Here is a 48258-nt window from a genome sequence, read left to right as displayed (position 1 = left end):
CGTCGCTTAGGAGCATTAGTTGATCCCTACCTTTTCCCCGCAAGGGGACGGAAACGCAATTCGGGAGCCAGTAGCTCCCGTCGCTTAGGAGCATTAGTTGATCCCTACCTTTTCCCCGCAAGGGGACGGAAACAACTTGGCGGCGGCCCGGCGGAACGCCATCGCCTCGGCGTTGATCCCTACCTTTTCCCCGCAAGGGGACGGAAACTTCTCATGGTACCCCCGGGGCCACCCCCCCAGGTCGGGCACCTCGTTGATCCCTACCTTTTCCCCGCAAGGGGACGGAAACTCTTCGGGGGGCCTTGTTAGTGGCAGGAGTTCCTTCGCCTGTTGATCCCTACCTTTTCCCCGCAAGGGGACGGAAACATTGAGGCCTCGTCCAAGGCCTCAATAGGGATAAGTTGATCCCTACCTTTTCCCCGCAAGGGGACGGAAACCGCCATGTAGATGCTCATGGCGTCGGATTTGTCCGCGTCCGTTGATCCCTACCTTTTCCCCGCAAGGGGACGGAAACAGGTTTGCATAACTGTTAGAAGGGTGGTGAATGACAAGCTCCGTTGATCCCTACCTTTTCCCCGCAAGGGGACGGAAACTCAGAGGTCCAGTTGTGGCAGAGGTAGTACAGATATTGAGCGTTGATCCCTACCTTTTCCCCGCAAGGGGACGGAAACTCCACCTCTGCGAGTTTACCGGCTTTGGCCGCTTGGTCCGTTGATCCCTACCTTTTCCCCGCAAGGGGACGGAGTTGGACTTGGTGACAGATTAGGAACTGTCCTGGGGGTGTCTGGGGAAAAAGCCCAAGTTCACTAGACTGTAAATGTGATTTAGGGTACAGATTTATGACGACTGTCTCCGCTGCTGCTACCCCCGCTAGCACGACGCTGCTCAACATCTGGCAAGTGTTGGCCGAAAAGTTTGCCGATCACACTGCCCTCAGGGATCCCCATGCCCAGCCAGTCTTTGAGATTTCTTATGGTCAGCTCTTTCGCCGCATTCAGACCTTGGCTGCCGGTTTGCAAGCTTTGGGCATTCGCCCCGGGGATCGGGTGGCCATTTTTGCCGATAATTCCCCCCGCTGGCTGATGGCGGATCTGGCCACGCTGTTTACGGGAGCGGTCAATGTGCCCCGCAGCGCCGTGGCGGATCCGGCTGAGCTGGGCTACATTTTGCGTCACTCCGGCAGCACGGCTTTGATTGCCCAGGATGTGAAGACCCTGAGGCGGGTGCAGCCGGTTGTGCAGGAGCTGGGCCTGGAGCGGCTGCTGCTGCTGTCCGATGAAGAAGAGCCGGGGGTATTGAACTTCTCTCAGTGGCTGCAGAAAGGGCGGGAAGGCCGCTACGAGCCACCGCGGCTGGAGCGATCCCAGTTGGCCACCATCATCTACACCTCTGGCACCTCTGGTCGCCCCAAGGGGGTGATGCTCAGCCACGGCAACCTGATGCACCAGGTGGAGAACTTGAGTGTGGTTGTACAGCCCCGGCCAGGGGATAAGGTGCTGACCATTCTGCCCACTTGGCATTCTTATGAGCGGGCCTGCGAGTATTTTCTCCTCAGCCAGGCCTGTACGCTGGTCTATACCAACCCTCGCTTTATCAAGCAGGATTTGCAACAGGAGCAGCCCCACTATCTGGTGGCAGTGCCCCGCATCTGGGAGACGGTTTACGAAGGGATCCAGAGACAATTAAAGGAAAAAAGCCCCCTCATGCAGCGGCTGATCCACACCTTGATGGCGGCCAGCGAAGGCTACGTGCTCGCCGGGCGGATAGCCGGCAACCGGTCGATTTTGCATTACGATGTCAGCCCTTGGGTGCGAGTGGGGGCCCGCCTGCAACAGGGGCTGCTCTGGCCTGTGCACCGCCTGGCCGATGCGCTCATCTACCGCAAGGTGCGGCAGGCTTTAGGCCCCAATTTTCAACAGGCCATCAGCGGCGGCGGATCCCTGCCCGCCTATCTGGATCTGTTTTACGAGGTGGTGGGCATTTCCATCCTCAACGGCTACGGCCTCACGGAAACCTCGCCGGTGCTGTGCGCGCGCCGTCCCGACAACAACGTGCGCGGCACGGCTGGCCCCCCCTTGCCGGGCACGGAGTTTCGCATTGTGGATCCGGAAACCCGGCAGCCGCTGCCCCCCCGTGCGAAGGGGCTGATCCTGGCGCGGGGGCCGCAGGTGATGATGGGTTACTACAACAATCCAGAGGCGACCGCCCAGGTGCTCAGCCCCGACGGCTGGTTTGAAACAGGGGATCTGGGCTGGCTCACCCCCGACGGGCAACTGGTGATCACCGGCAGGGCCAAGGACGTGATCGTGCTGCTTAACGGAGAGAACGTCGAGCCCCAGCCGCTGGAAGATGCCTGCCTGCAATCCCCTTACATCAGCCAAATGGTAATTGTCGGCCAGGACCAAAAGAAACTGGCCGCCCTCATCTACCCCAACCTGGAGGCCCTCAAGGCTTGGGCCGCCGGGCAAGGGATCCCGGCTGCTGAGGCCGAGCTGCTGGCCCACCCGCAGGTGCGCGCGTTGATCTTGCGGGAGGTGCAAACCCGCATCCAGGAGCGTCCCGGCTACCAAGCGCACGAGCAAATTGCCGACTTTCGCTTTTTGCCAGAGCCCCTGAGCGTGGAAAATGGCCTCCTGACCCAGACGCTGAAGATCAAGCGCAACCCGGTAGCCGAGCGCTATGCCCACCTCATCCAGGAGATGTACCCGACAGGGGGCTAAGTTTGGGATCCCCGTTGTTGCTCCAGGTGGCGCCGGAAGGTCTCCGGGGGAATGGCCCCCCGGTAGGCCCCACAGTAGTAGAGGGTGAGCACCGCCTTGTAGGCCCAATCGGTCGGCACCACGTCTGGGAAGGGGCTGGGCAGGGTGTCTGCTTGGTTGGCGGCGCAGGCCTGCAAGATCTGCTCCGTGGTGAGCTGTTCGGCCAGATCGGGGGGCAGCTCCCGCAGGTTGGGCTGGGCCAAAGCCGCTCCAGATAGGCTCAAACTGGAGAGAGCTGCGCCCACAAGAGCTTGGGTGAGGAGGTCTTGCACTTGCATTGGAAATGATCGACGAGGAGAAATCGGTCGGGTAAGTCCCTTCTCTAGGGTAGTACGGATGCAAAGAGCGTTTGGATCTGGATAGAAGTCTCAGCCGCTCTGTTCCCAGATTAAGATGCAAAAAAACCCGGAAGCAAAAGGAGACGGCGGGATCCCCGAACGGCCAATCCTCTCCTTGCGGGGTTGATGAAGTGTTGAGAACAGGTCGAGGCCAATGAGCTCATCCAAAGGGCCAAGTTTTGACAGCCTGGATCCGCCGGATCCCAAGCTAATCGATGCCTGTGTGCACTGCGGGTTTTGTCTGACCACCTGCCCCAGCTACCGCGTCCTCGGCAAGGAGACAGACTCGCCGCGGGGGCGCATCTATCAGATGGACGCCCTCAATCAGGGGCAGATTTCCCTTTCGGTGGCCACGGTTTCCCATTTCGATACCTGCCTGGGCTGTTTGGCCTGTGTTACCGCCTGCCCCTCAGGAGTGCGCTATGACCGGCTGATTGCCGCCACCCGCCCGCAAATCGAGCGCAACTACCCACGCGGTCTTTGGGATCGCCTGTACCGCCAATTTATCTTCTTCCTCTTCCCCTACCCGGAGCGGCTGCGGCCTCTGCTTTGGCCGCTTTGGCTCTATCAGAAGATGGGGATCGGCGCCTGGATCCGCCAAGGGCTGGAAAAAGTCTCCCCGCGACTGGCGGCCATGGAATCGCTCATGCCCCCTCTGGAGGTGGAACAACTGCTGCCCAAGCGCTACCCGGAGCAGATCCCGGCGGTGGGCGAGCGCCGCTTTCGCGTGGGGCTGATCCTCGGCTGCGTGCAGCGCCTGTTTACCCCGCAGGTGAACGAGGCCAGCATTCGCGTCTTGACCCACAACGGCTGTGAGGTGGTGATCCCGCCTGCCCAGGGCTGTTGTGCGGCCTTGCCCCACCACCAAGGGCAACTGCAGCAGGCAGAAACCCTAGCCCGCCAGATGGTGGATGCTTTTGCCGGCTACGAACTGGATGCCATTTTGGTGACTGCCTCCGGCTGCGGCCACACCCTCAAGGAGTACGGCCACCTTTTGGCCAAGGATCCCGACTACCACGAGAAAGCGGCCCAGTTTGCGGCCAAAGTCAAGGATATCCAGGAGTTTCTCGCTCAGGTGGGGCTGACTGCTCCCCTGTACCCCCTGCAGCCGGATCCCTTGGTGCTGGCCTACCAAGATGCCTGCCACATGCTGCACGGGCAACGCCTCAGCCAAGAGCCGCGGCAACTGCTACGCCAGATTCCGGGGCTGGAGCTGCGGGATCCCGTCGATGCCGCCCTCTGCTGTGGCAGCTCCGGCGTCTACAACCTGCTGCAACCCCAGATAGCAGATGAGCTGGGATCCCAGAAGGTGGCCAACCTCCTCAACACCGGTGCCCAGGGGATCGTCTCCGCCAACATCGGCTGCCGCCTGCAAATCCAGAAGCACCTGCAGGGCAAAGCCGGGATCCCCATTTATCACCCGATGGAACTCCTGGATCGCGCCCTGCAACCGGCGGCAACTCCTTAACCCCCCTCTCCCTCTGGGAGAGGGGCCGGGGGTGAGGGATGGGAGAGGGGCCGGGGGTGGTCGCGTGAGCGGCGCGGAGCGCTTGGGATGGGAGAGGGGCCGGGGGTGAGGGCTATTCCAGCAACAGGCGCAAGTCCAGGTGGGGCCGCCACCGCTCCGCCAGCCGCTCCAGCAATTGCTCCCGCTGCTGAGCATAGTGGCCTTCCAGCTCCGGCAAGGGATCCCAGCCTTTTTGGCGGCGCAACTCGTTTAGCCAGTGTCGCCGCCAGCGGTGATTGTCGAAGAGGCCGTGCAGATAGCTGCCCCAAATCCGGCCCGTGGGATCCCGCCAGCCCAGGTTCTCTTGGTCGAAGATCGGCAGGCAGCCAGCGGGATCCGCCTGGGTGGATCCCTGGTGGATTTCGTACCCCTGGACGGGAGCAGGAGCGGGCCAGCAGCTTTGCGTCTGCACCTGCCGGGTAACTTTGGTGGGGTGCAAAACAGTGGTCAGAGGGAGAAAGCCCAGCCCTGGGTAGGTGCCGGCAACTCCCTCTAGGCCATCGGGATCGGCGAGGGTTTCCCCCAACATCTGCAGTCCGCCGCAGATGCCGACGATGTGGCCGGAATAGTGGCGCAGTTGGTCGGCCAGGCCGGTCTTTTGCAATGCCAACAGATCCTTGAGGGTGGTTTTGCTGCCGGGCAGGATGACGACATCGGGGGATCCCAGGCTTTGGCCGGGGTGAATCCAGCGCAGATGGACGCTGGGCTCGGCCAGCAAGGGGTCGAAATCGGAGAAATTGGCCACCTGGGGCAGGCGAACCACGGCGATTTCCAGGGAGTCTTCCCGCCTGGGACGGCGATTTTCCCAGAGTTGGGGGCCGGCCTCGATGCCCAGCGAATCTTCCTGGGGCAGCACCCAATCCAGCCAGGGCAGAACCCCAACCACCGGGATCCCGGTGTAGCTCTCCAGCCAATCCAGGCCGGGCTGCAGCAGCTCCCGCGAGCCGCGAAACTTGTTGATAACAATGCCGCGGATCAGGGCTCGTTCTTCCGGTTCCAGCAGTTGCAGCGTGCCCACCACATGGGCCAGCGCCCCACCCCGGTCGATGTCCGCCACCAGCCAAGTGGGGGATCCCAAATGCAAGGCGACCCGCATATTTGCCAAATCCCGATGCTTGAGGTTCACCTCCGCCGGGCTGCCTGCCCCCTCGCAAACGATCCAGTCGTACTGCTGTTGTAAGCGGGCCAGGGCTTCTTTGACCGCTTGCCAGGCCGGCGCAAACCAGCGTTCGTAATACTCGCCGGCGCGGCAGGTGCCCACCGCCACTCCATTCAAGACGATCTGGGAAGTCAGGTTGCCCTGGGGCTTCAACAGGATCGGGTTCATCTCCACCGCAGGCGGGATCCCGGCGGCCCAGGCTTGCAGAGCCTGCGCGTAGGCGATCTCTTTGCCCTCGGCGGTGACATAGGCGTTGAGGGACATATTCTGAGCTTTGAAAGGGGCAACCCTTTTTCCTGCTTTCTTGAGAAGGCGACAGAGGGCCGTTACCAAAAGGGTTTTGCCCACATGGGAAGAAGTTCCCACCACCATCAAGGCTCGACCTGAACGGCTCACCCCGGATCCCTCACCCTTGGTTGCAAGCTGTCGCCATTCTCTCCACCGACCGTCGCGCCCAGACAGGGCATCCGTCGGCAAAAGCGACTCCCCAGTTCCCCCGATCAAAACGCTTGCAGTGTAGATTCGCGGCTGCGGGCCTACAACAGATCCCAGCAACCTGCGCCTCTGCACTTGCCAGACTTTGAGCTGGGGCAGATGGATTCGAACCACCGAATGGCGGGACCAAAACCCGCTGCCTTACCGCTTGGCGATGCCCCAATTCACATTGCTTAACCAGCTTAACCAATGTAGCGATGCAGGCTCAGGTCTGTCAACGGTTGCGCTGGCCTCCTGTATCGTGGGGAAGCGGCAGCTCTTCGCCAAGGCTGGAGCCAGCGTCAAAGGGGTTCAGAGAGAGAATGCGAGCCACCTCGAAGAAATAGGCACGGATCTCCGGCCCAAAGTAGATGACATCCCCACTCTTCAAGTAGTGGGTAGCCACCCGCATGCCGTTGACAAACACCCCATTGGTACTGGCCTGCCCCTTGCGGTTGCCGTCGATCAGGCAGTAGGTAAACCCTGTCCGGCTGGACTGGGTGGACACCCGCACCAGGTAAGCATGGCGACGCGAGACAAACCGGTTGACGATCTGAATGGCGTTGGAGGGATCCCGGCCAACCGTGTAGATGTTCTCCCGCAGGATGTAGCTGCAGGGCCGCACAGGATGGCAAACGGACAGGGTAAACTCCGGGTGAGACAACGGCTGCTCAGGGACTTGGTCGAACAGATCCAGCGGCAGGTCAAAGCCTTGGCTGGAAAGAGAACTCCCCCCGCCCACCTCTGTGATGGAGGTCAAAAAGTCGTCGTAGCTCTGTGGCAACAGCGTTTCCTCCTCGACGCTCAACCGCATGCCCGGCAGCCTAGCTCTTCAAGTCTAAGCCCTTAAACCTTAGAGTTCCTCAAAACCCTACCCTTTCCAAAAAACTCGGCCTCGGCAGGCTGTCGGAAAACCCACAAGCCTTGATGTACCCTACTATACACCACAGGCGGCTTTGGAGATACTCCATTTCTCCAAAAATGGGAGCTCAGGTTGGGCCTGCTCCTGTTGTCAGGGATCCCTTGGGAGCCACAGCCTTGGCCGCGGGCGGGCTATTCTGGGTAGCAGGTTTGTAGCCTTGAGGTGTGGGTGTGACGGAGGCCCTGTTGCGTCGGTTGGATGTGGCCACAGAGGCGGCTCTGGAGGCAGGGGCTTTGCTGCGCAGTTACGTGGGGGGCAACCTTGCCATTGAGGAGAAACGCCCGGGCGACCTGGTGACGACAGCGGATCGCGCTTCCGAGGAGCTGATCATAAAAATCTTGAGGCGGCACTTCCCCGAAGACGTGATCTTGACGGAAGAATCCGGCCAACAGGGATCCCCGCAGGGCACCTACGCCTGGATGATCGATCCCCTCGATGGCACCACCAACTTTGCCCACGGCTATCCCTTTGCTGCCGTTTCTATTGGTCTGCTGGAGGGGCGGGAGCCGGTGCTAGGAGTGGTCTGCGACATCTTTCGCGGGGATCTCTTTCGCGCTGTGCAGGGGATGGGAGCCACCCGCAACCGCCAGCCCATCCGCGTCTCCTCTACTACCGAACTCTCCCGCAGCCTGTTGGTAACCGGCTTTGCCTATGACCGGCGCGAAACCCCGGACAACAACTACGCTGAGTTCTGCCACTTCACCCACCTCACCCAGGGAGTGCGCCGGGGCGGATCGGCTGCCCTGGACTTGGCCTACGTGGCCACCGGCCAGTTGGACGGCTATTGGGAGCGAGGTCTCTCCCCCTGGGACATTGCCGCTGGGATTGTCTTGGTGCGAGAGGCTGGCGGCAAGGTCACTGCCTACGATGGCAGCCCGGTGGATGTGTACAGTGGCCGCCTGCTGGCCAGCAACGGCTGGTTACACGCTGCTCTTCAGGAAGAACTGGCCCAGGTCAGCCCCCTGCCGGTCTCCTTCCCCATGCGGCGGCCTCGAGAGCGAAACGGCCAAAGATAAAGATGAGGTAAAGTTCAGGCAAAAATTGGGTAAGCTTTACGCACAGGCCCTTATGGCTCCTTCCCAAGGTCAGAGAGATAGCTTGGCCGGGAAAACACTCCGGCGTTGTTGTTGGGCGGCAGGATTTGGCCTGGCGCTTCTCTTGGGGATCCCGGCCTACCCTCAGCCTGCCCAAAAACCGGCTCTGCCCGCTCCTGCCGGCGAGCGAGCCCAGCCCCCCGATTCCCGTTGGGCCGAAATTCAGGCGCGGAGGCGCATCCGGGTTGGCCTGGATCCCAGCCTGGGCCCGGCTTACCTCTACACCGACCTAGAGCGGCAAACCTACGCCGGCTTCGAGTGGGAGATCCTGGAGGCGCTTGCCCAGACGCTGCAGGTGCAGGTGGAGCCCGTCTACGTGGCTTGGAGTCAGCAGTTGGCGGCTTTGCAAGCGGATGAGGTGGATCTCATTTGGGGGGCACGGGAAGCTTTGGGCTTGGATCCGCAGCAATTTCTCGCCACCCGGCCCTACTACCTCAGCCCGCAGCGCTTGGTGGTACGGGATCCGGGGCCAGGGGAAACTCCCATTGAGGCGCTGTCGCAATTATTTGGCCGCAAAGTGGGCATTGTAGTGAACAGTACGGGAGCAGCTCTGTTGGAGGCGTACAACGAGAGGCGGGGCAACGCCATTCGTCTTTTTGCCACCAGCAACCCGGAGCGCCTGTTTGCTCAGCTCCAGGCCGGCCAGTTGGATGCCGTACTTGTCGATCAGCCTGTTGCCGCCCTGAGCCTGCGCCAGGCGGGATCCCGGCTGCGCCTGGCGGGGCCGCCTCTGTTCCCGATTCCTCTGGTGGGCGTGGTATCCTCGCAGCATCCTTCCCTGAAGGAAGCCGTGGATGGGGCAATCGCAATCCTGACCGAGAACGGAACTTTGCAACGCATCTTGGAGAAGTGGCAACTATGGGATCCAACTCTGATGTCCCCCGCCTCAGCCGAGGACTAGCTCGCTACGAGACGGACCATTTCGCCATCTTGGGCGTACCCCTCACCGCCGACTCCAAAGGGATCCGGCGCGGCTACCTGCAGGCGGCCAAGGCCCTGCACCCGGATCGGTTTGTCGGGGATCCGGAAGGGGCAGAGCGGGCCAACGTCCTCTTTGCCAAGCTGGTCAGCCCAGCCAACGAGGTGCTGGCCAAGGAGCGGGAACGGTCAGAGTACGAGACTGTGCTCAAGCTGCGCGTTCAACGCCTGCTGGAGTCGCCGCCCCCCGATCTATGGCCCACTGGAGAAGCCGTCAAAGACCTGGCCGAGCGCTCTGATTGGCAGGAAGAATACGTCCGGCGGGTGGAGAAGCTGGCCAAAGAGCAATACAGCTCTATGACCACGCTGCTGGAGAAAACCGAGCAACTGAGCGAGCTGAACCTGGCCTACCTGCTGCTCAAAGCCGGCTACAAAGGGATCCCCGCCCCTGCCGCCAGAACCACCACCCTGACTGGGATCCCAACCCCTTCCCCCAGCCGCACCACCTTGGGTGGGATCCCGGCCAGCTCCCCCGTTCCGTCTCCTACTGCCCCGCCCACCCCGCCCCCAACTCCGCAACTCAGCCCCGCTGAGACTCGCTTCCTGCAGGCGCTGGACATGATCGAGCGCAAGCAATACCGGGATGCGGTGCAGTATCTGAACTTCGCCATCAGCGCCCAGCCCAACGTGGCCCGCTACTATCTGCACCGGGGTATCGCCCACCTCAAGCAGGGCAACGCCGGCATGGCCAAGGCCGACTTCCTGCAGGCCAGCCGCCTTGAGCCGGGCAACGCCGAGTTGATGGCGGAGGTGCGCCGCTGGTTGCAGCAGGTCACCACCCAGCAGCCGGTTCCCGTCCCTGCCGCCAGCCGCCAGACGTCCCAAGCCCAGAAAATCGTGCCACCGCCGCGCAAAGAAGACAACGGCGGCTTCTGGAGCCGCCTCTTTGGCAAGAAAAAGTAGGCCAAACTCCGCTCAGGAAGCGCCCCCCAGCACCAGCAGCGTGACCAGGGATCCCGTATTCCAGAGGCTGTGCAGCAGGATGGGGGCCAGCAGGTTGCGGCTGTGGCTGTACACCACCCCCAGCACCACCCCCAGCATGGTCAGCGGCAGCAGATCGGAAAGGTTGAGGTGGGCAAGGGCAAAAGTGAAGGCGCTGAGCAAGATGGCAGCCCCCATCGGCAAGTAGCGGCTCAGCGTAGGCAGCCAAAAGCCCCGGAACAGCACCTCCTCAAAAACGGGGGCACAGACAGACACCACGGCCAAAAACAGCAAGCGCGCCCCCCAGCCGTGGCTGTCCAGCAGCAGGGGCAAGATGGGGTTCCCGCCCCCTGCCTGGGGCAGCAGCAACTGCGACAGCGCCGCTGCCAGCACCACCAAAGGCAGGGCCACCCAGTAGCCGCATAGGCCCCAAAGCGGCCAAGGGCCCCACAGCCGCACCTGCAACGCCTTCTGCCAACCGGGATAGATCCGAAGAAGCCGGTACAACAGCGCCGCCCCCAGCAGAGCGCCGGCGTTGTAGGTGAGAAACAGGGTCACCGCCTGATGCCAAGGGCTGAGCTGTTGTGCCCCCAAGCCGAGCAGAACCATGTAAAGGCGAGGCACCAAGGTATTGAGGAGAATGAACCCCAAAAACCAACCGGTCAGCACCGCCTGCGCTCCGATCCCCGGCCAAGGCACCTCCCACGGCGGGCCGAGGAGCGGACGTTGGCGCCAGAAGCTCCAGCCCAGCCAACCCAACAGGAGGATTAGCCCCAGCAGCGCCCCCAGCACGGGGATCCCGCCCACCACCGTCAGCCGGAACAGAGCTGCCAAGGCCAATTTTTCCTGCTCCTGGTTGAGGGCATTGAGGCTGTCGCTGCGCTGTTGCAGCCGGTAGAGCTGCTGCAGGGCCACTGCCTCAAACCAGCCGTCCAGGTGGTTGCGGATCTGCACCTCGGCCTCCGGCAAGATGCGCCGTGGCGTTCCCCACAGCCCTTGCAAGAGCCGCGCCACCCCTTTTTGGCGGGATTCCAGCTCCAAGGGACGTTCTGGATCGATCACCTGCTGCCACTGCTGCTGGGCTGCCTCCAGATCCTCCTGGTAGGCGGAGAGCAGGCCCAGGCGCAGCCGCAGGGCGTCCAGCTCCGCCTGCAGCTCCTGGACAGAAGCCAGCAGAACGGGATCCACTTCTTCTGGAGTTGAGGCTGGCCCCACCGCATCCGAGAGGCTGGCCAATTCGGATCTGCCCGCCTCCGAGGGAGTCGCCCTTTCCAGCCGTGCCATCCGTTTGAGGCGCTGCAGGCGTTCGGCGTAGTTGTCGGCCACCTGCCGGTAGCGATTGTGGGCCAGCTCGAAAACGTTCTGCCCCAGCAAAGCCCGCGCCAGATCCTGATAGCGGGGATCGTCGAGGGTGCGGGCAGCCTGCAGGGCGAGATGGGTTTGCAACAGATCCAACCGCGTTTGGGGCGGCGGCTGAAACCAACTGCTGGAAAGCGAAAGCCCGACAATCAAAAGGGCCAATAGGCTCAGCAGGTTGAGGATCCCACGGCGAACAGAAAGCCAATGGGGATCGACCGAGGCCGTGGCGTCAGAGGGAGACATGACAGCAACAGAGGCAACTCCAGCGGGTTATATCCTAGCTTCTATTGGCTTCGGCAGGATGAAGGGGTCAGCGGCGCTCTAGCCAATAACGGTAGATGGGCAGCCCCAACTGCAGACACTGCCACTCCCGCTCGGTAGGAATACCAAAGGGGTTGTCATCGATGGGCCCCTGGCAGGGATCCCAAAACTGCGGATGGTCTAAAAATCGAGCTGCCATTTCCTCAGCCACTTCCCGCACGTCCGACTGCAAAAAAACAGGGCTGCCCGGTTGCAGCAGCAGGGCCAGATCCGCCACCAGTTGGGGCTGGACGATCCGCCGTTTGTGATGGCGCTTTTTGAACCAGGGATCCGGAAATTGGATGGTAACCCGGCTGAGATCCCCCGGGGCAAATAGATGCCGCAGCGAGACGTTGATGTTGGCAAAGAGGAAATGGACGTTATCCAGCCCCAGCTCGTCCCGCCAAGCATTGGCCCGCTCCACCAGCGGCTGTCGAATCTCCACGCCCAAAAAGTTCCAGTCGGGCTGCTCCTGGGCGATGCGCAGCAAAAAGCGTCCGCTCCCGCTGCCGATATCCAAATGAAAGGGTTGCCCCAGCCGCCGGTACACCCGTTCCCAGTGGGGCGGGGGGGTGGGCTGTTGGTATTGCGCCTGTAGGGGGTTGACGTGTTGCCGCAGCCGCTGGCCAAGACCTTTCTGCAGCGGGATCCCTGCCCAAGCGGGGGAGTCCTTCTCAGGTTGGGTTACCTGCTGTGCCCGTTGCACGTCTGTTTCCATAGACCACCTCCTGCCGCTAGCTTCAGCCCTCCCCCCAAGGGATCCCAAAAGATCCCCCAGTTGGGATGGAAAGGTAGAGGAGCTCTAGGCTACCACCGGATGCTGTCGATGACTTGCCGCAGGATCTGGGCCGAGCGGTGCAGTTGCTGTTGCTCGCTCTCGGTGAGGGACATGGCCAGCGTGCGCTCCACCCCCTGCCGACCGACCACTCTCGGCAAACTGAGGCAGACCTCCGGCAGACCATACTCCCCCTGGGTGAGGCTGCTCACGGTTAAAACGCGCCGCTGATCCCGTACCAGGGCCTGGACAATTTGCGTCACCCCCAGACCAATGGCATAGCTGGTGGCCCCTTTGCGGCGGATGATCTCATAGGCGGCATTGCGCACCTGCTCGAAAATATCCCCCAACTGGGCGGGATCCCACTCCGGCGAGAGCTGGCCAATCGGCGTGCCGGCAATGTTCACCTTGCTCCAGACGGCCACCTCGCTATCTCCGTGTTCGCCGATAATGTAGGCGTGCAGGCTGCGCGGATCCACCCCCAGCCGCCGGGCCAAAAGATAGCGGAAGCGGGCCGTATCCAACACCGTGCCCGATCCCAGTACCTGCCCCGCCGGCAGCCCCGACACCTTCAGGGAAACATAGGTCATGATATCGACGGGGTTGCTCACCACCAGGAAAATGGCGCTGGGGCAATGCTCCATCAAGGCCGGGATCAAGCTTTTGAAAATCTCAACGTTGCGGTGAACCAGATCCAAACGGGTTTCGCCAGGCCGCTGCTTGGCTCCCGCCGTCACAATCACGACGTCTGAGCCGGCGCAATCGGCCAGCTCTCCCGCCCAGATCCGCGTCGGCTCCACAAAAGGGATCCCGTGCACCAGATCCATCACTTCCCCTTCCAGCTTGGCGCGGTCGATGTCGTGAAGAACCAGCTCATCGAGGGTGTTCTGGATCACCATCGAGTAGGCACAGGCCATGCCCACCTGCCCGGCGCCGATGATGGATCCCTTCAAAAGGCGGCGAGAAGTCAGCCCACCGGCTTGCTGTTCAAAGCGTTGCTTGGGTTGATGCTCAGAAACGGTCATGGCTTCAGCCGCTACGCTTCCCTTCCCAGCTTAAGCCTGGCCAAGCGGAGAGCAAAATAGCATTGGGTAGTCCTCAACTCCGTTGCTGGGTTAGCCGTTGCCAAAGCTCCAGAGGAATGCGCTCGTGAGGACACTTCAGGGACCGAATCTGAGCCAGATCTTCCGGCAAGTAGTGCAAAGCCACCCGCGCCGTTGCATCGAGGAGACTGCGCCGCCGCTGGGGATGTTGCTCGGCTTCTCCCAAAAACACATCCAGCCAGCCATCCTGCTCCTGGTAGCGCATCCGCAAAGCAGAGAGAGAAGGCAGGGACTCTTGGCGGTAGAGCTGGAAGCCCTGCTCAGGGCTCCACCCCAGCCACCACTGGGGCGCCAGTTGCCCCAACTGCCGACACCACACGCCCGCCTGCACCTGTTGCCATGTCATGCTTGCCACTCCGCGACCCGTTCTCCTGAGAAGGCTTAACTGCAAATCTTTAGCAATTGCCATTTGGGTAAGCACTTTACCAGACCTTCCCAGCTTGATGCAACTCTTTATCAAAGAAAACCCCTACCATGCCCCTAATTTATTGAAAGTAGTTGCAATAGAGATATCCTGTAGCTGAGTTAAGTGGTGGAGTTATATCCCTCAGTCTGACTCTCTATCTCTCTATGTTGTGGAAACAGCGGGGATCCCGCGGCGGCAGGATGTGGGTCATCTGCGTCTTCTCCGGGCCTGGTTGAGGTTCTTTGCTAATGCAAGTAATTCTAACTAGCAAGAGTATGGCTGATCGTGTTGATGCCCGGTTATGCTCCCAGCACCTACTGGCCGGCTTCCAGGTAACAGCGGTCAAAGAAAATGGCCGCAGCGGCTTTCAACTCGACCGGCCAGTTTCAAGGATCCCGGCAGCAGTGGGCAACAGTATCCTGTAAGCTGGTTGAGTCAGAGGCCCTTCTGGTTTGGGATTGGTGCATCCGGGTCGTAGCTATCGCCGTCTCATCCCTTTTATCCGGCCCCATCTGTGGATGTTGTTGTTGGGGCTGACCTGCACTCTTGGCTTTGTCCTGACCATGCCCGCGCTTGCCTACTTGATCGAGTGGGTGGCCCGCTCCATCGGCGCCGGGGATCTGGGGCAATTGCGGACGCTGGCCCTGATTGGAGTGGTGTTTTTCTTGGTGCGTGGCGCCTTCCAGTACGGCCAAGACACCCTGATGGCGAGGGCTTCCCTGCAAATGGTGTTGGAATTGCGCCAACAGATCTATGCCCATTTGCAAGCGCTGGATGTGGATTATTTTTCCGGCAGCCGCACCGGCGATCTGGTCTATCGCCTGACAGGGGATCTGGATCGGGTGGGAGAGGTGGTGCAACGCTTTTTCCACCGTTTCATCCCCAGCGTGCTCACCATCTTGGCGGTGGTGGCCTACCTGTTTTATCTCAACGGCATTCTCACCTTGACCACCCTGCTGATCGCCCCCCTGATGGCCGCTTTGATCAGTTGGTTTGGGGATCGCCTCTTGTTTCGCTCCCGCCTCAACCAAGAGAAGATGTCGGATTTGGCCGCCCTCTTGACAGAAGTGTTTGCCGGCATCAGTCTCACTCGCGCCTTTGCGGCCGAGGACTACGAAATTCGCCGCTTCAGTGCCATTGCCGAAAGCAACCGCCTGGCCCGGTTTCAGACCGAGCAGGTGAAAGCCATCCAAGACCCGGTGGTGGGTTTCCTGTACGCCATGAGCGTGTTGGGGGTGTTTTGGGTGGGCGGCTGGCAAATTAGCCAGGGCAACCTGACCGGCAGCCAGTTTCTCGGCTTTATTGCCGGTGTTGCCATGTTGATCGACCCCATTGTGCACATCACCAACAACTACAGCGAGCTGAAACAGGGTGAGGCTTCGGTGGAGCGGATTTTCGAGCTGCTGAACACTCGCTCGCAGATCCGGGAGCTGCCCGGCGCTCGGCCTATGCCCCCCATTCAGGGCTGGGTGGAGTTCGAGCAAGTTTCCTTTGCCTACAAACCGGATCAGCCGGTGCTCAAGGAAATCAGCTTTCAGGTGTCTCCCGGCGAGATCGTGGCCTTGGTGGGATCCTCCGGTGCCGGCAAATCCACCCTGGTGAGCTTGATTCCCCGCTTTTACGATCCGCAGCAGGGCTGCATCCGCATCGACGGCATCGACATCCGCACCGTCACCCTCAAGAGCCTGCGCCGCCAGATTGGCATTGTGCCGCAGGAGATCACCCTGTTTTCGGGAACCATTGCCAGCAACATCGCCTACGGACAAGAGCAGTTTGACCTGGAAGCGGTACGCCAGGCGGCCCAGGTGGCCAACATCGACACCTTTATCGAGAGCTTACCCGATGGCTACGCCACCCGCGTGGGAGAACGCGGGGTCACCCTTTCCGGCGGACAACGGCAACGGCTGGCCATTGCCCGCGCCGTGTTGCTCAACCCCAAGATCTTGATCCTGGACGAGGCCACCTCTGCTTTGGACAACGAGTCGGAAGCGTTGGTGCAGGAGGCGCTGCAACGGCTGATGCAACGCTGCACCGTTTTTGTTATCGCCCACCGCCTCTCGACAGTGCGCACCGCCCACCGCATTTTTGTCTTGGAGCAAGGGCAACTGCTGGAGCAAGGAAATCACCGCGAGCTGCTGGGCAAAGGGGGGCGCTACGCCCAGTTTCACCTGCGCCAGTTTCAGTAGGCTTCAGAGCCGCCACTCCTGCCGGAAAGGCCGATAGAACTCCGGATCCTGAGGCGCACCCCCCGCGATCCCGCAGATGGCCGAGGCAAATTGCACCGCCCGCTGCAGCAACACCTCCTCTGGCCATCCCCGCAGCAGGCCCAGGATGGCCACGGCACTGAAGCCATCTCCAGCGCCCACCGTATCCACTATCTGAGGTACGGAAACCGGGTCGGCCTGATAAACCTGGGCGGGGGTGATCAGGAGCGCACCTGCGGCCCCTAGAGTCAAAAATAGACCTTTCAGGTTCAACTGCGCCCGCAGGATCTGCCCTTGCTCCCCCACCTCTTTGGCAGGGATCCCTTCTAGCCGCGCCACCTGCTCCAGCTCCGCCTGGTTTAGCTTCAGCCAATCGCAGGTGCGCAGCATCTCCCGGATGGGATCCGGCTGCCACCAGGGATCCCGCAGGTTGAGATCCAAAAACACCGGACAGCGAAGGGCGGGGATCGTCTCCTGAAAGTGGCGATGGGCCGCTTCCCGTCGCGCCGCCAAGCTGCCCCGATAGAGCAGGCTGGGCTGGAGAACCCCGATATCCAACTGAATGTAGTCGTAGGCTTGGTCGGGCAAGATGGCAAAGCTTGGGATCCCCTCTGCATCCAGCGTAACTTGGACTTGGCCGGTGGGGTGAATCGGATCCCGTTGCAAACCTTCCAGGCGCAGCCCCTGCCGCCGCAGCGCCGCCAACAACTTTTCTGCCGCTTCGTCTTGGCCGATGCGGCTAAGCAAGAGGGGATCGGATCCTAGCCCCTTGAGGTTCCAAGCCACGTTCAAAGCCGCACCGCCCAGCACCACCTGGCTGGGGAAGCAGTCGAAAAGCACCTCCCCCAAAATGAGAGGCAAGCCCTGGGGCACATCGGGGGGATCCATCATCGGCACTTAGGAAGCAGCCGCTCCCTGCAGCTCCAGGATTTGCTGGTAGGTGTTGCTGCGGAACCAACGCTCGATTTCTCTGGCCCGCAGGACCGGCAGCGGATGGGTGCGCCCCACCGTTTGCATCTGCTTCAGCTCCATCTGCCACAGATCCCCGTCCAGCTCGTCGTAAGCGCGGGCCTGCTCCAAAAAGGCGTCCACATTCAGCTTAGAGGCCAATTGCGGGGATCCACCGCACAACTTCATCAACACCGAGATCACCGTCTTGGCGTCTTGGGTGACCAACAGCGCCGCCCGGTCACAGGTAAACTCGGCGCACCGCAGCCAGTGCATCAGTTGCTCCTGCAACGCCTGATAAAACAGCCCGCCGAAGGGGAGCAAGCTGGTGGAGAGCATGAGGATGTTGGCCATCGTCAAGTAGACGCCGTGATTACATTTCAAATGGCCCAATTCATGGGCGATCACGGCTTGAATTTCCGGCGGCTCCAACAGATCCAGCAGAGAGCTGTGCAAAACGATAAAAGGCTTTTTCCCCTGCATGGCAAAGGTATAGGCATTGGGCGTGGGGTTCTGCCGCACATAGAGCTGGGGCACGTCCAGATCCAAGATGCGACAGGCCTGCACCAAAAGCTGGTGAATCTCCGGCAGCTGATGCTCGTTAATTTGAATACTGGAAGCGATGTTATCCAGATAAAAGACCTGTCCTGCTGTTGAGCCGAGCCAGTTTTGAATCAGCAGGCCCAGCCCCGGCACCTGCTGCAGAGAGCGGGTTGCCTGCAGATCCACAGGATGGCGAAACTGGTCGGCCCGCAGGCCCAGCAGAATGCGAGGTTCTTGTTGAATGGATGACATAGACAAGATGGGGAGAAAAAGGCTTCAAAAGCAGGCGGGCGGCTGGAGCTTGGGGATCCCTGCTGTCGGCCGTCAAGGGATGGAGACCAAGAGAGCTGGGCATGTCCGGGCTGACCTGCAACTGAGGGCTGTGAACCCCCTCCAACTGTTGCCTCGGCAGACTCCGCCCTTCCCTACATGGTTTCTTGATTTTAGCCGCTACTCTGGAAACATCTCTTCTCTCGACCCTAGTCCGTTTGCAAGCTAGACCCCTTTGTCGTCGTTCTAAGGTCATCATGCGGATCCCGACTTCCACCTATCGCATTCAGTTTCATGCTGGGTTTGACTTCGAGGCAGCACGGCAAATGGTTCCCTACCTGAAGTTGCTGGGCATCAGCGACTTGTATGCCTCTCCCATCTTCCAAGCCCGCAGCGGTAGCACCCACGGCTACGACGTGGTGGATCCGAGGCAGATTAACCAGGAACTGGGGGGAAGTGAAAAGTTTGAGCTCTTGTGGGAAACCCTCAATCAGCAGGGAATCGGCTGGATCCAAGACATCGTGCCCAACCACATGGCCTATGACGGCCAAAACCAAATGTTGATGGATGTTCTAGAAAGTGGGCCCAACTCAGACTTTATCGATTACTTTGATGTCAACTGGAACCACTCCTATCTGGGTATTAAAGGCAGGATCTTGGCACCCTTTTTGGGAGATTTCTACGATAAATGTTTGGAGTCTGGTCAAATTCAGCTTCGTTCCTACCCAAGTCCACCCCAATCGCCCCGGTGGTGTCTCGTGGCTCTGGTGGGTCGTGCTCCACACAAATCTGGATGTAGTAAGAACCGTCTTGGCGTTTGACCAACGTGGCTGCTTTAGGGTTTGAGCCTGCCAACATGCCGCGCTGGTAGTTGCCCATTGCCAGCTCAAAGCGTTCCCGCCCCTCAACGGTGGTGAGCGATACTGTCCAGTCCCTCTCACGGAAAGAGAAGAGGCGGGCGTCATAGGTAACAAAACCCCCCTTGAACGCTTTGACCGGACGATTTTTTTGCTGGGCAACCTTGCGGGCAGCGGCCAACCTTCTGCACACCTGCTGTGCCACTCGCGCTAGCGGGACGGAGTCCTTATTGCTGGAGAGCCCAAAGCGGGTACGAATTGCGCGGTAGCAGAGCGATTGAAGCTTGACTGGGTTGACCACCTTCTCTGGTGTGTTTTGGTTGACCCAGTAAGGCCTACGGCCCGCTGGCGCGAGGAGTGCTTGTGCAAAAGCCGACAAGGTTGCCTCTAGCTTCACGGCTTGCGAAGCAGACACCTTGAGCTTGCAGGAGATAGTCAGGACTTGGGTCATGTTGCAATCATACGTCGTCTGCATTCCTCTCGACCCTGACCCTACGGGTACAGGGCGGGGCTCCTGCGGTTTCTAGCTGAGCAATTGAGGCCGGGGTCAGGGCCTGAAAGTTGGCGATGCGGGCAAACTCCCGCGGATCCAGGCTGGCCCCGCCCACCAGCACTCCGTCGATTTGGGGTTGGGCCATCAGCTCGTCGATGTTGCCGGCTTTGACCGAGCCGCCATACAGGAGGGGCAGTTGGTCGGCGCCCAGGTGCTGGCGGATCAAGCCGATGACCCGATTGGCCTCTGCGGCTGCACAGGTGTCGCCGGTGCCGATGGCCCAGATCGGCTCGTAGGCAATCACCAGGTTCTCCAGATCGATCCCTGCCAAGGCGCGATCCAACTGCCCTAGGATCCAAGACTCGATCAAGCCCTGCCGTCGCTGCTCCTGGCTTTCGCCCACGCACAAGATGGGGGTGAGGCCATGCCGCTGCGCTGCTGCCAAGCGCCGATTCACGGTTTCATCTGTCTCGCCGAAGTATTGCCGCCGTTCACTGTGGCCGACGATCACGTAGCGCACCCCCAATTCCGCCAGCATGGGGCCGGAGATCTCCCCGGTAAACGCCCCCTGATCCTCCCAATGCAGGTTTTGTGCTCCCACGGCGATGCCGGATCCCCGCGTTTGCTCTGCCACCACGGACAGGTCTGTGAAGGGCACACACAGGATGATCTGCCGTTGTGAAGCCGCTCCTAAGGACGACGCTTGCAGAGCCGGAGCAAACTCCCGCAGAAACTGGCGGGCCTCAGCCTGGGTTTTGTACATCTTCCAGTTGCCGGCGATGAGGATGGGACGCAAGGTGGATCCTCCCTAAAAGACGCTCAGAAGACAACTAAAGAAGGGGATCCCAAAGCAGAAACCCAAATGGATAGGCAGGGATCCCAGCTTTTGTTTTTTCGTATGTCACAGTTTATCAGCAAGCGGCTCCAGAATACGGCGATGGGATCCGGGCCCCGGTTAACCCTCCTGGGCCGTCTCTTGTTCCAGGCTGGCAGCGATGGCCGCCAGGCAGTCTTCCCAGGCGGCTCCCTGCTCCAGAGATTGGACGGCGACGGCATAGGTCTGGGGGTGGGCCTGCAACAGCGCTCGTCCCTGGCGCAAGAAGCGGTTGATTTGGATCTTCATTTTGGCTGGAGAGGTCAAGGGCTGCGCTGCCAACAGCGTTGCCAACTGCTGCCGATCCTCTGTATCGCCCGTAATTTGGCTGTAGTGCAACGATTCTGCGGCTGCCCCCGCCATCCAGAACGTGCCGTAGCGCTCCACCTCTGCCCAAGGGATCTTTCCCTGAGCCTGCCAAGTGTGCATCGGGGCCCGATCCAACTCCACCCCGCCGTAGCCAGGCATCCCCCGTCGAAAGGCTTGCCAGGGACTAAGCACATAGCCCAACAACGGGATCCCGAGCAGATGGGCCACCAAAATGTGCCCCGCTTCGTGGCGGATGACCCGCTGCCGGTAGGCCGGCGAAGCCCAATCCAGCAGCCCGCCCAGCAACCCTGAAATCCGCCCCCCAAAGGCCACTTGCTCGACGATGACCAGCCCCACCAGTCCTACCAGGGGCATGGCAACCCGCGGCCCCAGCACCGCCGACAAAACCAAAGCTGCCACCACCCAAGCAGCGCGAGTAACTCCAGCTTCTGACATCGGCCAGCTACCCCCTTAACCAACCAGCTGAAGGGAGGATCCCATAACAGCTTACGCGCCAAAACCCAACAGGAAAGCCGGGCTTTCACAACCCGACAATCTGGGTGTTTTCAAAGGTGGCGAGAATTGCATCCAGATCTTTGCTCTGCAGTGAGTAGGTGGCAGTGGCATCGCTGCCAAACTGGATCTCGTCCCCATCCTCAAGATCCCGAAATTCCACCCGTTGCCCACCCACGTAAAGGCCATTGGTGCTAGGATTGCCCTGAATGTCGCCGTCGATAATTTGGTAGGTGAACCCGTCGGGAGAAGAAGGAGATTCGGTTTTAACCAAAATAGCGTGGTAGCGAGAGGCGTACTGCGAGTCAATGCGAATACTGTTGCGCGGATCCCGGCCCAATGAGTAGAGCTCGGCTGTCAACCAGTAGGCTTTTGGCCCCTGTCGATCTTTGACAATTAGCACATGATTGAGGGCCGGTCGGCGAGGGGGCGTGGTCATAAAGCCACCCACTTGCACAACACTGAGGGCAGTATACCCAAAACATAACACACGGAATCCCCCAGTTGGATCCCTATATCCACCGGATGAGTCTCACTGGGATGGGCAGGATTGGCCCATCACCCTGAGCAGCGAGTAGATTTTTGTAACAACTCCTCTCATAATGGGATTAACGATGCACATGGATCTCTGACCATGAATGGCTCGCAACCGGATCCCGGTGTCCAACCCCGTCCTCCCCAGACACCGAGGCTGATTGAGCTGCCGGAAGATGAAACCGATGCGCAGCTTGGCGATCCCCTGCGCATGCAGCGCTACGAATGCCGTTCCTGTGGCTACGTTTACGAGCCGGCCAAGGGGGATCAACTCAATCGGATCCCGGCGGGTGTGCCGTTTGAGGAATTGCCCGCCGATTGGAAATGTCCGGTGTGCCGAGCCGACCAGCGCTTCTTCCAAGCAGTGGGAGCCAAAGGCAAGCCTTCGGGTTTTCAAGAGAACTTGCGCTACGGCCTGGGGGTGAACGTGATGACCCCTGCCCAAAAAAACCTGCTCATTTTCTTGGGATTGGCGCTGGGGTTTTTATTTTTGATGAGTTTTTATTTCGTCGAGTGATGGCCAAGATGTTGAAGCTCTTGAGACTGGCGCTGTTGGCTGCTTGCTCCCTGCTGCTGATGGCGGCGCGGATGCCGAATATGCAGGTGGTGCCCTGGCAGCAGGTGGAGGTGCCTACCCAAAACATTCTGCTGGACATCGCCTTCACCGGCACCACCCCTACACACGGCTGGCTGGTGGGAGACAAGGCGACACTGCTGGAATCCCACGATGGCGGTTTGCACTGGCAGGTGCGGGAGCTGTCGAGCTTGGAGCCAGAAGCCTACCTTGCCTCGATCAGCTTTGCCGGGGCAGAAGGCTGGGTGGCCGGGCAGCCGAAGATCCTCCTTCACACCCTGAACGAGGGATCCGACTGGACTTCCATTCGCCTCAACACCCAACTGCCGGGTGAGCCGATCTTAATCCAGGCTTTGGGCCCTGGGGCTGCCGAGATGGTGACCAATGTGGGCGCCATCTACCGCACGGAAGATGGCGGGCAGACCTGGCGCGCTCAGGTGGAGGAGCCGATTGGGGCCATCAAAAACATCGCCCGCGGCCCTGGGGGAGAATACCTGGCGGTGTCGTCGCGGGGCAGCTTTTATTTTCTCTACACGCCAGAAAGCCGCGCCTGGAAGCCTTATCCGCGGGAGAGCTCCCGCCGCATTCAAAACATGGGTTTTGGCCCCAACGGCAGCGCCTGGAAACTGAACCAAGGGGCAGAGATTGCCTTCACGGAGGACTTCACCTCTGGCGAGTGGGCGTCGCCGCTGCGTCCGGGTCGGGCCCTCAGCTTTGGCTATTTGAATGCGGCCTATCAAAACGACCACGACCTGTGGGTGGTGGGGGGTGGCGCCACCCTGATCCACAGCCCCGACGGTGGCAAAACCTGGGAGCAGGCTAAGCAAGTCAGCGATATCCCCGCCAATTTCTACAGCATCGAGTTTTTCGGCCCCGACCGAGGGTTTATCTTGGGGCAACGGGGCACCCTCTTGCGCTATGTCAGCTCCAACAACTCCTGACGATCTCAGGGATCCCTAGCCGGTACGCGGGTGGATACACGCGCCAGGGCCACAGTTTCGCTTCCGCGGCTGCTGGTTGCTGCCAGCGGTACTGGCGGGCACGTTTTTCCGGCTTTGGCCATTGCCGAGCAGTTGCCCGATTGGCAGATCGAATGGCTGGGGGTGCCGGATCGGATGGAAGGGAAGCTGGTGCAGGAGCGCTACCCTTTGCACCGGGTTGCCATGTCTGGCTGGCAGGGATCCCCTCTCCACAAGCTGCGAGCCTTGGCTCAACTGGCGCGGGCGACCCTGCAGGTGCGCCAACTCCTCAAGTCGGGACGGTTTGATATCGTCCTGACCACCGGCGGCTACATCGCCGCCCCGACCATCTTGGCCGCCCGTTCGCTGGGGGTGCCGGTGTTGCTGCACGAGTCCAACCGCATCCCCGGCAAAGTCACCCGTTGGCTGGGAAGATTTTGCCACGTGGTGGCGCTGGGCATGGCGGAGGCGGCAGAGCATTTGCCGGGGGTGGCCGCCCAAGTGGTGGGCACGCCGGTGCGGGCCGAGTTCTATCGGCCCCAGCCCCTGCCCGCCGATCTCCCCATCCCCGACGGGGATCCGCTGATTGTGGTGATGGGGGGGAGCCAAGGGGCACGGGGCCTCAACCGCATGGTGGCCGCCTGTGCCGCAGCTTGGTTGGAAGCGGGGGCTTGGATTGTGCATCTGACGGGCGGCAGCGAGGCCGGGATCCCCATCCATCCTCGCTACCGGTCCTTTCCTTTCCGCACCGATGTGGCTGCCCTGCTGCAGCGGGCAACTTTTGCCATCAGCCGGGCCGGAGCCATGAGCCTGGCGGAGTTGTGGGCCACCGCCACTCCGGCCATTTTGATCCCCTATCCTTTTGCCGCCGAGGATCATCAGTATCAGAATGCCCTAGCCTTTGTGGGGCGCGGTGGGGGTGTGGTCATGCGAGAATCCGAAGAGCATGTGGACTTGCTGCGGCAAACGGTGTTGACCTGGTTGGCTCAGCCGCAGGTGGTTGCCCAAATGGCTGCCCACTTGCAAGCCACAGCTCCCCCCAATGCCAGCAAGGCCGTAGCCCACCTGTTGCAGGAGATCTGCCAAAGTTCTGCCCGTTAACTCCCCCAGAGGGCCAGCCGTGGTACAGCCGAGAGTGGATGGTCTTTCCCAATGTCCGCCTGAGCCCGCCGTTTGCGCTCCTCGGACGGAGCCGTCAACCCCGCTGCCAGAGCTCCGGCTCGCAGACAGGACGGAATCGCTGTTGATGCAGCTAGAGCAGTGCTTCGGGATCCCTCAGCGCCCCCACACCCCCGACGGCCTTCCCCTCTATCCCGATCTCCTGGACGAGTTGGTGGGCACGGTTCTCTCCCAAAACACCACCGATCACAACAGCAGCCGTGCCTTCCGCGCCCTCAAAGCTGCCTTTCCCACCTGGGAGGCCGTCTTGGCTGCTGACCTGGCGGAGCTGGCCCAGGTGATCCGGCCCGGCGGCTTAGCCCACCTCAAGGCAGCCCGCATTCAGGAGATCCTGGCTGCCATTGGCGAGCGACGGGGATCCCTCAGTCTTGACTTTCTAAGAGACCTGGACGACGCCAGCGCCCTCGACTTTCTGCTCTCCCTAAAAGGGGTAGGGCTGAAGACCGCCACCTGTGTGTTGTTGTTCGGGCTAGGTCGGGATCTCTGCCCGGTAGATACCCACGTGCATCGAGTGGCCAACCGTCTGGGCTTGGTGCGGGCCAAACATCCCGACGACACCTTTGCTCAGCTTTCCCCGCAGATCCCCAAGGGCAAAGCCTACTCCCTGCATGTCAACTTCATCCGGCTGGGCAAGCGCATCTGCAAAGCGCGTATGCCCGAGTGTAGCCGCTGCCCGCTGCGTCGCACCTGCCCCTCTGCCCCCTTGCGGCAACGTTGATCCCCGCAGCCGAGTTCTACGCAGAGGGGATCCCCTCTTGTCCGTTGCCCTGGGCTGGAGGAACTTCCGGCTCCAGGACTTGCCGCACAGATTCGATCTCTTGGGAGAGCAACACCCGATCCCGATCCAAGAGGCCGACCACATGCTCCGGATCCTCCCGCGAGACCACCGGCAACTGGCGCAAATCGTATTCGTACATCGGCTCGGCAGCCACTGCCACCGCCTCATCGGGAAAGGTGGTGAGCACCGCCGATTGGCTGACCTGCTCTACTGTCAGCTCGGCCAATTCCCCAGCTTCCCTGTGAGCCAAAGCGCGCTCGAGGTCTTCCAGGGTGAGAATGCCTCGCAGCCGCTCCTGGCCATCCACCACCAAGGCGCTGTGGCACTTTTGTTGCAGCAAACGCTCCAGGGCCTCCCGCAGGGGCGTATCCTGCTGCAACAGCAGAGAAGGGGGTACCATCACCTCTTGCACCGTCAGGCCCTTGTTGGGCTCCTGCCCGCGGCGTGCCGAAGGGTAGATGGCCGGTGAGTGCAACTGCTCCGCCAGCCAAATGCTCAAACCCACCGCCGCCATCACCGGCAGCGCGATGTGGTAGTCCCGCGTCATCTCAAACAGCAGCAAAATGGCCGTCAGCGGAGCCCGCACACTGGCCGCCAACACCGCCGCCATGCCCACCATGGCGTAAGCGGCAGGGGGAGAGAGGGCGATGGCGGGCAACACCTGTCCCAACACCTGGCCGTAGGCTGCCCCCAGCACCGCCCCCAGGAACAAAGCCGGCGCAAAGGTTCCCCCCACAAAGCCGCTGGCCAGGCTCAAAGCGCTCAGCAACAGCTTGCCCAGCAAAAGCAGGCCCAGATGGCCAAGGGAAAAGGGCACAGCCTGCAAGATCGACTCAACGGTTTCATAGCCCACCCCCAACGCCAACGGGATCCCCAAGCCCGCCCAGCCCAGGATCGCCCCCCCCAAAATGGGCTTGCTCCAAGCCGGCCAAGCGGCCAGGGGGCCACTGCCGAACAGGTGCTTGCCCCACTCCAGGGTGTAGCTGAGGGCCAGAGAAACCAGGCTGGCCAAAAAGCCCAAGCCAAGATAGAGGGGCACCTCCAGCAGGCTGTGGATCTCGTAGTCCGGCAAGACAAAAGCCGGCTGCGTAATGGTGGGCAAGAGAAAAGCCGGCTGCGCCCCCAACCCCACCTGGGCGACCAGGGCCGACACTACTGCCGCCAACACCACCACACTGACGGCAGAAGTGGTGAACGTGCGGGCCAAAGCCAGCTCCAGCGCCAAAAACACTCCGGCAATCGGCGCATTAAACCCCGCCGCCAGCCCCGCCGCCGCCCCCGCCGCCAGCAACAGTTGCACCCGCTCCCGCGAGAGGCGCAGGTTTTGCCCCAGCAGGGATCCCAACAAAGCGCCACTTTCCACACTGGGCGCTTCCGGGCCCAGGGAAGCCCCCGCGCCCAACGAGATGGCAGCCGCCAGGAGCTTGAGCGGGATCCACCAGGGCTGAGGCGCCAAAGGACGAACGGAGCTCACCAGACTGGAGAGGCTCGAGTTGGGGAAGGGCACGACTGCTCCCAAAGCGCCGATCAGCAGACCTCCCAGCACCGGCGCCAAAGCCAGAGACCAGGATCCCGGCAGCCACAGGCCATGGTGTTCTGCGGCTCTGCCGATGCCATCGACAAAGACGTCTTGCAGCAGATAGCGACACCAGCCGATCAGATAGCGAAACCCGACCACCAACAGCCCCGTGCCTAGCCCCACTGCCGCCGCCAGCAGCAGAAGAAGGTTCTCAGAAGAGAGGCGCAGGCGGAGAGCGAGGGCGCTGCTCATGATCGGCTCAAGGGCTTGGGGAAGGCAGGGTCAAGATCTCTACGCCAGTTTCGGTGACGGCAACCGTATGTTCGAATTGCGCCGAAAGCTTGCCGTCCAAAGTAACAGCCGTCCACTTGTCGGGGAGCACCTTCACCTCCCAAGTGCCCTCGTTGATCATCGGCTCGATGGTGAACACCATGCCGGGGCGGAGCTTCTCCCCTTTCCCTCGTTCGCCGTAGTGGGGGATCTGGGGGGCCGTGTGAAACTGCCGTCCCACCCCATGCCCGACAAAATCCCGCACCACGCTGTAGCCCTGGGATTCGGCATATTCTTGAATGGCAGCGCCAATGTCGCCGACCCTCCCCCCCGGCTTGACGGCGGCAATGCCCCGCCGCAGACATTCTTCGGTTACCTCCACCAAGCGCCGCGCCCGCTCAGAAGGCTGTCCGACAAAGAACGTTTTGGAAGTATCGCCGTGGTAGCCATCCAAAACCGGCGTCACATCGATGTTGATGATGTCGCCTTCTCGCAAAACCTGCTTGGGGCTGGGAATGCCGTGGCAGACCACGTGGTTGACGCTGGTGCAGATGGACTTGGGAAAGCCGTGGTAGCCCAGAGGGGCGCTTCTGGCCCCATGGGCCCGTGTCCAGCGCTCCGCCTCGTCGTTGAGCTCTTGAGTGGTAATCCCCGGCCGCACCAGCGGCTCTAGGTGCTTGAGCAGATCTGCCGCCAGGCGACAAGCCCGCCGCATTTTCTCCAGTTCCCGCGCCGAGAGCAACACAATGGGCTGGGGAGCTTGCGCGAGCTGGCTCATGCCCGTCTGCAAAGCGGATCCCAACTGCTCTCCCCATCGCTGAGAGCGACGGCTGAGATCTGTTAACAACGCTCGCATGTCTTCCATGATCAGACCTTAGATTAGACTTAATCTGTGAAAATTGTTCGCGTCAGCGGCGTGTAGCACCTCGAACCTCTGCCCCCGTCCAGGATGGGTTTGAGTTGAGGTACTCACTCACAGATTCTCTGCCGCCGACGAATCCGCTGCACCAACCACAGCCCCAGAAAATAGCTGACGAGAGCTCCCCAAAAGCCGACAAACGCACAGCCGACAAACAGCGTGCCCGACACCTCCAGGCCCCACTGCATCCAGTTTCGCCAAGTGGCCGCCACCAGCTCTGTGGTGGGAAGGACAGTCCGGGATCCCAGCAGCCATTCTCCCACCCGATAGTTAAAGGCATAGATGGGCACATAGGTGAGGGGATTGCTCACCCAGGTTCCTGCTGCCGCTACTAACTTATTGCCTCGAAATGGAATGGCCAGCACCAGAGCAGCCAGGGTTTGAAAGCCAAAAATCGGGAAGCAGCCGGCAAAAACCCCTACCGCCAAGCCGCGGGCAATTTCCTTGGGCGACGATTGCAGCCGCAACAGCCGCAGGTAAAGATAGCGCAGCCAACGCTTCCAGGCAGAACCCTGGCGGGCCGAGGTCGGCCCCAGTTGAGATCCAGAGTAGGAGCGGGAATAAAGCCCAGGGGATCCCGACGAAGGTTCAGAGAAAGAGGGCAGCCTCAACCAAAAGAGGGGGCTCATGGTGGCAAAAAGGGCAACGGAGGGAAGGTGTTAACTCCTGTAAATCCAGTGTATCTTTCCTGCCGTCGGCAAATCCAGGTCGGCAGCAACAGGATGAGGCTGGAGGATCCATTGAAGGGCGCTAGCTGAGCTTGTCCACCAAGGCCAGCACGAAGTGAAGACTCAAGTAGGAAACCAGCGCCACCAAAAACAGGAACAGGGCAATGCTCAGCCCAGATCGCAGGGCGACCCATTCTCTCTTGGGGTCAGGCTTTTCGGGGGGAGTTGTCATCAGAGCAAGTAGAGCAGGATAAACAACACAATCCAAACTCCGTCCACAAAGTGCCAGTAGATCTCAGCAGCCTCGACGCCAAAGTAGTGTTGGGCGCTGTAGTGGCCCGGCTTCAGGGATCGCCAGAGCACCGCCAAAATAAACAGCAACCCCGCCGCCACGTGCAGCCCGTGAAACCCCGTCAAGACATAGAAGGTACTGGCAAACAAGTTGGTGGTGAGGCCAAACTCCAGGTGGCTGTACTCGTAGAGCTGCCCGGCCAGGAAGATGACCCCCATCAGGGCAGTGAGGGCAAACCACAGCCGCAATCCCTTGACGTTATTGGCCTGGATGGCAGGCTTGGCCTGGTGGATAACCAAGCTGCTGGCGAGCAAAATTGCCGTGTTAATTCCAGGCAAGAGCAATTCCCGCTCCGGCGTCCCTTCCGGTGGCCAGACCGGGGCCGTGAGGCTGTAGGCCAAATAGGCCATGAACAGGCCCAAGAATAGACAGCCTTCCGCTACCAGGAACATCAGCAGACCAAAAACGCGATGATCTGGGTGCTCGGCATGAGCGGCATGGGCCTGAGTGTGGCCGACCATCAAGGCATCAGAAGCGAGGGATCCTTGCATATTCCTGTCCACTTAAAATCAATTCTCGCCAAATTCCAGAGACTTCTTGAAACTGTAGGGGCAGCCCAGCCAAGATCAAGACGGGAATACCCGACGAGCAGAGGATGGATACCCAGCGGGCAAGTCTCCTGCTAAGAAGAAGTAGGCTCCGCCTCAGCCAGCTCCCGCAAGCTCTGCAACTGGGCGGCCAAGTAATCCAAAGTCTCCTTGCTGTGCAGGCCGTAGTCGTAGGGGCCAGTTAGCAGGATGGGATCCCCGTAGAAGTTGTGGGCAGGCGGTGGGGAAGAAGTTGTCCACTCCAGAGTTAGAGCCTGCCAGGGGTTGTCTCCGGCCTTGGGCCCGGCTACCCAAGAGTAGATGGCGTTCACCAAGAAGGGCAGCGTGGAGATGGCCAGAATGAAAGCCCCCACCGAGCTAATCCAGTTGAGGTCGGCAAATTGCGGGTCGTACTGAGCCACGCGGCGGGGCATGCCCATTAGACCCAGCTTGTGCATCGGCAAAAAGCACATGTTGAAGCCGACAAAGGTCAGCGCAAAATGCACCCGCCCCCAAAACTCGTTCAGCAGCCGGCCGGTCATCTTGGGGAACCAGTGGTAGAGGCCAGCATAAATGCCGAACACACTGCCGCCAAACAACACGTAGTGCAGGTGGGCCACCACAAAGTAGGTGTCGTGGACGTGGATATCCAACGGCACCGAAGCAAGGATGATCCCGCTCAAGCCGCCGATGACAAACATGGAGATAAAGCCCATGCCAAACAACATGGCTGACCGGAAGTGGATCTTGCCGCCCCAGAGAGTCGCCAGCCAGCTAAACACCTTGATCCCGGTGGGAACGGCAATGGCCATGGTGGCGATCATGAAGAACACCCGCATCCAGTCAGGGGTACCGCTGGTAAACATGTGGTGAACCCAGACAATCAAGCCCAAAAAGCAGATGGCCAAGCTGGAGTAGGCAATGGCTTTGTAGGCAAAGATGGGCTTGCGGGCATGCACCGGCAAGATCTCCGAGATCATGCCGAACACCGGCAGAACCATGATGTACACCGCCGGGTGGGAGTAAAACCAGAACATGTGCTGGTACACCACCGGATCCCCGCCGCCGCTGGGGTTGAAGAAGGCCGTGCCCGCCAACAGGTCAAAGCTAAGCAGGATCAGCGCCCCAGCCAGAACCGGCGTTGCAATGAGGGTAATGATGGAAGCGGCCAGCATCGCCCAGCAAAACAGAGGCATATCCTCCATCTTCATGCCGGGCATGCGCATCTTGAGGATGGTGGTAATAAAGTTCACGGCCCCCAGAATGGAAGAGGTTCCGCCTAACAAAATGCTCAGGATCCAGAGTTCTTCTCCCACTTTGCCACTGATGAGGCTCAGCGGCGGATACGAGGTCCAACCCGCTGCCGGGGCCTCGAGGAAGAGGCTAGCCAGCAGCAAAAGGCCGCTGGGTGGAATTAGCCAAAAGGCGACGGCGTTTAGCCTAGGAAAAGCCATGTCCCACGCCCCGATCATCAGCGGCACCAGGTAGTTGCCAAAGCCCCCCATCAAAGCCGGGACAATCCACAAAAAGATCATGATTGTGGCGTGCAAGGTAAAAGCGCCGTTGTAGCGCTCAAAACCGAGAAAGTCGGCTTCGGGGGTGGCCAGCTCGGCCCGCACGGCTGTAGCCAGCGCTCCCCCCACCAAGTAGAAGGAAAAGGTGGTCACCAAATACTGGATCCCGATCACCTTGTGGTCGGTGGAGAAGGTAAAAAAGCGCCACCAGGGCTCGGCGGCAGGCTCCAGGCTGGCTTTGGGGGCGGCGGCAAAGGTGGGATTGTCCTGTAGCTGGGTCATGGCAAAAGGCTCCTACTGGCGTCACCAGAACGTCCGTCAAGGGGAAAGGGAGCTCTCTAGCCCGCTGAGGGAAGGGATCCCGTTCGCGTCAGCAGGACGGAGTCCTTGGGCAATTGGAGAGAGGTTAGATCAGCAGGCGAGAGGCCCAAACGCTGCTGGTGAACTTGGACAAAGGCAGATTGTGGGTGAGGGTGGCGCTCAGCCAAGGCCAGGGCGCCGGTTCCGCCCCGAGCAGCCACAATTTGCTCCTGCTGCCAGCGCTCGAACTCTTCCGGCGTCTCCACAATCAGTTGCCCAGCCATCACCCCATGGTAGGGGCCGCATAGCTCGGCACAGATGATGGGATAGGTTCCTAGCTGCGTGGGCACAAACTCTAGGTGAGTCTCTCGGCCAGGGATCAGATCCTGCTTGAGGCGAAATTGCGGCACCCAAAAGGCGTGGTTGACATCCATAGCCGTCATGTTCAAGCGCACCCGCTTGTTAAGAGGCAGGTGCAGCTCGCCGGCCACCAAACCCGACTCCGGATAGGTGAACATCCAGGCATATTGCATGCCCTGAACTTGAACCACCAGCTCTGGCCGGCCTGTTTCTTTTCCGGGCAGCACTGCAGGGGTATAAGCATAGCCCGGATCCCCGGCTTCTGCCTCGTAGGCAGACCCCATCGCCATGGCCGCGTGGACGTGGCCGCCAACATCGGCGCCCCCATACACCGCCTGATAGACATCGAGACTGGCCAGGCCCAACCAGAGGATGATCACCGCCGGCACCGCCGTCCACACGATCTCCAGCAGCACGTTGCCGTGGTTGGGATCCCCATCTCCTCGATCGCCCCGCCGCTTACGGTAGCGGATAATGCAGTAGAGGAGTACCCCTTGCACCACCAAGAAGATCCCGGTGGCGATGGTGATCGTGCTGTTGAAGAGGCTATCGAATAAGGGAGCCGAGTTGGCAGCCGCTTCCGGAAGCAGATGGTGGTTCTGGCCGTACCAGAGGCTGGCCAGGGTCAGCAGAACTCCGATACCCACCAAAAGGATGTTGCTCAGGGCGCTCACGACTGCTTTTCCCCACTGCAAGAGATGCTTACTCCAGCAGATTGCCCAATAGGGCCTGCCGGATTGAACTTGGCTTTTTATCCCTCTCAGATGCTAGCTCACAGGAATCGGAGAGGATGGCTCAGGCTTATGGATCTCTTCAGGATCTTCCAGGGATCGGCAGTTTCGGCAGACCTGCGCAGGGGCCGTACTACACGACTCTGGTGGAGAGGCATCTCTCCGAACAGAGGTTCTCGTTGCCCGTAGCCTGAGGTAGCGTGGGATAACCCCGCCAGTTGGGGGGTTAGAGAGATTCTGCACCGTTGTTTCGCCAATGTCTTTTCCCCATTCATCGGCGACCTTTCTATCTGGCTTAGGGGATCCCCTGCCGATCCAAACCCCATCGACCGTCTCGGAGTTGGCCGGCATCCTCAAGGAGTGCCAGGGGCGGAAGGTGCTGCCGCTGGGGCAGGGGAGCAAGTGGAGCTGGGCCCAGGTTGCCGAGCCGGTGGATCTGGCTCTCAGCACCTCTGGCTTACGCCGGCTTATCGACCATGCGGCTGCCGATCTCACCGTCACGGTGGAAGCCGGTATGACCCTGGCAGAACTGCAACCCATCTTGGCAGAGCGGGGGCAATGGTGGCCGGTGGATCCCCTCTATCCAGATCGGGCCACCCTAGGGGGCATCATCGCCACCGCCGATACAGGTTCTCTGCGCTGGCGCTACGGTGGGATCCGCGACTTGCTGCTGGGCATAACCTGGGTGCGGGCGGATGGGGAGGTGGCCAAAGCAGGCGGGCGGGTTGTCAAGAATGTTGCCGGCTACGACCTGATGAAGCTGTTCACCGGATCCCTGGGCAGTTTGGGGATTCTGACCCAGGTAACCCTGCGGCTTTATCCTTTGCCAGCAGCCCAGTCTACGTTGCTGGCTACGGGATCCCTGCCGGAGTTGGAGGTCTTGTGTCGGCAGGCGCTGACCGGCCCGGTTAACCCTGTGGGGGTGGATCTCTGGCTGAGGGCAGGGGGAGCTCAGGCCTGGCTCAGCTTTCATGGCTCGCAGCGAGCGGTTGCCCAACAGATGACCCAAATGCGGCGGCTGGCCCCCGCAGGGCTAACTTTGCAGGAAGTGAGTCCCAGCTCTCTGCCCCTGCCTCAACCCGGCTCAGAGGCGGTGCTGGCCAAGTTTGGGTGCCTGCCCAACCAGAGCCTGGCCACATTGGAGCAGTTTCAAGCTCTGTTTCCCGAGGCGCAGGTGCAACTGCACCGCGGCTGTGGGCTGGGACGGGCTTGGCTGGTTCAGCCAGAAGTGGGATCCCTGCTGCAACTGCAGCGCCACCTCAAGTCTGTGGGCGGATTTCTCCTGCTTCTGGAAGCCCCACCGGCCCTGAAGCGGGCTCTTCCCCCCGACTTTGGCCCAGCCACCAGCTTGATGCGCAGGCTGAAGCAGCAATTCGACCCCACCGGCACCTTTAGCCCCAGTTGGATATGAAGGCCACCGCTTCTTCCCCGGCATCCTGCTGGCCAAACAGCTGGTTCCGGTGCATGATAGATCTATAAGAACTTGAAACATTTCTTAATATCACTTCTCGGGATCTCAGCGTCAAAGCCAAAAAAGAGGTCAGCATGAGCATTGAGTGGCAACGGATACTCCGCATTGGGGTGATTTTTTGCATTGGGTTGTTGATTGGGGTCGGCGGAGGATCCCTGACCTGGGCGCAACCGGCCCTGCCGGTGGTGCCGATGGAGCTGCCTCAGCCGCCTCTGCCGGTTTTGGACTTAGCGGATCAGTTGACCAGCAGCCAAGAAGCCCAACTGGCGCAGCACCTGAACAAGCTAGAGCAAGACACCGGTTGGAAGCTGCGGGTGCTGACTCAGTTTGACCAAACGCCGGGCCGGCAAGTGAAAGAGTATTGGGGCCTGAATGAGCGCAGCGTTTTGATGGTGGCGGATCCCAGGGGCGGCAACTTGCTGGCGTTTAATGTGGGGGATGCCGTGCGAGAGATCTTGCCGCGCACCTTTTGGATTGAGCTGCAATCTCGCTTTGGCAACCAATTCTACGTGCGGGAGCACGGTACTCAGCGCGCCATCCTGGAGACCGTCGACGTCTTGGATCGCTGTTTTCACCAGGGGGGCTGCCGGGTGGTGCCCGGCCTGCCTCAAGAGCAGTGGATCCTGACGTTGGTGACCTCGATTTTGGGAGGGATCGTGTTCGGGTTTGCCGGCAAGCCCCGCCATGCGGAGGAGCTGTTTAACTGGCGCTGGGCTTTGCTCATTTCTCCTCTGTGGTTCATTTTGTTTGGGGCTTTCGGTATTGGCCCGGTGGTCACGCGCACCCAGGACTGGATCCCCTTGCTGCGCAATGTCTTGGGGTTTCTGGCAGGGGCCTTGGTGATCTACCTAGCTCCCATTGCTCGCCCGGCAGTGGATCAGCAATAGCCGACTCTTGACAGACTCCCAGCATCGAGGATCAGCGGTTTTCCAACGGCACTTATAAAGCTTACGGCCCGCTTGTGCGAGCAGTCTGGTCGGCCATTCCGCTGGCGCTCCTCGGACGAAGTCCTTGCAGCGGTGCTTATAACTCCCCTCTCCCTCTGGGAGAGGGGCTGGGGGTGAGGGCTGGGAGAGGGGCTGGGGGTGAGGGCAGCGACGCGGAGCGCTTGGGCTGGCGGCAAAGTATCTTAATCTTGTTGGAAACGACTATATCTCCCCGTCCGAGCCTGCCACTTGGGGGGCAAGGCTGGAAAATGCTAGAATCGACAAGCCTAAACTGCTGGTGTAGCTCAGTTGGTAGAGCACTCGACTTGTAATCGAGCGGTCGTCAGTTCGAGTCTGACCATCAGCTTTCTTGGCCGCTGTAGGGCTTGACTCTGCCATGTCTGTCCTCTCGCTGAAGCGGAACTCAGCTTCTACACTGGTGGTTAGATGGCTGCAGCGGGATCCCTGCTTGGTTGGGCCTATCCACTCAGCCGCTTGGGTTGTTCTCCTGAATTCTTGCTTGGATGTCTATGTCCGGTCTCCCAGCCGCCACGATTCGTCGATTGCAAAAGTTGCCCCAGGTGCCCTCGGTGTGGGAAGGGGATCGCCACACCCTCTTGGGATTGCCGCCCCTGGGATCGCAAACGGAAGGAGAGTGCATCCTGTGGGTGGATGGCATCCAGGGAGTGGTACGGGCCATGGAAGTGGTGCCCGCTGGCTCGGGTGTTGAGCCGATGGTGCGAACCTTGATCATGGCTATGGAGCAGCCCCATGCTGCTTCGCCCGCTCGTCCCCAAAAGATCGTCGTGCGGGATCGAGAGGTGCAGTTTTTCTTGCGCGGCATTCTGCACGAGCTGGACATCAAAGTGGAATGCCAGCCGGCATTGCCCTTGATCGACGAGATCCTGCAGAGCTTTCAAGAGGCCAACGGGCGGATCCCTCCCCCGCTGCCAGAAAACTATGCTGAGCTGCTGGCCGGCAGAGCCCTCACCCTCTGGCGAGATGCTCCCTGGAATTACCTAGAGGATCACCAAATCTTAGCGCTCGACCTCAACCACTGGGATATCCAAACCCTTTACGTCTCGGTGATGGGGCGATTGGGCATGGAGTATGGGGTGCTTTTTTATCGCTCGCTGCCTTCCCTCAAACAGTTTCGCCAGGATGCGGGGCAGCCGGATACTCCCGAAGAGATGGAAGAGGCCTTCCTCAGGCAAGATTGTCTCTATCTCACCTTTCAAGCTCGCCATCCTGAGCTCAACGAACTGCCGGATCTGGACTTGGCAGAGTTGGATTCCGATGAAATTGAGCCGAACTTCGGCACCATTCACCCTCTGGAAGGCTTGCGCGTGACTTTGCAGGAGGATGAGGCGGCGGTCTTGGCGGTGGCCCTGGAAGCCTTGCATCGCTTCTTCAAGCAGTACCACCGCAAGCTGGCAGAGGACTTTCAACCCTATCAGGGTCGGTACCGCATTCCCAACCCCCAGGCGGAAGGGGAAACCCTCTCGGTGCAAGTGCGCACCTTGCCAGACTTGGCTGCAGAGCTTCTGGAGCTGGAAGGAGACGAAGAGGAGGAGCACACCCAAACCCTGCTGCGGGATGATTTGGTGCCTGAGGGTGCCCAACTGGGCCTGGGGGTGTTGCCGTGGACAACGGTGGAAATGCTGCGTCGCACGGGGCAGTGGCATCCACTCCCGCAAAGCAAGCTGGTGCAAAGGGGAGAAGGGCTGCCGGTGGTGATCGTGCGCACTTCCCGCTCCAAAGCGAAGCAGTTGATCGAGAATTTGCGTGGAGAAGGCGGGCCCCAGGGCGTTTGTTTCAACACAGGGGTAGATCCCTTTGATGGCGATCGCTACGACCTGGAAATTGTGCAAACGGGCAATCGCGACCTGCACCTGTTCGGGGAGTTTCCCGAAGATGATCCCGTTCACTCCATGGCCCGCAAGCGCTGGGAACGGCGTTGCCAGGAGACGGGTGGCTATTGCGGCTTGGTGGTGGCGATGGGGGTGAATTCTGCGCGTCCAGAGCTGCAAGTGCGCCACATTCTGGCCCTATTTGAGATGCAGGCGCTCAACCCGACGGGATTGGGGCTGGGGCCGATGGTGCGCATCGGCCGGCAGTTGCATTTGCCTTGACTGGCCAGAGGTTGTTCAAATTAAGGATCCCAACAGGCTGGAAGCTGCTCAAAAGAGGCAAGATAATGCAGCTAAGGGATCCCAAGACAACAGAGGCACTGCAGATGACTCCTGTTGAGCGTGCCCGCTGGCTGAAAGCGCAGACGTTGTTTCAAAGCCTGACGTCGGAGAGCTTGTATCCTCTGGCAGAGCAAATGCAAGATCATCCCTTTGGCCAGGGAGAGGTTTTGGCAGAGGCGGGAACCACCCCGGCTGGGATCCAGATTTTGCTGGAGGGACGCTGGGAAGAGCGGGATCCCCATTCCGGGGAGGTTCTCAACCTGCTGCCTGGCGCGGTGGCTCATCTGGGGGAAGTCCTGGCGGAGCAGCCCCTGCGGCGGGATCTGGTGGCCGTTTCCGCCGGGATCCGGGGTTGGATCCCGGCTGCGGTGGTGCGCCGTTGGCTGGCAGAGCACTCGGGGCAATTGGCCGAGGCGCTGGCCCAGGCTCAAGATCGCCTCAGCTATGAGCAGGAGCGGCAAGTGGCTTTGCGCCCCTACTTGGTGCCGAAGGTGGAGCGGGGGATCGTCGGCTCCAGCCGCTACGCGGTGCGCCTGCGGCAGCAGATCAAAGAGGCAGCCCAGAGCGGCAAGCCGGTGTTGATCTTCGGGGAGCCGGGCCTGGAAAAAGACAACGTCGCCGCCCTGATCCATTTTGGATCCCCGCGGCGGCGCCAGCCCATGATCAAGGTGGATTGCAGCGCCCTGCAGGCCAGTGGGGCGGATCTGTTCGGGCGGACGGGGGGCAAGCCGGGGTTGCTGGAGTGGCTGGGAGAGGGCACGCTGCTGTTGAACAACCTGCATGAGCTGCCCGCCGAGCTGATGCCCAAGTTGCTGCGCCTGCTGGAGACGGGATCCTACACCCCTGTGCAGCGGGGGGAAGGGGAGCCGGGAGAGGAGCGCCCCTGTCGCTGTCGTCTGCTGATGGTGTCAGAACGGCCCATCCCCGCCCTTGACCCTTGGGCGATGGCCATCAAAGTGCCGCCGCTGCGGGTGCGCAAGGCCGATATCAAAGCCATGGCCGACTATTTTCTCAGCCTCTACAGCCGCCGGCGCGGGATCCCCAAGCCCAAGCTCTCGCCGGAGGCGCTGCGCCGCTTGCAGAGCTACGACTTTCCCGGCAACTCGCGGGAGCTGCGCAGCCTGGTCGAGCGGGCGGCAGTGCAGGCCGCGGGGGCGAGCGTGCTGGGGGAAGAGGTGTTTTGGGCTTCCCAGCCTCGGGGCAAGCGGTTTCGCCTCAACCTGCTCAACGTCTATCCCCGCTTGCGTCGCCTGCTGCGCAGCCCTTGGTGGCCGGATCGCCTCAACTACGGCCTGGTGTTGCCCCTCTATACCCTGGTGGTGTTTCTCCTCTTTTGGGGGCCTCAGGATCGGGCCCACAATGTGGGGTTGAATCTTTTCTGGGCCTGGTGGTGGCCGCTGGTGCTGCTGGTGTTTCCCTTCTTGGGACGGGTGTGGTGTGCCGTCTGTCCTTTCATGATCTATGGGGAGTTGATCCAGAGGCTGTCGTTATGGCTTTGGCCGCGGCAGTTGCAGAAATGGCCGCGACAGCCGGCGGAGCGCTGGGGCGGCTGGGTGCTGTTTGCCGGGTTTGCGTTGATTTTCCTGTGGGAGGAGATCTGGGATCTGCCCAATACGGCTTACCTGTCGGGGTGGCTGCTGCTGCTGATTACTGGTGGAGCGGTGGCCTGCTCACTGGTGTTTGAGCGGCGGTTTTGGTGCCGCTACCTCTGCCCGATTGGGGGCATGAACGGCCTTTATGCCAAGCTCTCGATGACGGAGCTGCGGGCGCAGCAGGGCACCTGTTCGGCAGAATGCACCACCTACCAGTGCTACAAAGGAGGGCCCGAGAAGGGGGAAGGCATGGCGACGGGAGGCTGTCCCCTCTACTCCCATCCGGCGCAACTGCAAGACAACAAAGATTGCGTCCTTTGTATGACTTGCCTCAAAGCCTGTCCCCATCGCTCGGTGGAGTTCAACCTGCGCCCACCTGGGATCGAGCTGTGGACTACCCATACGCCGCGCGCTGCCGAAATTGCTTTGCTGCTGTTGTTGCTGGGAGGCATCTACCTACACTGTCTGCCGCGGTTGGCAGAACAGATGGCCCAATGGGGTCTGAGCTGGGATCTACGGCAGTTTTGGCCCCATCTGGGGGCCGCTTTGCTGGCTTTGGGGTTTCCCAGCTTGGTGCCTTTGGCAGCTTGGGGATTGGCTTGGTTGTGGCATCGGCTGGGCCGGGGGGCGCGACCCCGACCCTTTGCGGAGATGATCTACGGCTATCTGCCCTTGGTTTTGGGGGGAACGTTGGCTTTCTACTGGCCCCTGTTTTTAACGGAGGCGGGGCAGGTGCTGCCGGTAACCTGGGCAACTTTTTCCCAGACGGGATCTGCTCTTCCCGTGCTGTGGCAGGCGCACCCGGCGGTAGTTCAGTTTCTCCAGGGATCCACGCTAATCCTGGCAGTGCTTCTCTCTTGGGCCCTCACGGGCAAAATTGCCCGCCAGAGCTTGCAGTGGCCCTACCATCTGGGCGCTCTGGGGTTGGGGGTGAGCTTGTGGCAGGTGCTGGGGATTTGATAGTCGAGATCCCAGACCTCGGGCTGTGGAAATCCTGTGGGATCATGAAGAAGTCTCCTACTCTAGGAAAGGGGCCACTTTCTCCATGCCTTCTCCTTTTTCTGTCCCCTCTTACCCGGTTCACATCCACGACCGCCAACGGGACACCCACTATCTGATCCAGGTACCGGCGAATCAATACATCTTGGCCAGTGCCGAGGCCCAAGGGATCCAACTGCCCTTTGCTTGCCGCAACGGCGCCTGTACCACCTGCGCGGTGCGAGTGCGTCGGGGATCTCTGTACCAGCCGGAGGCGATGGGCCTCTCGCGCGAGCTGAAGGAGCAGGGGTATGGGCTGCTGTGTGTGGGCTATGCCCGTTCGGAGCTCTGGGTGGAAACCCAAGATGAAGATGAGGTGTATGAGCTGCAATTTGGGCGCTACTTCGGCCAGGGACGGGTCAGGCCGGGGATCCCCCTTGAGGATGAATGATGTTTTTTTCTGCACCGGTTGGGTCTCAAGAGTTGCCGCCGCATCCCTTGCCCTCTCGGCCGCGGGGCTGGCTGCTGGGGGCGGCGGCGCTGCTCCCGGTGAATTTGGCCCCCAGCTTGCTGTTGGCTTTGGTGGGGACAATCCAGGGCTATACCTGCTGCGGTAAAAGGATCCTTCGCGATCCTCTATTTGGGCTGGCAGCTCTCCTGAGCTTGGCTGCGGTGGGCGTGGCCTTTGTGGGTGAGGATTGGCGGCTGAGCCTGCCGGGGATGTTCAACTACTGGCCTTTTTTGTTGATGCTGCCGGCCTTTGCAGCGGTGCTGGCCGATTGTGGTTCTCCTGGGGGCCGTCGTCGTTTGGCCCAGGTGCTGGTTCTGGGCAGCGGGCTGATGCTGCTTCTGGGCTGGGGAGAGGTGCTGTGGGGGTGGCAGGGGCATCTCGTTTTGGGGCCGCTTTGGATCACGGGGGTGGCCGGAGGCGAGCGACCGGCGGCAGCTTTTACCTCTCCCAATATCTTGGCCGTTTACTTGGTGATCCATCTCTGCTTGGCGGCGGGGCTGGGGTGGGAAGGGGTGGGACGATCCTGGCTGGGAAGAGCAGGGCTGGGGGCGATGCTGGGGCTGGGATCCCTGCTGCTGCTGCTGACGGCCTCTCGCAACGGCTGGGGAGTGGGGGGGCTGGCGCTGGTGATAGGGTTGGCGCTGCGGCGCTGTTGGTGGGGAATCGGGCTCTTGAGCGGCTTGGGGTTGGCCAGCTTGGCCGCCGCTTGGGATTGGCCGGGCTGGCGGGCCGTTGTGCCCCGATTGATTTGGAGCCGTCTGGCAGACACCTTCGATCCTCAAGCCCTCTATTTTAGTTCCACCGCCAACCGCTTGGATGCCTGGCATTTTGCCCTGCAGATGGCACGGGAGCGACCCTTGACCGGCTGGGGCTGGCAGAGCTTTGCCGCTCTTTACAATGCTCAGGATCCGCCGGAGCTGCTGGGCCACTGCCACAATTTGTACCTACATCTGGCGGCTGAGGGCGGGATCCCGCTGCTGCTGGGCCATCTGATCCTGTGGGGCTGGATTTTGGCGCGGGGGTGGCAAGCCTGGCGGCGCTCTCAAGAAAGTGTCCTGTTGGGGATGCTGCTGGCTTTGACAGCGTTTTTTGTCTCAGGGCTTTTGGATGTGGTGATGTTGGATGGCCGCGTGCACCTGTTGATAACGTTGCTCTTGGGGGCCGTTTGGGGAGCCGGCCTTGAGCAGCAAGACAACCCCGTCGCCGGCAAAGAGCAAGCCCAGAGGAGCCACTACTGAATGCTGCCGTGGAATATCCCTTGGCCGGCAATGAGTCCAGAATCCATCACGCCGACGGTTTGCAACGCGGAAGCCAGCTACAGTCAAGGGGGAGTTTAGGGGATCTTTGCGGTGAACCTGTACCGAGATGTGGTGTGGCCTTTGCTTTTTTCTGGACTGAGAGCCGATCCAGAAACGGTCAAGGTGGGGCTGTTGCGTGCCCTCCATTGGATCGACACTACCCAGGCCACCGGGATCCTGTCGGCTCTGGAGCGACTGTTTTGCTACCGGGATCCCCGGCTCTCGGTGTCACTATGGGGCCTCACCTTTCCCAATCCCCTTGGCTTGGCTGCGGGCTTTGACAAAGATGGCCTGGCTCTGGCCGTCTGGCCCAGCTTGGGATTTGGCTTTGTGGAGGTGGGCACCGTCACTCCTGGGCCGCAGCCGGGCAACCCCAAACCGCGCCTGTTTCAACTGCCCCAAGATCGTGCCGCTCTCAATCGTATGGGTTTTAACAACCAGGGGGCAGCGGCTCTGGCTGAACGGTTGCGCCGGTTGCGTCGGCGTCCTATTCCCATCGGGATTAACCTGGGCAAAGCCAAAATCACCCCCCTAGAAGAAGCGGCTGCCGATTACCTGGCCAGCTTCCGGCTACTCCAGGAGCTGGGGGACTACTTCGTGGTCAACGTCAGTTCCCCCAACACCCCAGGCCTGCGATCCCTGCAGGCTGCTGAGCAACTGGAGCCCATCCTGTCTGCCTTACAGCAGGAAAATCAGGGGCGAAAACCTCTTTTGGTGAAGATCTCCCCCGACTTGGACTGGCCTGAAATCGACAGCCTCCTGGAACTGGCCCAAACCTATGCACTGGCCGGGATTGTGGCCACCAACACCACGCTGCGCCGCGACAACCTGAAAACCCGTTTTCTACCTGGCCACGGCATCTCAGAACCCAGGCCAATCCTGGCAGAAGCCGGCGGGATCAGCGGTGCCCCCCTGCGGGAGCGTTCCACCCAAGTCATTCGCTACATCCACCGCTCCACCCAAGGAAAATTGCCCATCATCGGAGTGGGGGGCATCTTCACCTTGGCCGATGCTGTGGAGAAGCTGGAAGCCGGAGCCAGCCTGCTGCAAGTCTATACCGGCTGGGTTTACGAAGGGCCGGGTATGGTGCCACAACTGCTCCGAGGCCTGGCCAGCTCTTCTCCGCCCCGCCCTGATGTTACACTTCCCTCGCAGAATACCGCCATGGGTCAGATCCAGGCGTAAGATCGTTAGGGATCCCTGAGGAAGCTCGCCGGTGAACCTGCTGCAACACCTGTTCAAGACCCCCCATCCAGTTATTGGGGTCGTTCATCTGTTGCCGCTGCCCACCTCCCCCCGTTGGGGAGGGGACTTGGAGTGGGTGATCGCTCAGGCAGAACAGGCTGCCACGGCCTTGGCGGCAGGCGGGGTGGACGGGATCCTCGTCGAGAACTTTTACGATGCCCCTTTTGCCAAGGAGCGGGTAGACGCGGCGGTGGTGAGCGCCATGACCGTGGTTGTCCAGCGGATCAAGATGCTGGTCTCCCTGCCCATCGGGATCAACGTCTTGCGCAACGATGGCTACAGTGCTCTGGCCATCGCCGCTAGCGTGGGAGCGCAGTTTATCCGGGTGAATGTGCTCTGCGGGGCGATGATAACCGACCAAGGCATTATTGAGGGGAATGCCCATCGCCTGCTGCGCTATCGCCGCGAGTTGGGGGCCGACATCAAGATTTTCGCCGATGTGCTGGTGAAACACGCTCAGCCCCTGAGTCCCATCCGTCTGGATGCAGCCATCGCCGACACGGTGGAGCGCGGCCTGGCCGATGCCATCATTCTCTCCGGCTGGGCCACCGGCAAGCCACCCCTTCTGGAGGAGCTGGAGCTGGCCCGCCAGGTTGCCCCTCAGGTACCCCTGTTGATTGGCTCAGGGGCCACCGCCGAAAACATCGGCACCCTCATCCGCCATGCGGATGGCGTGATTGTGGCCAGTTCTCTGAAACGGCCGGCCCGTTCCGCCGGCATGCCGGTGCGCTGTGCGGATCCCTTTCCCCTCATTGACCCCATCCGGGTGCGGCAGTTTGTGGAAGCATTGCACCTTGGCCTGGGCGAACAGCCCGCCAATCCGGCTTGCCTGGCCACTCCCAGCTCTAGCTGCAGCTAGACCTCAGGGATAGAATTGGCATTACTTCGCCGTATCAGGGTTTCTCCTCATGTTGTCGGCTGAACTCGAAGGCTGGCGGTTTTCCTCCAGCTTGGTTTCCGCTCCCGTTGGCGGGACGGAGTCCTTACCCTTGCCAGAAGTTTCGTGGAGCCACGTGCCGGCTCAGGTTCCCTGCATTTGGGTCATCGACGATGACCCGGTGAGCCGTCGCTACATCGGCAAAGTCCTCAGAAGCTCCAACTACCGGGTGGAAAGCTGGGAAAGCGGCCAGTTGGCCTGGGAGCACCTGCAGACCCTGGATGAAAGCGAATGGCCGGATTTGATCATCTGCGACTGGGTCATGCCGGGTTTGTCTGGAGTAGAGCTCTGTCGCCGTCTGAAGCACTCCGCTGCCGGCCAGTTTGTCTACTTCCTTTTGCTCACCGCCCGCTCCGAAGTTGAGGATCGGGTGCAGGGGCTGGATGCAGGGGCGGACGAGTTTATCGTTAAGCCGGTCGAGGCTGAGGAGCTGCGGGCCCGGGTACGGGCGGGGCTGCGCCTGCAGCGGCTCACCCGAGCTTTGGCCCAGGCCAACCGGCAACTGCGGGCCCGCAACGAGCTGTTGGAGTCTCTGTCTTTGACGGATCCCTTGACCGGAGCCTTAAACCGCCGCGCTCTCGACCAGGCGTTGCCCCATTTACTCAAGCAGGTGGGGCCCCGTGGGCAAGCCCGCTATCGCTATCTCTGCCTGCTGATGATGGATGTGGATTACTTCAAGCAGGTCAACGACACCTACGGCCACTTCATCGGCGACTGCGTGTTGCAGGCCCTTGTTGGGCGGCTGCACAATCAACTGCGTCCCTCCAGCCTGCTCTACCGCTACGGCGGCGAAGAATTTGTCTGCGTCACCCCTGGGCTCAACCCCGCCCACTGCCACCGCTACGCCGAGTCTCTGCGCCGGGCCATCGCCAGCCGGCCAATTGACGTTTCGCCCAAACGCAGCCTGCCTGTCACCATTAGCATTGGCGGGATCGTTATCAGCGAAGATGACCCCTTAGATCCAGAAGCTGCTCTCCAGCGAGCGGACGAGGCCCTCTACCAGGCCAAGCAAGCCGGGCGAAACTGTGTACGCCTCTTCCTGCCATCGCTCCTGGAGAACTACTGTCCTCCGCCGGACTCGAGAGGGTAGCCGGAAGCTGCCGCCAAGGCTTCCAGCGAGCGCAGCCCCACGTAGGTGCGGCCGTTGATGATCCAGGTGGGATAGCTGGTGATCCCTGCTTCTGTGCATGCTTGGGCTTGGGGCGTACCGGGACCGTTGGGGGAGCACTCCACGTAGGGCACTTGGGCAAAGGCCGACCCAAACAGCTCTTTCTGCTCCTGACAATGGGGGCACCAGTAGGCCCCGTACATGGTGCCGCCGATCTGCCGCAGGTGGGCCGCCAACCCTGCCGCCAGGGGGCTGGGGGGAGGAACTTGGTTGGCATACACCCCAATGGTGGTCACCAAGGTGAGAAAGCTCACGAGAATGTAGCTGAAGGCCAGCTTGCCCCCATCCAGCCAGCGGTGGCCCAGCAGGGTTACCGCCCACAGGCCGGCCACCAAGACTATGGCGGTGGTGCAATACAGACAAAATTGCCGCAGCACCCCCACCATCAGGTAGAGCATGTACATTTCAAAGGCGGTCATGGCGGAAACCAGACCAAACAGGGCCGGCCAGCGCCACCGCTTCACCAGCGGGATCCCATCCGGCAGCACCGCCAGCGCCAAGACCCCCAAAAAGCCCAGCAGGCCAACTGTTGCCGTCGGGATCCCCAAAAACTCTGCCCAACGGCTGGAGAGCACCAGGTCGCACCCCCCATCCCCTGTGCAGAAAGCGGCAGGCTGATCGGTCAGCTTGGTGTAGGTGAGGTAGGCCGTCAACAGGGATCCCAGGCTGGCCAAGATCGCCAAGATCAGACGGGCATGGCGCTGCAGCCAGGTCTCTTCTTGGGCTTTGAGTTTGAGATAAGAGGCCATGGGAGGGTCAGCAGTTGGACATCCCCGATTATAGTGGGGCGGAGCGGGTCTCGTCCCTGGGCTCCGAGGCAGAAGCGCTGCTCGAGCGCCGCACTTGGGCGGCAAACCTGTCTCCCAGCGGATCCAGCTCCCAAAAAGATTCCAGCTTGGAGTCGGAGATGGGCCAGTCGCAGATCCCCCAGCGGCGACGAAAGTAACGGGCCAGATCTTTTTCGGCCAGAGCCAGATACACTGGCCGGCCATGAGGGCAGGTGTGGGGATTGGCGGTGCGCTGCCAGGCCTCCAGCAACTGTTGCATCTGCTCCAGGGTCAGAGGGATCCCGTTGCGCAGGGCGCCGCGACAGGCCACCGCCACTTGAGCTGATTCGAGGTCAGCACAGCGGCTCAATTCTCGCAGGGATCCCTGAATCTCCTTGGGGTCTTCCGACCACAGGGCCAGAGGCACGCGGCGCACCAGATAGGTGTTGGGGCCAAAGGGCTCCAGCTCCAGACCCAATTGCTCCATTGCTTGGGAGGATAATCCCTCCAGCATGACCGGCGTCTCCAGCTCCACCGGCTGCCAATGCTGTTGGATGTACTCGTAGCGCACCCGCTCGTGGGCCAGGTGCTGCTCCACCAGCCACAGCCCCTGAGGGTGTTCCGCCAAAATGTAAATCCGGTGCAGTTGGGCCAGGGCCTTCAGAGGCGGCAGGGAGCAACCGGCAGCGGGGAGAGCCGGACTTTGCAGGGAGGAAACCCTGTAGATCGACTTGGCCTCGCTGGCGCGGATGAGATGCACAGAGCGGCGGCTGGCTTGACCGGATCCCGATTGCAGAAGAGCGTGTAGGTGTTGGCGCAACTGCTCCTGTCGGATCTCCGGATCCCGTAGATAGAGCTCACTCTTGGCAGGATGGCGATTCCAGTCCACCTGCTCAGGTGGCAGGCGCAGATGTACCACCACTAGAGGATGGCGGTGGCGGGGCAAGGCGTGCTGAAAGACTGACTGGATCACCCGTTGCCAGTCTGGCATCTGCACAAATCGCCCGTTGACGGCCAGGCGGATCCAATCGGGGCGGGGGCGATGCAGACGATCCGGTAGGCCCAGCACCACTTCCCAATCGCTATCCCCCTCCTGGATCCGCTGATAGCGCAGATCCGAAAGATCCAACTGCGGCAACACCTGCAGCAGCAGATCTTGCAGAGATGTTCCCGGCCAGAGGCTGAGCAGCAGTTGTCCCTCCCGATGCACCTGCCAACTGACCCAAGGATGGGCCAAAGCCGCATTCTGCACCAGGGTTAGAAGCGGGGCAATAGGGGGCACACCTCGACGGCGCAGAGGCCAGTCGGCAAACAAATCCGCCACCGTCACCACCGTTCCCAAGGCAGTGGCCGCCGGCTGCTGGTGGGCCAGCTCCCCCTGTCGGTTGTAGGCGGCCAGCCAGCCGTGGGCATCGTCAGCGTGGCGGGTCTGAATGGTCAAGGATCCCAAGCGGGCCAGGCTGTGCAGCGCTTCCCCACGAAATCCCAGGCTGCAACCGTCCAACTTGCTGGTGGTGTGGCGGCGAGCCACCTGCTCCAGCTCCGAACCTGGGATCCCTTGCCCATTATCGGCCACCCGCACCTGCCAGCGACTGGGCCAAATCTCCACCTGAATGCGGGTGGCCTGGGCATCGAGGGCATTTTCCAGCAATTCCCGCAGAGCAGCCCCCAGCGAGTCGATCACCTCTCCCGCCGCCATTTGGGCGATCCGCTCTGGGTTCAGGGGCTGGATTTTGGACATGGAGTGAGTTGAGAAAGCAGACCCTCTTCCTGCCAGCCTGTCGCCGAAAGGCCAACAGCGTCGAGCTTTAGCTTAGCTCTCTCTCTGTTGCCGGTGGACAGCGCCTTGCTAATAATTTTCATTAACTTCAAGGGCCCTCTCAGGCAAAGGGAAGGATTGGTGTTCCGCCCCCCTACCCGTTGGCAACCGCCAAGAGCTCCGAGAAAAAGAGAGCTGAGTGGGTGGACAGTTAAAGGAAACCTTAAAATCCCAAGCCCAGTCATCAGCCTCTACTAGGATTTAAATAATAAAATTTCTCATTAAGGGGGAGATTATGGCAGCACAGCAGGCTCCGGCCAAAGAGCTGTTTAGAGAGGCCTTTGAGAATCGCTACACCTGGGATAAGGACTTTCCTGGCTACCAAGCTGAGATAGCCTACTTTCCCAAAGAAGGTGACAGCAGCCTCTCCTTCTCAGGAGTTGTGAGTATTGACCGCAACATGAAGATTGATGTTGCCGGCGTCGAGGACGAGGAGATCCGCCAGAAAATAAGGGAACAGATGTGGGAAATCATGGTGCATCGCGTTCGTCATTCCTTCGACGAAGAACACGGTGGCCACACCTTTGTCTATGGAGAGCCACAAAATTCAGACATCACTGAAGTTCTTGTTTCGGGCTTATCTTCTACCGATAGGTACTGGGTTCAGGGCAAGCACATTCAAAGGGTGCATCGCCATCTTGCCAATCGGACAATTACAGTCTCAGTTCAAGAGTTTTACGATACAGGTGAGGGCTACCTACCCACTCACTACACTGCTGAGTATTGTAGCCCAGGAACCGAAGAAAAAACTCAAGCAAAGATGATCTATGAAGATCGTTATCAAAAAATAGGTCGGTATTGGATTCTAGTTGAGAGAAGAATTTGGGAAGAGCAGGATGGCAAAAAAAGTGCATCGCCTCAGCTTTTCCTCTTCTCAAATATTCGATTTTTCGAATAGCTGGGAAAATAAGTTTTCTCTTTGCGGCTGTGAGCATCTCTTATAATAGAAGGTGATGAGGTGCTCACAGCCAAGCTCAAAACAGATGGCCACAGGGTATCTTTTTTAGAGTTACAGCCTGTTAATTTAAAATAGGGTACAGGTTTCAAGAGGAAGGAGAGAAGGG

Annotated in this window: 42 protein-coding genes, 2 tRNA genes, 2 pseudogenes and 1 CRISPR repeat array; of the genes and pseudogenes, 23 read left to right on the top strand and 23 right to left on the bottom strand. The window is 60.7% G+C overall.

Annotated elements, in window-relative coordinates:
- Nucleotides 1–18: 18 nt before the first annotated feature.
- Nucleotides 19–747: a CRISPR direct-repeat array (repeat unit 37 nt; unit sequence GTTGATCCCTACCTTTTCCCCGCAAGGGGACGGAAAC).
- 92 nt (nt 748–839) lie between these two features.
- Nucleotides 840–2720 carry an AMP-dependent synthetase/ligase gene (locus tag NW826_RS06505; protein ID WP_414509725.1) on the top strand — a complete coding sequence of 627 codons (1881 nt, stop codon included), beginning with the start codon at nt 840–842 and terminating at the stop codon, nt 2718–2720.
- Here NW826_RS06505 and NW826_RS06500 read toward each other — a convergent pair.
- Nucleotides 2717–3037, bottom strand: coding sequence for a hypothetical protein (locus tag NW826_RS06500; RefSeq protein ID WP_414336065.1), 321 nt, complete (start codon nt 3035–3037; stop codon nt 2717–2719). The two genes, NW826_RS06505 and NW826_RS06500, sit on opposite strands and share 4 nt — an antisense overlap.
- 214 nt (nt 3038–3251) lie before the next feature.
- Between NW826_RS06500 and NW826_RS06495 the strand changes: the two genes are divergently transcribed.
- A complete protein-coding gene (locus NW826_RS06495; protein ID WP_414368560.1) occupies nt 3252–4565 on the top strand; it encodes a (Fe-S)-binding protein in 1314 nt (437 codons plus the stop codon).
- A gap of 112 nt (nt 4566–4677) precedes the next feature.
- On the opposite strand, the gene NW826_RS06490 is transcribed toward NW826_RS06495, so the two are convergent.
- The 3 genes from NW826_RS06490 to NW826_RS06480 all read right to left on the bottom strand — a co-directional run bounded on the left by NW826_RS06490 (nt 4678) and on the right by NW826_RS06480 (nt 7051).
- Nucleotides 4678–6135: a cobyric acid synthase gene (locus NW826_RS06490; protein ID WP_414333762.1), complete on the bottom strand. Its 1458-nt coding sequence runs from the start codon at nt 6133–6135 to the stop codon at nt 4678–4680.
- Between the two features lie 213 nt (nt 6136–6348).
- A tRNA-Gln gene (locus NW826_RS06485) sits at nt 6349–6420 on the bottom strand.
- A 52-nt stretch (nt 6421–6472) separates the two neighbouring features.
- On the bottom strand, nt 6473–7051 hold the full coding sequence (locus NW826_RS06480) for an FHA domain-containing protein (protein WP_414509724.1): 579 nt from the start codon (nt 7049–7051) through the stop codon (nt 6473–6475).
- A gap of 272 nt (nt 7052–7323) precedes the next feature.
- Between NW826_RS06480 and NW826_RS06475 the strand changes: the two genes are divergently transcribed.
- The 3 genes from NW826_RS06475 to NW826_RS06465 are packed head-to-tail and all read left to right on the top strand — an operon-like array spanning nt 7324 to nt 10134.
- Nucleotides 7324–8175 carry an inositol monophosphatase family protein gene (locus tag NW826_RS06475; RefSeq protein WP_414333754.1) on the top strand — a complete coding sequence of 284 codons (852 nt, stop codon included), beginning with the start codon at nt 7324–7326 and terminating at the stop codon, nt 8173–8175.
- Between the two features lie 52 nt (nt 8176–8227).
- Nucleotides 8228–9154 (top strand): ABC transporter substrate-binding protein, encoded by a 927-nt coding sequence (locus NW826_RS06470; RefSeq protein ID WP_414509723.1) that lies wholly within the window; start codon nt 8228–8230, stop codon nt 9152–9154.
- Nucleotides 9112–10134 carry a DnaJ domain-containing protein gene (locus tag NW826_RS06465; protein WP_414509722.1) on the top strand — a complete coding sequence of 341 codons (1023 nt, stop codon included), beginning with the start codon at nt 9112–9114 and terminating at the stop codon, nt 10132–10134. Before NW826_RS06470 ends, NW826_RS06465 begins: the two co-directional genes overlap by 43 nt.
- 12 nt (nt 10135–10146) lie before the next feature.
- On the opposite strand, the gene NW826_RS06460 is transcribed toward NW826_RS06465, so the two are convergent.
- From NW826_RS06460 to NW826_RS06445, 4 genes are all read right to left on the bottom strand, one after another.
- Nucleotides 10147–11754 carry a type II CAAX prenyl endopeptidase Rce1 family protein gene (locus NW826_RS06460; protein ID WP_414509721.1) on the bottom strand — a complete coding sequence of 536 codons (1608 nt, stop codon included), beginning with the start codon at nt 11752–11754 and terminating at the stop codon, nt 10147–10149.
- Between the two features lie 67 nt (nt 11755–11821).
- Nucleotides 11822–12529, bottom strand: a complete 708-nt coding sequence (gene trmB, locus NW826_RS06455; protein ID WP_414333748.1) for a tRNA (guanosine(46)-N7)-methyltransferase TrmB — start codon at nt 12527–12529, stop codon at nt 11822–11824.
- 89 nt (nt 12530–12618) lie between these two features.
- A complete protein-coding gene (locus NW826_RS06450) occupies nt 12619–13539 on the bottom strand; it encodes an L-lactate dehydrogenase (RefSeq protein WP_414333761.1) in 921 nt (306 codons plus the stop codon).
- Between the two features lie 145 nt (nt 13540–13684).
- Nucleotides 13685–14035, bottom strand: coding sequence for a hypothetical protein (locus NW826_RS06445; protein WP_414333746.1), 351 nt, complete (start codon nt 14033–14035; stop codon nt 13685–13687).
- A 335-nt stretch (nt 14036–14370) separates the two neighbouring features.
- On the opposite strand from NW826_RS06445, the gene NW826_RS06440 reads away from it, so the two are divergent.
- Nucleotides 14371–14520 carry a hypothetical protein gene (locus tag NW826_RS06440; protein ID WP_414338631.1) on the top strand — a complete coding sequence of 50 codons (150 nt, stop codon included), beginning with the start codon at nt 14371–14373 and terminating at the stop codon, nt 14518–14520.
- Nucleotides 14521–14556: 36 nt separating this feature from the next.
- On the top strand, nt 14557–16281 hold the full coding sequence (locus NW826_RS06435; protein ID WP_414333744.1) for an ABC transporter ATP-binding protein: 1725 nt from the start codon (nt 14557–14559) through the stop codon (nt 16279–16281).
- A 3-nt stretch (nt 16282–16284) separates the two neighbouring features.
- Here NW826_RS06435 and NW826_RS06430 read toward each other — a convergent pair whose 3' ends face one another.
- Together NW826_RS06430 and NW826_RS06425 are read right to left on the bottom strand one after the other, a co-directional pair.
- Nucleotides 16285–17190 (bottom strand): PfkB family carbohydrate kinase, encoded by a 906-nt coding sequence (locus NW826_RS06430; protein ID WP_414509720.1) that lies wholly within the window; start codon nt 17188–17190, stop codon nt 16285–16287.
- 6 nt (nt 17191–17196) lie between these two features.
- Entirely contained in the window at nt 17197–18042 is an 846-nt protein-coding gene (locus tag NW826_RS06425; protein ID WP_414333740.1) for a M48 family metallopeptidase, read from the bottom strand.
- A gap of 275 nt (nt 18043–18317) precedes the next feature.
- Between NW826_RS06425 and NW826_RS06420 the strand changes: the two genes are divergently transcribed.
- A complete protein-coding gene (locus NW826_RS06420; protein ID WP_414509719.1) occupies nt 18318–18881 on the top strand; it encodes an alpha-amylase family glycosyl hydrolase in 564 nt (187 codons plus the stop codon).
- On the opposite strand, the pseudogene NW826_RS06415 reads toward NW826_RS06420, so the two are convergent.
- From NW826_RS06415 to NW826_RS06400, 4 genes and pseudogenes are all read right to left on the bottom strand, one after another.
- A pseudogene (locus NW826_RS06415) lies at nt 18775–19368 on the bottom strand (RNA-guided endonuclease TnpB family protein); the annotation flags it as partial. The gene NW826_RS06420 and the pseudogene NW826_RS06415 overlap by 107 nt on opposite strands.
- Nucleotides 19369–19471: 103 nt before the next feature.
- Nucleotides 19472–20206: pseudogene (gene tpiA, locus NW826_RS06410) on the bottom strand (triose-phosphate isomerase); the annotation flags it as partial.
- Between the two features lie 159 nt (nt 20207–20365).
- On the bottom strand, nt 20366–21049 hold the full coding sequence (locus NW826_RS06405; protein ID WP_414509718.1) for a hypothetical protein: 684 nt from the start codon (nt 21047–21049) through the stop codon (nt 20366–20368).
- Nucleotides 21050–21134: 85 nt separating this feature from the next.
- Nucleotides 21135–21545: an FHA domain-containing protein gene (locus NW826_RS06400; RefSeq protein WP_414333734.1), complete on the bottom strand. Its 411-nt coding sequence runs from the start codon at nt 21543–21545 to the stop codon at nt 21135–21137.
- A gap of 195 nt (nt 21546–21740) precedes the next feature.
- Between NW826_RS06400 and NW826_RS06395 the strand changes: the two genes are divergently transcribed.
- The 4 genes from NW826_RS06395 (at nt 21741) to NW826_RS06380 (ending at nt 25070) form a co-directional block, all read left to right on the top strand.
- Nucleotides 21741–22157: a rubredoxin gene (locus NW826_RS06395; protein ID WP_414333732.1), complete on the top strand. Its 417-nt coding sequence runs from the start codon at nt 21741–21743 to the stop codon at nt 22155–22157.
- 8 nt (nt 22158–22165) lie between these two features.
- Nucleotides 22166–23155 (top strand): photosynthesis system II assembly factor Ycf48, encoded by a 990-nt coding sequence (locus NW826_RS06390; protein ID WP_414333730.1) that lies wholly within the window; start codon nt 22166–22168, stop codon nt 23153–23155.
- Between the two features lie 30 nt (nt 23156–23185).
- Nucleotides 23186–24274 carry an undecaprenyldiphospho-muramoylpentapeptide beta-N-acetylglucosaminyltransferase gene (gene murG / locus NW826_RS06385; protein ID WP_414509717.1) on the top strand — a complete coding sequence of 363 codons (1089 nt, stop codon included), beginning with the start codon at nt 23186–23188 and terminating at the stop codon, nt 24272–24274.
- A gap of 145 nt (nt 24275–24419) precedes the next feature.
- A complete protein-coding gene (locus NW826_RS06380; protein ID WP_414509716.1) occupies nt 24420–25070 on the top strand; it encodes an endonuclease III domain-containing protein in 651 nt (216 codons plus the stop codon).
- Nucleotides 25071–25086: 16 nt separating this feature from the next.
- On the opposite strand, the gene NW826_RS06375 is transcribed toward NW826_RS06380, so the two are convergent.
- From NW826_RS06375 to NW826_RS06345, 7 genes are all read right to left on the bottom strand, one after another.
- Nucleotides 25087–26901: a chloride channel protein gene (locus tag NW826_RS06375; RefSeq protein WP_414509715.1), complete on the bottom strand. Its 1815-nt coding sequence runs from the start codon at nt 26899–26901 to the stop codon at nt 25087–25089.
- A gap of 7 nt (nt 26902–26908) precedes the next feature.
- A complete protein-coding gene (gene map, locus NW826_RS06370; protein ID WP_414333759.1) occupies nt 26909–27697 on the bottom strand; it encodes a type I methionyl aminopeptidase in 789 nt (262 codons plus the stop codon).
- A gap of 191 nt (nt 27698–27888) precedes the next feature.
- Nucleotides 27889–28449 (bottom strand): DUF2062 domain-containing protein, encoded by a 561-nt coding sequence (locus tag NW826_RS06365; protein WP_414333723.1) that lies wholly within the window; start codon nt 28447–28449, stop codon nt 27889–27891.
- Between the two features lie 139 nt (nt 28450–28588).
- A complete protein-coding gene (locus NW826_RS06360; RefSeq protein ID WP_414333721.1) occupies nt 28589–28738 on the bottom strand; it encodes a hypothetical protein in 150 nt (49 codons plus the stop codon).
- On the bottom strand, nt 28738–29349 hold the full coding sequence (locus NW826_RS06355; RefSeq protein WP_414509714.1) for a cytochrome c oxidase subunit 3: 612 nt from the start codon (nt 29347–29349) through the stop codon (nt 28738–28740). Before NW826_RS06355 ends, NW826_RS06360 begins: the two co-directional genes overlap by 1 nt.
- Before the next feature lie 131 nt (nt 29350–29480).
- A complete protein-coding gene (ctaD, locus tag NW826_RS06350; protein WP_414509713.1) occupies nt 29481–31181 on the bottom strand; it encodes a cytochrome c oxidase subunit I in 1701 nt (566 codons plus the stop codon).
- A 56-nt stretch (nt 31182–31237) separates the two neighbouring features.
- The gene (locus NW826_RS06345; RefSeq protein ID WP_414509712.1) at nt 31238–32233 is read right to left on the bottom strand and encodes a cytochrome c oxidase subunit II; all 996 of its coding nucleotides are present in this window, start codon (nt 32231–32233) and stop codon (nt 31238–31240) included.
- Between the two features lie 313 nt (nt 32234–32546).
- Between NW826_RS06345 and NW826_RS06340 the strand changes: the two genes are divergently transcribed.
- From NW826_RS06340 to NW826_RS06295, 10 genes are all read left to right on the top strand, one after another.
- Complete coding sequence (locus tag NW826_RS06340) at nt 32547–33701, top strand: FAD-binding oxidoreductase (RefSeq protein ID WP_414369027.1); 1155 nt, start codon at nt 32547–32549, stop codon at nt 33699–33701.
- Nucleotides 33702–33952: 251 nt separating this feature from the next.
- Nucleotides 33953–34648 carry a TPM domain-containing protein gene (locus NW826_RS06335; RefSeq protein WP_414333758.1) on the top strand — a complete coding sequence of 232 codons (696 nt, stop codon included), beginning with the start codon at nt 33953–33955 and terminating at the stop codon, nt 34646–34648.
- Between the two features lie 333 nt (nt 34649–34981).
- Nucleotides 34982–35054 (top strand) — tRNA-Thr (locus NW826_RS06330).
- 163 nt (nt 35055–35217) lie between these two features.
- Nucleotides 35218–36819 carry a DUF6930 domain-containing protein gene (locus NW826_RS06325; protein ID WP_414509711.1) on the top strand — a complete coding sequence of 534 codons (1602 nt, stop codon included), beginning with the start codon at nt 35218–35220 and terminating at the stop codon, nt 36817–36819.
- A gap of 104 nt (nt 36820–36923) precedes the next feature.
- Nucleotides 36924–39431 carry a sigma 54-interacting transcriptional regulator gene (locus NW826_RS06320; protein ID WP_414368857.1) on the top strand — a complete coding sequence of 836 codons (2508 nt, stop codon included), beginning with the start codon at nt 36924–36926 and terminating at the stop codon, nt 39429–39431.
- A gap of 85 nt (nt 39432–39516) precedes the next feature.
- Nucleotides 39517–39900, top strand: a complete 384-nt coding sequence (locus NW826_RS06315; protein ID WP_414335312.1) for a 2Fe-2S iron-sulfur cluster-binding protein — start codon at nt 39517–39519, stop codon at nt 39898–39900.
- Nucleotides 39900–41198 (top strand): O-antigen ligase family protein, encoded by a 1299-nt coding sequence (locus NW826_RS06310; RefSeq protein ID WP_414509710.1) that lies wholly within the window; start codon nt 39900–39902, stop codon nt 41196–41198. Before NW826_RS06315 ends, NW826_RS06310 begins: the two co-directional genes overlap by 1 nt.
- Before the next feature lie 111 nt (nt 41199–41309).
- A complete protein-coding gene (locus tag NW826_RS06305) occupies nt 41310–42443 on the top strand; it encodes a quinone-dependent dihydroorotate dehydrogenase (protein ID WP_414335316.1) in 1134 nt (377 codons plus the stop codon).
- A 31-nt stretch (nt 42444–42474) separates the two neighbouring features.
- Nucleotides 42475–43362, top strand: coding sequence for a photosystem I biogenesis protein BtpA (gene btpA / locus NW826_RS06300; protein ID WP_414335318.1), 888 nt, complete (start codon nt 42475–42477; stop codon nt 43360–43362).
- Nucleotides 43363–43411: 49 nt separating this feature from the next.
- Nucleotides 43412–44530 carry a diguanylate cyclase gene (locus tag NW826_RS06295; protein WP_414509709.1) on the top strand — a complete coding sequence of 373 codons (1119 nt, stop codon included), beginning with the start codon at nt 43412–43414 and terminating at the stop codon, nt 44528–44530.
- On the opposite strand, the gene NW826_RS06290 is transcribed toward NW826_RS06295, so the two are convergent.
- Together NW826_RS06290 and mutL are read right to left on the bottom strand one after the other, a co-directional pair.
- Complete coding sequence (locus tag NW826_RS06290; RefSeq protein ID WP_414509708.1) at nt 44500–45357, bottom strand: vitamin K epoxide reductase family protein; 858 nt, start codon at nt 45355–45357, stop codon at nt 44500–44502. The two genes, NW826_RS06295 and NW826_RS06290, sit on opposite strands and share 31 nt — an antisense overlap.
- 28 nt (nt 45358–45385) lie before the next feature.
- Complete coding sequence (mutL, locus tag NW826_RS06285) at nt 45386–47116, bottom strand: DNA mismatch repair endonuclease MutL (RefSeq protein ID WP_414509707.1); 1731 nt, start codon at nt 47114–47116, stop codon at nt 45386–45388.
- Nucleotides 47117–47429: 313 nt separating this feature from the next.
- Here mutL and NW826_RS06280 point away from each other — a divergent pair, with 313 nt between their 5' ends.
- On the top strand, nt 47430–48092 hold the full coding sequence (locus NW826_RS06280) for a DUF3386 domain-containing protein (protein ID WP_414509706.1): 663 nt from the start codon (nt 47430–47432) through the stop codon (nt 48090–48092).
- Nucleotides 48093–48258: the final 166 nt, after the last annotated feature.

Origin of the sequence: Synechococcus sp. OH20, assembly GCF_047502685.1 — a bacterium.
In the GTDB taxonomy this organism is placed as follows: Bacteria; Cyanobacteriota; Cyanobacteriia; order Thermostichales; family Thermostichaceae; genus Thermostichus.
This window is presented reverse-complemented; position numbering and strand designations above follow the sequence as displayed.

Bases quoted from the DNA above. Each gene is read 5' to 3' on its own strand.
- NW826_RS06320 (WP_414368857.1), top strand. From the start codon at position 36,924: ATGACTCCTGTTGAGCGTGCCCGCTGGCTGAAAGCGCAGACGTTGTTT.
- NW826_RS06395 (WP_414333732.1), top strand. From the start codon at position 21,741: ATGAATGGCTCGCAACCGGATCCCGGTGTCCAACCCCGTCCTCCCCAG.
- map (WP_414333759.1), bottom strand. From the start codon at position 27,697: ATGAGCCAGCTCGCGCAAGCTCCCCAGCCCATTGTGTTGCTCTCGGCG.
- trmB (WP_414333748.1), bottom strand. From the start codon at position 12,529: ATGGAAACAGACGTGCAACGGGCACAGCAGGTAACCCAACCTGAGAAG.
- NW826_RS06390 (WP_414333730.1), top strand. From the start codon at position 22,166: ATGTTGAAGCTCTTGAGACTGGCGCTGTTGGCTGCTTGCTCCCTGCTG.
- NW826_RS06505 (WP_414509725.1), top strand. From the start codon at position 840: ATGACGACTGTCTCCGCTGCTGCTACCCCCGCTAGCACGACGCTGCTC.
- NW826_RS06340 (WP_414369027.1), top strand. From the start codon at position 32,547: ATGTCTTTTCCCCATTCATCGGCGACCTTTCTATCTGGCTTAGGGGAT.
- NW826_RS06470 (WP_414509723.1), top strand. From the start codon at position 8,228: ATGGCTCCTTCCCAAGGTCAGAGAGATAGCTTGGCCGGGAAAACACTC.
- NW826_RS06445 (WP_414333746.1), bottom strand. From the start codon at position 14,035: ATGACATGGCAACAGGTGCAGGCGGGCGTGTGGTGTCGGCAGTTGGGG.
- NW826_RS06465 (WP_414509722.1), top strand. From the start codon at position 9,112: ATGGGATCCAACTCTGATGTCCCCCGCCTCAGCCGAGGACTAGCTCGC.
- NW826_RS06375 (WP_414509715.1), bottom strand. From the start codon at position 26,901: ATGAGCAGCGCCCTCGCTCTCCGCCTGCGCCTCTCTTCTGAGAACCTT.
- NW826_RS06315 (WP_414335312.1), top strand. From the start codon at position 39,517: ATGCCTTCTCCTTTTTCTGTCCCCTCTTACCCGGTTCACATCCACGAC.
- NW826_RS06290 (WP_414509708.1), bottom strand. From the start codon at position 45,357: ATGGCCTCTTATCTCAAACTCAAAGCCCAAGAAGAGACCTGGCTGCAG.
- mutL (WP_414509707.1), bottom strand. From the start codon at position 47,116: ATGTCCAAAATCCAGCCCCTGAACCCAGAGCGGATCGCCCAAATGGCG.
- NW826_RS06430 (WP_414509720.1), bottom strand. From the start codon at position 17,190: ATGATGGATCCCCCCGATGTGCCCCAGGGCTTGCCTCTCATTTTGGGG.
- NW826_RS06295 (WP_414509709.1), top strand. From the start codon at position 43,412: ATGTTGTCGGCTGAACTCGAAGGCTGGCGGTTTTCCTCCAGCTTGGTT.
- NW826_RS06495 (WP_414368560.1), top strand. From the start codon at position 3,252: ATGAGCTCATCCAAAGGGCCAAGTTTTGACAGCCTGGATCCGCCGGAT.
- NW826_RS06310 (WP_414509710.1), top strand. From the start codon at position 39,900: ATGTTTTTTTCTGCACCGGTTGGGTCTCAAGAGTTGCCGCCGCATCCC.
- NW826_RS06405 (WP_414509718.1), bottom strand. From the start codon at position 21,049: ATGTCAGAAGCTGGAGTTACTCGCGCTGCTTGGGTGGTGGCAGCTTTG.
- NW826_RS06420 (WP_414509719.1), top strand. From the start codon at position 18,318: ATGCGGATCCCGACTTCCACCTATCGCATTCAGTTTCATGCTGGGTTT.
- NW826_RS06440 (WP_414338631.1), top strand. From the start codon at position 14,371: ATGGCTGATCGTGTTGATGCCCGGTTATGCTCCCAGCACCTACTGGCC.
- NW826_RS06355 (WP_414509714.1), bottom strand. From the start codon at position 29,349: ATGCAAGGATCCCTCGCTTCTGATGCCTTGATGGTCGGCCACACTCAG.
- NW826_RS06480 (WP_414509724.1), bottom strand. From the start codon at position 7,051: ATGCGGTTGAGCGTCGAGGAGGAAACGCTGTTGCCACAGAGCTACGAC.
- NW826_RS06400 (WP_414333734.1), bottom strand. From the start codon at position 21,545: ATGACCACGCCCCCTCGCCGACCGGCCCTCAATCATGTGCTAATTGTC.
- NW826_RS06325 (WP_414509711.1), top strand. From the start codon at position 35,218: ATGTCCGGTCTCCCAGCCGCCACGATTCGTCGATTGCAAAAGTTGCCC.
- ctaD (WP_414509713.1), bottom strand. From the start codon at position 31,181: ATGACCCAGCTACAGGACAATCCCACCTTTGCCGCCGCCCCCAAAGCC.
- NW826_RS06460 (WP_414509721.1), bottom strand. From the start codon at position 11,754: ATGTCTCCCTCTGACGCCACGGCCTCGGTCGATCCCCATTGGCTTTCT.
- NW826_RS06380 (WP_414509716.1), top strand. From the start codon at position 24,420: ATGCAGCTAGAGCAGTGCTTCGGGATCCCTCAGCGCCCCCACACCCCC.
- NW826_RS06360 (WP_414333721.1), bottom strand. From the start codon at position 28,738: ATGACAACTCCCCCCGAAAAGCCTGACCCCAAGAGAGAATGGGTCGCC.
- NW826_RS06425 (WP_414333740.1), bottom strand. From the start codon at position 18,042: ATGTCATCCATTCAACAAGAACCTCGCATTCTGCTGGGCCTGCGGGCC.
- NW826_RS06280 (WP_414509706.1), top strand. From the start codon at position 47,430: ATGGCAGCACAGCAGGCTCCGGCCAAAGAGCTGTTTAGAGAGGCCTTT.
- NW826_RS06490 (WP_414333762.1), bottom strand. From the start codon at position 6,135: ATGGTGGTGGGAACTTCTTCCCATGTGGGCAAAACCCTTTTGGTAACG.
- NW826_RS06335 (WP_414333758.1), top strand. From the start codon at position 33,953: ATGGAGCTGCCTCAGCCGCCTCTGCCGGTTTTGGACTTAGCGGATCAG.
- NW826_RS06500 (WP_414336065.1), bottom strand. From the start codon at position 3,037: ATGCAAGTGCAAGACCTCCTCACCCAAGCTCTTGTGGGCGCAGCTCTC.